Below are 55,756 nucleotides of genomic sequence, written 5' to 3' on the forward strand. Positions count from 1 at the left end.
TCGGAAAAGGCCGGCCAGTCGTGCCGCGCCACCGCCATTCGCGCCAGCCGTGCGACCAGCGGCGCCAGTCCCTGCGCCTCCAGCCGCGCGCCCAGGCGCTCGGAATCCTCGGTGTCGCCGTCCATATGGGCGTCGAGCAGCGCGCGCCGCAATTCGGCGATCTCCCGGTTGGCCAGAGAGAGGCCGGAGAGTTCCTCCGCGCACTGGTCGATCAGCCACGGGTGGTTGATCAGCGCGAACAGCAGCAGCGCCTCGTTGCGCGGCATTTCCGCCGCCGCCCCGCGCACCAGCGCCGAGCGGCGCATGGTCTCGCCTACCCCCGTCCGCCCGGTCAGCGCGCGCGGCGCGCCGGGGCGGCGGCCGCCCTTGCCGGCAAAGCGCCCCTGATAGTCCCCGCCGGCGCGGCGACCACCGTCCGCCTGCACGGATTGCGGCGCGAAGAGCCGGCGGAAGCGGTCCATCAGCTCGGCGCGGTAATGCTTGCGCACCGTCTCGTCGCCGATGACCTTGACGATCTCGCCGATGCGCGCCTCCAGCGCCGCGCGGCGCTCGGGCGTGTCGACGCTCGCGCTCTCCAGCTCGCGCGCCCACAGCACATCCGCCAGCGGCCGGGCCTGCGCAAGAATGGCGTCCACCGCCTCGCGCCCGCCGCCGCGCACCAGGTCGTCCGGGTCCTGCCCCTCGGGCAACATGCCGAAGGAGAGGCTGACCCCGGGCTTGAGATGCGGCAGAGCGAGGTCCATGGCCCGCCAAGCGGCGCGGCGGCCGGCCTTGTCGCCGTCGAACAGCAGCACCGGCTCGGGCGCCATCTTCCACAGCAGCGCCAGTTGATCCTCGGTCAGGGCCGTGCCGAGCGGAGCGACAGCCCCGGCAAAGCCCGCCTCGACCAGGGCGATGACGTCGACATAGCCCTCCGCCGCGATGACCGTCGCGCCATTATGGGCAGCAGTGCGGGCGTTGAAGGCGTTGTAGAGCAGCGAGCCCTTGTGGAAGAGCGGCGTCTCCGGGGAGTTGAGGTATTTCGCCGGCACGTCCTTTTCCAGCGCGCGCCCGCCAAAGGCCACCACCCGCCCGCGCAGATCGGTGATCGGAAAGATCACCCGGTCGCGGAAGCGGTCATAGGGGATGGCGATGTCTTCGGCGGAAATCAGCAGACCGGCCTCGACCATGTCCTCGACCGGCACGCCGCGCGAACCCAGCGCTTCCTTCAGCGCGAATCGCTCGGGCAGCGCATAGCCGAGGCGGAAGCGCCCCTGCACCGAGGGGCCAAGCCCGCGATCGGCGAGATAGCCGCGCCCTTTCGCACCGCTCCGTCCCTGCAGCATGGCCTCGAAATACTGCGCCGCGAGTTCCATCACCTCGTGCAGCGTCTTGCGCCGGCTCTCGCGCTTCTCCTCCTCGCGCGACTGCACCGGCATGGGGACGCCGGCCATGGAGGCGAGCCGCTCCACCGCTTCCGGGAAAGGCAGGCCCTCGACCTCCATCAGGAAGTCGAACTGGTCGCCATGCTTGCCGGAGGAGAAGCAGTGGTAGAAGCCCTTCTGGTCGTTGACATAGAAGGACGGGGTCTTCTCGGGATTGAACGGCGACAGCCCGCGCCATTCGCGCCCCTGCTTCTTCAGCTGCACGCGCTTGCCCACCACCTCCGACACCGGGAGGCGGGTGCGTATCTCGTCGAGGAACGAGGGCGGGTAGCGCATGGGGCAGTGGACTCGAAGGTGGAGGGCCGGTCTCGCATCATAGCAGGGCGGCAGCGTAGCGCGGGCACGCGGGCCACAGATGGCGCCGAAGGGCCGGCAGCTTTCCCCGTTGTCCCCGCTGTCAGCTCACGCCCATATAGGCACGCCACAGCGCCGCCGCGAGGATGCCGAGCGCGATCGCCGGCAGCGCCTTGCGCAGCACGAGCGTGCCGACGATCGCGACAGCGACCGCCAGATACCCTTCCGGCCCGCCGCGTACCGTCGCCGGCACCACCAGCGCCACCAGCACCGAGCCGGCGAGATAGCGCAGGAACGCCTCCACCCGCGCCGACATCGGCACAAAGCCGACGAGGAAGATCCCGCCCGCCCGCGTCGCATAGGTGACGAGGGTCATGGCGAAGACGACCAGCAGGGCGTTGGCGGTGCTCATCTGCGCTTCATCTCGTCGCGAATGAGGCCGGCGACGCCGCCGGCGAGCCCGCCGACCATCACGTGCCAGTTCGGCGGCAGGAACCACACCGCGCCCATCGCCGCCAGCCCGGCCACCAGCCACGGCAGATCATCGATCCGTCCGCGCCGAATCGCCACCAGCGTGGTTGCGAAGAAGGTCACCAGCACGAGGTCGAGCGCGTAGGTCTTCACGTCGTCCAGCGTCAGCCCGCCGGCCACCGCGCCGATCGCCGTGGCCGACACCCAGGTCACCCACATGAGGGCGCCGCCGCCGACGAGATAGCCGAGATCCCGCTCGCCCTTGCGCTCGGCGGCGATCAGCGCCGCCCAGTTGAGATCGCTGAGCAGCGTCATGGCGCCATAGACCTTCCACGCCGGAAGTCCCCGGCACAGCGCCCGCAGCGAGGCGCCGAGCAGGATGTGTCGCGCATTGATGGCGAAGGTCGCCACCAGCAGCGGCAGCCACGGCACGGGGCTCGTCCACAGGTCCAGCACGGCGAACTGCGCGGCACCCGCGAACACCACCATGCTCATCAGTGCCGCGACCCACCCCTCGAGCCCGGCCCCGCGCGCCGCTATGCCGAAGGCGATGCCGAACACGAACACCGGCGGCAGCACGGCAAGAATCGCCCGCGCCCCGCGCCGGCACCCCGCCCAGGTGAGCGTGGCCCGGCGCGGGACGTGTTGGGAATCTGGTGGCATGGCTGGATACGCGGATCAGAAAACCGGGATGTGCGTGCGGCGCCGCCGCTCACGCGGTAAGCAGCGCCTTCACCGTGCCGCTGGCCTTGCCGAAATCCATCACGCCCGTGTGGCGCTCCTTCAGCGCCGCCATGGTGCGGCCCATGTCCTTGAGGCCATGCGCGCCGATATCGGCGATGACAGCGGCGACCGCCGCCTGCGCTTCTGCCTCGGTCATCTGCGTGGGCAGGAAGGACTGGATGACGAGGATTTCCTCGCGCTCCTGCGTGGCCAGCTCGGCGCGGCCGGCCTCCTCATAGACCTTCGCCGATTCCTCGCGCTGCTTGATCATCTTGGCGAGCAGGCCGAGCAGTTCGTCGTCGGAGAGCGGGTCCTTGCCATGGCCGCGCGCCTCGATGTCGCGGTCCTTGATCGCGGCATTGACGAGGCGCAGCGTGCCGAGACGCAGCTTGTCCTGCGCCTTCATGGCCTGTTTCAGCGATTGGTTGATCTCGTCGCGCAACACTTTGATTAAGCCTTCCTGCAATCCGCGAGACGGCGCGCCCGGCCTGTCTGCCGGACCGCACGCCACTCGCGCCAATGGATGTTCGCCCCATGGGATCGCGGCCCATTCCGGCGGTCGCCGCGTCTCGCGCGTGCGCCGCGCCGGGTCTCGGCGCAGCCATCCGCAATTCGTGGGCCAGATACGCAGCGGGAAGGCTGGCATCCGGCGCGGCAACGGACTAATTAGGGCACACGATGACAGGGAACAAGATCAATGAACGGTAGCGCTGAACAGCACACCGGCGATGACGTGTGGGCCGAGCCGCTCGCGACCGCCGTCCTCGTCCTGGCCGATGGCACGGTTCTGGAAGGTTTCGGCCTCGGCGCCACCGGGCAGGCGGTGGGTGAAGTATGCTTCAACACCGCCATGACCGGCTATCAGGAAGTGCTGACCGATCCGTCCTATGCCGGGCAGATCATCACCTTCACCTTCCCCCATATCGGCAATGTCGGCACCAATGAGGAAGACGTCGAGACCATCTCGATGGCCGGCGCCTCCGGCGTGCGCGGCGTCGTGCTGCACTCGGCCATCACCGACCCGTCGAACTACCGCGCCACCCGCCATTTCGACGCGTGGCTGAAGGCGCGCGGCATCATCGCCATCTCCGGCATCGACACCCGCGCCCTCACCGCGCTGATCCGCGACGGCGGCATGCCGAACGCGGTCATCGCCCATGCGGCAAACGGCCAATTCGACCTGCCGGCGCTGAAGGCGGAAGCGGCGCAGTGGCCCGGGCTTGAGGGCATGGACCTCGTGCCGATGGTGACCACCGCCCAGCGCTTTTCCTGGGATGAGACCACCTGGAGCTGGCCGGACGGATTTGGCCGGCAGAACGCCCCCGCCCACCATGTCGTCGCCATCGACTACGGCATCAAGCGCAACATCCTGCGCCTGCTGGCCCGCGCCGGCTGCCAGGTGACGGTGGTGCCCGCCACCACCTCGGCGGAAGAGATCATGGCGCTGCAGCCGGATGGCGTGTTCCTGTCCAACGGCCCGGGCGACCCGGCGGCCACGGGCGAATATGCCGTGCCGGTGATTCGCGAGATCATCGACCGCGGCGTGCCGACCTTCGGCATCTGCCTCGGCCACCAGATGATCGGCCTCGCGGTCGGCGGCCGCACGGTGAAGATGCACCAGGGCCACCATGGCGCCAACCACCCGGTGAAGGACCAGACCACCGGCAAGGTCGAGATCACCTCGATGAATCACGGCTTCGCCGTGGATCGCGACAGCCTGCCGGCCACCGCGCAGGAAACCCATGTCTCGCTGTTCGACGGCTCCAATGCCGGCATCGCGCTGACCGACAGGCCGGTGTTCTCGGTGCAGTATCACCCGGAAGCCAGCCCCGGCCCGCAGGACAGCCATTATCTGTTCGACCGATTCGTCGCGATGATCGCCAGGAACAAGGCGGCCTGATCGCCCGACATCGCCGCCTCGGGGCCTCCCCGGGGCGGTATCGCCGCCGGGTTGATCCGCCCATGGCAGGAACATAAAGTGAACGTCGGAGGATCGCCGACGTGGATGATGCACTCAAGACCAAGCTCGGCATATTGGCCGATGCGGCCAAATACGACGCCTCCTGCGCCTCATCCGGTGCCGGCGGGCGCGCGGCGAAGAAGGACGGCATCGGGTCGACCACCGGAATGGGCATCTGCCATTCCTACACGCCGGACGGGCGCTGCGTGTCGCTGCTGAAAATCCTGCTGACCAATTACTGCCTGTTCGACTGCGCCTATTGCATCAACCGCCGCTCCTCGAACGTGCAGAGGGCGCGCTTCTCGGTGGACGAGGTGGTGGCCATCACCCTCGGCTTCTACAAGCGCAATTACATTGAGGGGCTGTTCCTCTCTTCCGGCATCATCCGCTCGCCCGACTACACGATGGAGCAGATGATGCTGGTGGCCCGGCGGCTGCGGCATGACCATGGCTTCGCCGGCTACATCCACCTCAAGGCCATTCCCGAGGCCAGCCCCTGGCTGGTCGAGCAGGCAGGCCTGTGGGCCGACCGGCTCTCGGTGAATGTCGAGCTCGCCTCCGACATCAGCCTGAAGGAGCTGGCGCCGGAGAAGGACGCGCCGGGCATCAAGGCGACGATGGGCCAGTTGAAGGAGCGCATCACCGAGGCGCGCGAGGAAAAGCGTCGCTTCGCCCCGGCCGGCCAGAGCACGCAGATGATCGTCGGCGCCGACGCCACCACCGACGCGGCGGTGCTGGACGCCAGCGCCACGCTGTATGGCGGCTATGGTCTCAAGCGCGTCTATTATTCCGCCTTCAGCCCGATCCCCGAGGCGAGCCGCATGCTGCCGGTGAAGCCGGCGCCGCTGCGCCGCGAGAACCGGCTCTACCAGGCCGACTGGCTGCTGCGCTTCTACGGCTTCTCGGTCGCGGAGATCGCCGCCGGTGGCGCCGACGGCATGCTCGATCTCGACATCGACCCCAAGCTCGCCTGGGCGCTCAAGCACCGCGAGCGTTTCCCGGTCGACGTGAACATCGCCGACCGCGAGCTTTTGCTGCGGGTGCCGGGCCTCGGCACAAGGGCGGTGGATCGGCTGCTCCGCGCGCGCCGCCAGACCCGGCTGACGCTAGACGACATCGCCCGGCTCAGCACGGGGGTGAAGCGGGCGCGCCCCTTTCTCATCACCGCCGACCATCACCCGCTCAAGCTCACCGACCGTGCCGACCTGCGCGAGCGCCTCGCCCCGCCCGCCCGGCAGCTGGAGCTGTTCGCGTGAGCGCGCCGGTGGCGCCGGCAGCAACCGGCGACATCCGCGCGGTCACTCTGCGCTTCGGCGCCGACCTCGCGGGTTTCCGTGCCGCCGTGCGTGCGCTGGTGGCGGCGCAGGTGCCGCCCGCCGGGGTCGCCTGGGCGATGGCGGCGCCGGGCGGCCGGACATCGGCCGAGACGGAGCGCGCGGACCTGTTCGGCATCCCCGCCGCTGCCGCCGGGACGCCGACGGACGCCCCTGCCCTGTCGCTGCCGCGCGCCGTCGCCGGTCTGGTCGATCTCGTGCTGTGCCATCGCGAGCCCGAGCGTTTCGCGCGGCTTTATACGCTGATCTGGCGGGTGCTGCATGGCGAGCGGCAGCTGGCCGACAACCCGGCCGACCCGCTGGTGCATCGGCTCGGCCTGATGGCGAAGGCAGTGCGACGCGACATCCACAAGATGCACGCCTTCGTGCGCTTCAAGGCGCTGGGCATGGAGAACGGCCGGGAGCGTTTTGTCGCCTGGTTCGAGCCCGACCACTTCATCGTCGAGGCGGTGGCGCCGTTCTTTCGCAAGCGCTTTCCCGCCATGGACTGGGCGATCCTCACCCCGGCCGGCACGGTGGGGTGGAATGGTGAGCACCTCGCCTTCGGCCCGCCGGCGGGCCGTCCCCACCTGCCGGAAGGCGACGGCTTCGAGGAAGGCTGGCTCGCCTATTACGCCAGCGTCTTCAACCCGGCCCGCGCCAACCCGACGATGATGCGCGCGGAGATGCCGAAGAAATACTGGCCGAACCTGCCGGAGGCGCGGTTGATCCCGGGGCTTCTGGAAGGCGCGCCGGCCCGCGTCGCCGACATGATCGCCCGCGAGGCGAGCGCGCCGCGCAAGCGCGATCCCGTCCGCGCGGTGGCGGCGATGGCGCATCAGGCTCCCGCCAGCCTTGCCGAGCTCAACGCGTTGATTTCCGCCACCCCCGCCTTCGTTTCCGGCGGCACCCGCGCCGTGCTGGGAGAAGGCCCGCCGGGTGCCGTCCTCGCTCTGGTGGGCGAGCAGCCGGGCGACCAGGAGGATGTCGAGGGCCGTCCCTTCGTCGGGCCGGCCGGGCAGTTGCTGATGAAGGCGATGGCGGAGGCCGGGCTGGTGCGCGAGGCGACCTATCTCACCAATGCGGTCAAGCATTTCAAGTTCGTGCAGCGCGGCAAGCGCCGGCTGCACCAGAAGCCGACCGGCGGCGAGGTGAAGCATTATCGCTGGTGGCTGGACGCGGAGCTGGATTTCGTGAAGCCCCGGCTCGTCGTCGCGCTCGGCGGCACGGCGGCGCTGGCACTTTCCGGCGAGACGCTGGCGGTAACCCGCGCGCGCGGCCCCCGCCCGCTTGGCGCGCGCGACGGGCTCGTCACCTATCATCCCTCCTATCTGCTGCGCCTTCCCGACGAGACCGCCCGGCGCGAGGCTTATGCCGCCCTGGTGGCGGATCTCACCCTGGCGAAAACGCTGGCCGAGGCCGCGTGACGGCGCGGGGACAGGCCATCACCTGTGGAATGGGGACGCGCTGCGCGTGCCACGCAGAGCTTAACGCCGGCCCTGCCCTTCCCCCGCGACGGAATCTGGTTTAAGGGAAGCCCCCAATTGCGGGGCCTGACCTCGCCCAGAAAGTTCAATCCGGGTCCACCCAAGGACGCGTCGCACAGCGCGTCCTTTTTCGTGCGCCCGGACAAATGCGCGAGCCGCACGGGATCCGATGCCGAAACGCACAGATATTTCCACCATCCTCATCATCGGCGCCGGCCCCATCGTCATCGGGCAGGCCTGCGAGTTCGACTATTCCGGCACCCAGGCGTGCAAGACGCTGAAGGCCGAGGGCTACCGCGTGGTCCTGGTCAACTCCAATCCGGCGACGATCATGACCGACCCGGATCTGGCGGACGCCACCTATATCGAGCCGATCACCTCGGAGATCGTCGCCAAGATCATCGCCAAGGAGCGCCACGCGATCCCCGGCGGCTTCGCGCTTCTGCCCACCATGGGCGGCCAGACGGCCCTCAACTGCGCGCTGTCGCTGCGCAAGATGGGCGTGCTGGACGAGTATGATGTCGAGATGATCGGCGCCACCGCCGAGGCCATCGACAAGGCCGAGGACCGCGAGCTGTTCCGCGACGCGATGACCAAGATCGGCCTCGACACGCCGCGCTCGCGCCAGATCAAGACGCTGCCGCAGGCGCTGGAAGCGCTGGAAGAGATCGGCCTTCCGGTCATCATCCGCCCGTCCTTCACCATGGGCGGGCTCGGCGGCGGAATCGCTTACAACAAGTCGGAATATATCGAGATCATCGAGCGCGGCATCGACGCCTCCCCCACCAATGAAGTGCTGGTGGAAGAGAGCGTGCTGGGCTGGAAGGAGTACGAGATGGAGGTCGTCCGCGACAAGGCGGACAACTGCATCATCGTCTGCTCCATCGAGAACATCGACCCGATGGGCGTCCATACCGGCGATTCCATCACCGTCGCGCCGGCGCTGACGCTGACGGACAAGGAATACCAGATCATGCGCGACGCCTCGCTGGCGGTGCTGCGCGAGATCGGCGTCGAGACCGGCGGCTCCAACGTGCAGTTCGCGATCGACCCGGAAACCGGCCGGATGATCGTCATCGAGATGAATCCGCGCGTCTCGCGCTCCTCGGCGCTGGCCTCCAAGGCGACGGGCTTCCCCATCGCCAAGGTCGCCGCGCGCCTCGCGGTGGGCTACACGCTGGACGAGATCGCCAACGACATCACCGGCGGCGCCACCCCGGCCTCGTTCGAGCCGACCATCGACTATGTCGTCACCAAGATTCCGCGCTTCGCCTTCGAGAAGTTCCCCGGCGCCGAGCCGACCCTGACCACCTCGATGAAGTCGGTCGGCGAGGCGATGGCCATCGGCCGCACCTTCCAGGAATCGCTGCAGAAGGCGCTGCGCTCGCTGGAGACCGGCCTCACCGGCCTCGACGAGATCGAGATCGAGGGTCTGGGCCTCGGCGACGATAAGAACGCCGTGCGCGCGGCGCTGGGCACCCCCACGCCGGACCGCCTCTTGAAGGTGGCGCAGGCCATGCGCCTCGGCCTCGACGACGAGGCCATCCACGCCGGCTGCAAGATCGACCCGTGGTTCCTCGAACAGATCCGCGAGATCGTCGATACCGAAGCCAAGGTGCGTGCGCACGGCCTGCCGAAGACCGCCGGCGCCTTCCGCCGGCTCAAGGCCATGGGCTTCTCGGATTCCCGCCTCGCCGGCCTCGCCCGCCTCGCCGAGGCCGACGTCTCGGCCCGCCGCCGGGCGCTGGACGTGCGCCCGGTCTATAAGCGCATCGACACCTGCGCCGCCGAATTCGCCGCCCCCACGGCGTATATGTACTCGTCCTACGAGATGCCCTTCGCCGGCGTCCCGGCCGACGAATCGCGCCCCACCGACGCGAAGAAGGTGGTCATCCTCGGCGGCGGCCCCAACCGCATCGGCCAGGGTATCGAGTTCGACTATTGCTGCTGCCATGCCGCCTTCGCGCTGAAGGACGTCGGCTACGAGACCATCATGGTCAACTGCAACCCGGAGACGGTGTCGACCGATTACGACACCTCCGACCGGCTGTATTTCGAGCCGCTGACCGCCGAGGACGTGATCGAGGTGCTGGAGCGCGAGCGCTCCAACGGCACGCTGCACGGCGTCATCGTCCAGTTCGGCGGCCAGACCCCGCTGAAGCTGGCCCGCGCGCTTGAAGAGGCGGAGATCCCCATCCTCGGCACCTCGCCGGAGGCCATCGACCTCGCCGAGGACCGCGACCGCTTCAAGACCCTGCTGGACAAGCTGAAGCTGCGCCAGCCGGCCAACGGCATCGCCTATTCGGTGGAGCAGGCCCGGCTGGTCACCGCCGAGCTCGGCTACCCGCTTGTCGTGCGCCCCTCCTATGTGCTGGGCGGGCGGGCGATGCAGATCATCCATGAGGAGAGCCAGCTCGGCGACTACCTGCTGGAAACGCTGCCGGGGCTGGTGCCCAACGACATCAAGACCCGCTATCCCAACGACAAGACCGGCCAGATCAACACGCTGCTGGGCAAGAACCCGCTGCTGTTCGACCGCTATCTCTCGGACGCCATCGAGGTGGATGTCGATTGCCTCGCCGACGGCAAGGACACTTTCATCTGCGGCATCATGGAGCACATCGAGGAAGCCGGCATCCATTCCGGCGATTCGGCCTGCTCCCTGCCGCCCTACTCGCTGTCGCCGGAGATGATCGCCGAACTGGAGGCGCAGACCCGCAAGATGGCGCTGGCGCTCGGCGTCGGCGGCCTGATGAACGTCCAGTACGCCATCAAGGACGGCAAGATCTTCGTGCTGGAGGTCAACCCGCGCGCCTCCCGCACCGTGCCCTTCGTCGCCAAGGTGGTGGGCCAGCCCTTCGCCAAGATCGCCGCCCGCGTCATGGCGGGCGAGGCGCTGGCCTCCTTCAACCTGAAGCCCTTCGCCGGCGACCATGTCGCGGTGAAGGAGGCGGTGTTCCCCTTCGCCCGCTTCCCCGGCGTCGACACGGTGCTTGGCCCGGAAATGCGCTCAACCGGCGAGGTGATGGGGCTCGACAAGTCCTTCGCCGTCGCCTTCGCCAAGAGCCAGCTCGGCGGCGGCACCAAGGTGCCGACCTCGGGCACCGTGTTCATCTCGGTGCGCGATGGCGACAAGGCGCGCATTCTTGACGCGGCGCGGCTTCTTGTCTCGCTCGGCTTCAAGGTGATCGCCACCTCGGGCACCCAGCGCTACCTCGTCGAGAATGGCGTGCCCAGCGCCAAGATAAACAAGGTACTGGAAGGCCGCCCGCACATCGTCGACGCGATCAAGAACGGCGAGGTCCAGCTCGTGTTCAACACCACCGAGGGCGCGCAGGCGCTCGCGGACTCGCGTTCGCTGCGCCGCGCCGCCCTCTTGCATAAAGTGCCGTACTACACCACGCTGTCAGGAGCGATTGCGGCGGCGCGCGGGATCAAGGCCTATATTGGCGGCGATCTGGAAGTGCGCGCCCTGCAGGACTATTTCTAGACCGGCTGAACCCGACCCGCTTTGCGGCGTTGGGTGTCCGGACAACGTCTAAGCCCGCGCGGGCGGTTCGATCGTGCTCATGAGCCCGATTGAGCCGCCCGCGGGGGCTTCGTTTGCTTTTGGGAGGTCGAGAACAGACCAATGGAAAAGATTCCGATGACCGCCGGCGGCCATGCCGCTCTGGAGATCGAACTCAAGCACCGCCAGCAGTCCGAGCGTCCGCGCATCATCGAGGCCATCTCGGAGGCGCGCGCCCATGGCGACCTGTCGGAGAACGCCGAGTATCACGCCGCCAAGGAACAGCAGGCGCTGAACGAGGGCCGCATCGCCGAGCTCGAGGACAAGCTGTCCCGTGCCGAGATCATCGACGTCGCCAAGCTCACCGGCGACACCGTGATGTTCGGCGCGACGGTGAAGCTGATCGACGAGGACACCGAGGAAGAGCGCGTCTGGCAGATTGTCGGCGACATGGAAGCCGACGCCAAGGCGGGACGCATCTCCATCTCCTCGCCCATGGCCCGCGCGCTGATTGGCAAGAAGCTCGGCACGTCGGTGGAAGTGGTGACGCCCAAGGGCGCCCGCTCCTACGAGATCGCCGACGTCCGCTTCGCCTGAACAGCCGGGCACATCCCCAAATGACGGAGAAGGCGGCGATCGAACCGGCACGGCTCGAAGTCGTGGCGCCGAATTTCAAGCGCCGCCTCTCCGGTGTCACCTCCACGCTGGAGCGCGTCCTGCCCTATCAGGCGCGCAGCCTCGGCATCGCCGCCTTCGGGCCGGGGCTGGCGGCCAGCGTGCCGCGCATCGGCGTGGCCGCCCTGCGGCATTTCTGGCGCCGTCCGGCCCGCCGCCCCTTCCGCATCTGGCACGCCCGCCGCAATGTCGAGATGCTGGCCGGCCTCGTGCTGCGCGACGTGCTGCGGATGAAGCTCGCCCTGGTCTTCACCTCGGCCTCGCAGCGCTGGCACAAGCGCTGGAGCCGCTTCCTCATTTCCCGCATGGACGCGGTGATCGCGACCTCGGAGAAGACGGCCGGCTACCTCCAGCGCCCCTCCACCGTCATCCATCACGGCATCGACGTGGACAGCTTTGCCCCCGCGCCCGACAAGCCCGGGGCGCGGCGCGCGGTCGGCACGCCGGGCGATCTCAGGATGATTGGCTGCTTCGGCCGCATCCGCGCCCAGAAGGGCACGGACGTGTTCGTCGACGCGCTGATCCGCGTCCTGCCCGACCATCCCGGCTGGGGCGGCGTGGTGCTGGGCCGGGCCACCGGCGCGCACACCGCCTTCTTCGCCGAGCAGCGCGCCAAGGTGGAGAAGGCCGGGCTGGCGGAGCGCATTCTCTTCCCCGGTGAGGTCGCCACCTCCGACATTGCTCGCTGGTATCGCGCGCTCGACCTCTATGTCGCGCCGCAGCGCTGGGAGGGGTTCGGCGTCACCCCGCTGGAGGCGATGGCCTGCGCCGTGCCGGTGATCGCCACCCGGGTCGGAGCCTTCGACGAACTGGTGGTCGAGGGTCGCACCGGCGCCATTGTCCCGCCCGGCGATGTCGACGCCATGGCAGCAGCCGTGGAGGCGTTTTTGCAGCTTGACGATGCAGCAGCGGCGGCAGTCGCGGCCGCCTCCCGCCGCCACGTCGTCGAGACCCATACGATCGAGGTCGAGGCGCAGCAGATCAACGCCGTTTACGAGACGCTCTGGGCGGCGGTGGGATGACGCCTGCCCTCGTCTCTCGCCGTCATCCCGGTCGGCGGTAGGCCGATCCTGGATCGGCGGAAGATGGCGAGCGATCCCGGCTCTTTGCGTCGCTGCGGGCGGGATGACGGTTTCCGGCCTGCCCCAGCCAGCCCTACGGCGCCTCGAGACCCAGCACCGGGGCGATGATCCGGGCGAGTTTCCCGCGTACATCCAGCGTCGGCGGCTCCAGCTTTATCAATGCGCTGGCGAACTGGTCCGCGCTTACCGTGCCCAGCGGCAGGATGGCGAGGCTCGGGTTCAGGGACGGCGCCGCCCAGCTTTTCGCCGCCCAGGCGGAAATAGCCTCGCTGGCATAGCCGTCATGCACCTTGGCCGAGCGAAGGCCGACGACCGGCCGTTTCGCCGTCAGCCCCTCGACCAGCATGCTCATGGAATCCTCGGTGACGACGACGGCATCCGCCCCGAACAGTGCCCGCACGGAGCCAGGCCCGGCACTGCGGTAGTCGATGAACTCGCCCAGCACGCCCTCGGCGGCCAGTTGCGCGAAACGCGCGCCGACTTCGTCCGGCGTGCGGCGCGAGGTCGTCACCCGCCAGCGCACGCCGTGCTCCAATGCCACCGCGCGGACCAGCGCGATCAGCGCATCCCATTCATTTTGCGGCCATTCCTTGCGATAGGCGGTGCCGCCGACCAGCAGCGCGATCTCCGCCCCGTTCAGGTCTGAAAGCGAGGAAAGGCGTCGCGGGGCGGGGTAATCGGCGGGATCGACGATGGACGGAATCGGCGCCCAGGCCGAGCGCGGATGGCCCGCCGCGCGCGGCGAGGCGACGATCATCAGGCTCACCTCGCGCGTGTCATAGCCGCCAATGCCGCCGGAATAGACAAAGGGCACGCCGCCGAAAGCCCGGCTGATGAGGATGCCGGCCGCGATGGTCGGCCGGCCCGATCCGACGATGACGTCAGGCTTTTCAAGGCCTTGCGCGTCGATGCGATACATGGAGCGCAGCCATTTGCCGGCGTCGCGGCCATAGCGGCGCATCACGATCTTGCGCACGTCGTCATGGGCGAACCAGGTCGGGCGAATGTCGAGCCGCGCCACCTCAGTGGGGGTCAGCCGCCCGATCGCCAGCGCGACGCCCTCGGCCTGGTTGAAATGCCCCGGCTTCTTGTCGCGCAGGACCAGCAGCTTCACCGGCGCGCTCCGAAGAGCTTGCGGTGCGCCGAGCGCGTGAGCTTCTGCGTGCGGTAGATCACCCGCTCGCGCGCCCGCACGGCAAGGCCGGTGAGCCCCCCCACCTCGCCTTCCCAGGTCTTGAAGGCGACGCGGGCGCGGCGGTGGATCGGCATCTGGCGCAGCGCGGGGAAATGCGGCTTCAGCCGCGCCAGCCACCACTGCGCGTCATGCTGCGACACATGGGCGTTGCGCCCGTCCGAGAGCAGCAGCTTGGCCGGGCCGATATCGATGACGAACAGCACATGCTCGGCCGCCGCCGCGATGGAGGCCGCCACCGCGTCGATCTCCTCGTCGGGAATGTGCTCCATCACGTCGACATTCACCGCCAGTTGCACCCGCTTGTTCGGCAGGGTGGCGATCTCGGGAATCGCCGGGTCGTAGCGGTGGATTTCCGGGATGCCGGCCTTGGCGGCGATGAGGTAGGCGAGATTGCTCTGGCCGCAGCCAAAATCGATCAGCGACGCCGGCTTCAGCGCCAGGATGTGCGGCAGCATGTCGGCCAGCGCGTGCCGCGCCGTGGCGCCGTAGCGGTGGCGCGCATGCAGCTTCGCATATTCGTCGACCAGGCTGTGTGCCATCTCTAGGCTCCGAAAACGCGCCGCTTGAGCTTGCCGAAAAACCGCCGCAGCCGGCGCGCGCGCTTCTCCACCTTGCGGCCGAACTTGCTCTTCAGCGGCACGGTGGCGAAGGGGGTGCGGGCGCGATAGGCGAGGAAGAGATCGCGCGCGGGGTGGTTGCAGTCGGTGTAGTTGGGCTTCACCTGGCCGATGAAATGGATGATGCGCGCGCCCTGCCAGATCGCGGGGTCGGCCTTGTACACGCCCTTCTCCAGCCGGTGATGCATGTTCCAGCTCTCGTCGAGCGGCAGCCACGCCCCCCGCAACGCGCCGTTGAGCGCGTCCTGGTCCATCATCGGCAAACTGGGCCGCGAGGCGATGAAGTCGAGCGTGCGCTCGGTCACGCGCTGCGCCCGCCAGGCGTCGAGATCGATCAGCAGCACGCCGCTGTTGAAATAGCGCATCTCGTCCGGCAGGCCGATGTCGCGGTTGCGCGTGATGTGGCGTTGCGGCACGAGCCGGGCGACATCGTCCACCGCGGCCAGGGCGAACCCTTCCATGGGCAGGGTGGCAAGCGGGGCGAGGGAACTGGCCACCAGCGTGTCGCAATCAATGTACAGCAGCCGCCCGGTCGCCTCCGGCAGGCTGAGCGGCATGAGGATGCGGGCATAGGCGGTGCGCGAGAGATGGTTGTTTACCGGTCCCGACGCGAAGTGGCGAACCATGTCGTCGGTGATGTCGACGAAGGCGATGCCGGGCCGGCCGTAGCTGGCGGCCAGAAGCTGCTTGTCGTCCTCCGACACCCGGTCGCAAAACACGCAGACCGACCCGATATCACCCGCCGCCTTGTCGGCCAGCGAGGCCAGCATCACGCCGGTCAACTCGACATAGGCGGTGTCGGTGGCGGTGGCGACGATCACGCCGATTCCCCTTCCATCGGCACCACGGCGTTGTCCTTGGTCTGCTTGAGAGTCAGCGCGGTCTTCACATTGCGCACATTCGGCGCGCCGGTCAGCTCCAGCACGAAATTCTGGAAGGTGCGAAGGTCGGGCGCGACGCAGAGCAGGATGAAATCGGTCTCGCCCGACAGCATCCAGCAGGCGCGCACCAGCGGCCAGCGTTCCACCTGCGCGGCGAAGGCGGAGAGGTCGCCTTCCGCCTGGCTGACGAGATGCACCATGGCGAAGGCCATCAGGTCGAACCCGAGCTTCTTCTCGTCGAGAAGCGCCCGGTAGCCCTTGATGATGCCCTCCTCCTCCAGCGAGCGCACGCGGCGCAGGCAGGGCGGTGCGGAAATTCCGACGCGCTGCGACAGCTCCACATTGGTGATGCGGCCATCGCCCTGAAGCTCGCGCAGGATGTTCCAGTCAATGGCGTCGATGCGGCGAACCAAGGGGGTGTCTCCGTGTCCGGCGGCCGGGAAGCCCGCCTTCGGCCGCGACAATAGTGCGGCAGCCGGCGAGAGCAATTATCTTGCGCGCGGGTCCCGCGCAATCTTCCTTCTGGAAAACTAATGGATAGCAGGCGCCTGCCTTGCGGTTGCCCAGGTCAGCCCCTACATTTTCGCATGGCTGGCGTTGCTGCCCTTGCACGGCGCTCATGGATTCGCCATCCGGCCCGATATACCGATCCGGCGACGTGTCGCCGCAACACAGTGAGCTTCCCATGTCGGCCCCCTCGACCAGCCCGGTCAACCACGTCAAGGTCCTGATCATCGGCTCGGGCCCGGCGGGGTATACGGCCGCCGTCTACGCCGCGCGCGCCATGCTGGAGCCGGTACTGATCCAGGGCATCCAGCCCGGCGGGCAGCTCACCATCACCACCGATGTCGAGAACTATCCCGGCTTCGCCGACCCGATCCAGGGCCCGTGGCTGATGGAGCAGATGCAGGCCCAGGCCGAGAAGATGGGCACCCGCATCGTCAACGATCTGGTGACGACGCTCGACCTGTCGCGCCGGCCGTTCCGCGCCGAGACTGATTCCGGCACGGTGTGGATCGCCGAGACGATCATCCTCGCCACCGGCGCGCAGGCCCGCTGGCTCGATCTCGATTCCGAGCAGGAATATCGCGGCCACGGCGTTTCCGCCTGCGCCACCTGCGACGGCTTCTTCTATCGCGGCAAGGAAGTCATGGTCATCGGCGGCGGCAACACGGCCGTCGAGGAGGCGCTGTTCCTCACCAACTTTGCCTCGAAGGTGACCGTGGTTCACCGCCGCGACAGCTTCCGCGCCGAGAAAATCCTGCAGGAGCGCCTGTTCGCCCACCCCAAGGTCGAGGTGGTGTGGAATGCCGCACTGCATGAGGTGAAGGGCCAGCACGAGCCACCCAAGGTGACCGGCGTGGTGCTGAAGGATGTCGTCACCGGCGCGCTTTCCGAGCGTGCGGCGGATGGCGTGTTCATCGCCATCGGCCACGCCCCGGCGACCGACCTGGTCCAGGGCCAGCTCAAGCTCAAGCCCAGCGGCTATGTGTGGACGGCGCCCCATTCCACCGAGACCTCGGTGGCAGGCGTGTTCGCCGCCGGCGATGTCGCCGACGACATCTTCCGCCAGGCGGTGACGGCCGCCGGCATGGGCTGCATGGCGGCGCTGGAAGTCGAGCGTTTCCTCGCCTCGCGCGAACCTCTCGCCCAAGCCGCCGAATGAACGAGGGCCCCCGCCGGATGGACAACAAGGCCAATCGCGCGCGCGACATGGACTGGGACAAGCTCAAAGTGTTCCACGTCGCCGCGGAGGCCGGTTCCTTCACCCATGCGGGCGAAGCGCTCGGCCTGTCGCAATCGGCGGTCAGCCGGCAGGTGTCGGCGCTGGAGCAGGAGTTGAACATCCCGCTCTTCCACCGCCATGCGCGCGGGCTGATCCTGACCGAGCAGGGCGACCTGCTCTACCGCACCGCCCACGAAGTCTTCATGAAGCTGGAGGCGGCGCGGGCCAAGCTGACGGATTCGCGCGAGAAGCCGAATGGCGAGCTGCGCGTCACCACCACCATGGGGCTCGGCACTCATTGGCTGACGGCGCGGATCGGCGAGTTCCTCGAACTCTATCCCGATATCCGCATCACGCTGATCCTGACCGACGACGAGCTCGACCTTGCCATGCGCGAGGCCGACGTCGCCATCCGCCTGCGCCAGCCGGTGCAGCCGGACCTGATCCAGCGCAAGCTGTTCACCGTGCATTTCCACGCCTTCGCCTCGGCCGAATATCTCAAGCGCAACGGCCATCCGCGCTCGCTGGACGAGCTCGACAAGGACAAGCACCGCATCATCCTGCTCGGCGGGCCGATCCCCTCCTATTTCCAGGGGCTGAACTGGCTGGAGCGGGCGGGGCTGGAAGACGACCAGGAAGGCCGCGTGCCAGCGCTCTCGGTCAACAACGTGCTGGGGCTGAAGCGCGCCGTGGAGCGCGGCGTCGGCATCGGCATCGTGCCGGATTACCTGCTGGAGGATTCCGCCACGCTGGTGCAGCTCTTCCCCGAGCGCACCACGCCGACACTGGAAGCCTATTTCGTCTACCCGCAGGAAATGCGCTCGGTTGCGCGCATCCAGGTGTTCCGCGACTTCCTTGTCGCCAAGGCACAGCGCTGGAGCTTCTGAGGGCCCTCAGCGCCCCGGCAACTGGCTGGTGACTTCCCGGGCGACATAGTCGCCGGCGTGGCGCCAGCCCGCGTCATTGTCGCCACGAAAACTGAGCAGCCGCTCGAACACCAGCTTGCCCGTCGCGGCATCGAGAACGGCCACCCGCAGCGACAGCACCAGCGTGCTCATCTTGTGGACGCTGCCGACCAGCAGGAAGCCGGCGCCGGCCTGCCCGGCCCGCCGCCGCAGCGCTTCCACGCCCTCCGCGTCCAGCCGGCACGCACCCTCGCAGGGCAGGTCGAGGCTTTGGAGCGTTCCCGCGCTGCCGATATCCGCCCGCACGGCTTCGGTCAGCGCCAGCCGCCGCGCCTCATGCGCGGCGCGCTGGTCCTGCGGCTCGCCGGACGAATCGGTGAAGCCGATATCGGCGACGGCCACCATGTGCGGGGGCGCAGCGCGGGCCTCCCCGGGCGGCAGGGCGACGAACACAGACAGCAGCACGGCAGCGAGCGGGGCAGCACGGCCGAAGGCAGGCATGGCGATCCTCCACGGCATGACCGCTCATCCGGCGGCCTTCACGCTGGATTACACGCAGATCCGCCATTTGTGGCAAGTCCGGCGATCCCACGCGCGCCGGCCGACGCTCAATTCGCGGGCAGTGGAAGGCGGGCTTATACCGCAATGCAATAACGCATGCCTGCCATGCAGGCATAATTTATTGCAGAGTGCCCGGTCTTTGACCATATGTGAGGAAGACACCGAGACGTTCGCGTTTCGGCTGTTCCCCTCTGGAAGGTTCGCTGCTTCGGCAGCGAAAACTTGAGCCGGGCCCTTTTGGTGCCCGGCTTTTTTCTTGTCGCCGCCGCGTCGCGATGACAGCAAAAACGGCCGGGGCCCGCCGGCACCGACCGTTGCCTCTCATCCCGGTGGGCGCGGCATTCACATGAACAGCTTTTCGCCGCTCAGGCCCTTGTAGAGGCCGGCGACCTGCTCGCCATAGCCGTTATAGAGCAGCGTCGGCCGCCGCTCGCCGGTGCCGATGTCGCGCTCGGTGGCCTGGCTCCAGCGGGCATGCGGCACCTCCGGGTTCACATTGGCCCAGAAGCCGTATTCGCGCCCCTGCACCTGCTCCCACAGCCCCACCGGCCGGTCTGCGACAAAGGAAATGCGCACGATCGACTTCACCGACTTGAAGCCGTATTTCCACGGCACGGCGAGCCGCAGCGGCGCGCCGAACTGGTTGGGCGCCGGCTTGCCGTAGACGCCGGTGACGAGGAAGGCGAGGTCGTTGTTCGCCTCGGCCATGGTGAGGCTGTCGAAATACGGCCAGGGATAGATGAACCGCCGCTGGCCCAGCGCCACCTCCGGGTTCATGAAGGTCTCGAAGCGCACATATTTGGCGCCCGACAGCGGCTTGGCGTAGGCGACGAGGTCCTTTACCGCGAAGCCGGTCCACGGCACGGTCATCGACCACGCCTCGACGCAGCGGTGGCGGTAGATGCGTTCCTCCAGCGACATGGCGCGGATGAGATCGTCGATGCCGACCTCGCGCGGCTGCTCGACCAGCCCGTCGATCTTCACCGTCCACGGCCGGCGCGGCATGCGGGCGGCCACGTCGGCGATCTGGTAGGCCGAGCGCTCGGAGCCGAACTCGTAGAAATTATTGTAGTTGCCGGAAACATCCTCCGGGGTGATCGGCCGGTCGCCGGCGGTGAAGGCCGCATTCTTCTTCGCCGGGTAGAGGTCGCGCGTCGGATCATTGGCCGGGTCGCCCACCGCCGGCGCCGCATCGGCGAAGGGGGCGAGCGCAGCAGACAGGCCGGCGACGCCCAGCAGGCCCACACCCGCGCCAAGCAGGTGGCGGCGGGACAGATAGGTCGCTTCGGGCGTGACCGCGCTCTCCGGCAGTTTCCAGGACCGGTGACGGCGTATCGGCATGGCGGGCTCCTCTTGGATTGTAAGGAGAGTACGCTCGAACCTGCCGGTTTATTTCAGGCGACGTTTCAACTTCTCGTGCAAATCAGCAAAAAGCCCGGCGGGGGTGCCGCCGGGCTTCTGGAACGTTGAAACGCTGGGCGGCGCCACCGGCACCGCCGCGTTTACCTCACTTGGAAACGAGGCGCAGGTCGCCGACGCCGAGCGCGACGTTGACGCCCGTCTGGCCTTCGACGCTGACCGGCTGCAGGGCGATGGTCTTGTTGGAGCCGCCGACCAGCACATTGCCGGCCACGCCGACGCCGAGCGCCACGCTGCCGGACACGCCGACATAGGTGCCGTCGAGATCGGTCGAGCGCACGCCGCGCGAGGGCGCAAGCACGGTCCACAGCAGGATGTTGCGGCCGGTCACGCCAAGGTCGAGGCCCCAGCGGCGGATCGAGCCCTCATAGGCGAACTTCTTGCCGCGCGCGGTGGTGAAGGTGCAATCGAGCGTGCGCTTGGAGCCGATGATGAAGCTCACCGACTTGGAGCCCGCGCAGGCGAGCGAGCCGACCTCGACGCGCTTGCCCTGGGCAGAGGCCGGCGCGGCGGCAAGTGTGGCGGCGCCAGCAACGAGCGCGGCGCCGAGCAGCCCACGCGACAGAACGGAACGGAACATTCAAATCTCCTGAAGATGACGCGCGACCGGCTCTCGGGAACCGGCGCCCCCGCCCTATGGCGCTCGCCGGCCGGGGCGCGCCGCCCGGCCGGTCAATACTCTTCTACCTCAGCGGAGCGAACCGCAGAAGCGCTGGATTCGCAGGCACGCCTCTTCCAGATCCTTGGTGGAGGTGGCGTAGGAAATGCGGAAGGCCGGGCCCAGGCCGAAGGCCGAGCCATGCACCACCGCCACGCCCTCGGCCTCCAGCAGTTCGGAGGCGAAGGCTTCGTCATTGTCGATGACCTTGCCCGCCGGCGTCTTTTTGCCGATGAGCCCGGCGCAGGACGGGTAGACGTAGAACGCGCCTTCCGGCTTCGGGCAGGTGAGGCCGGAGGCCTGGTTCAGCATCGACACGACGAGGTCGCGGCGTTCCTTGAACACCTTGTTGTTGGCGGCGATGAAGTCCTGCGGCCCGTTCAGCGCCTCGACCGCTGCCCACTGGGCGATCGAGTTGGGGTTCGAGGTCGACTGCGACTGCAGCGTGCCGATCGCCTTGATGAGCGGCTCCGGGCCGGCGGCGTAGCCGATGCGCCAGCCGGTCATGCAATAGGCCTTGGAGACGCCGTTCATGGTCAGGGTGCGGTCATAGAGCGCCGGCTCCACCTGCGCCGGGGTGACGAACTCGAAGTCGTCATAGACGAGGTGCTCATACATGTCGTCGGTGAGCACCCACACATGCGGATGCTTCACCAGCACGTCGGTGAGCGCCTTCATCTCGGTGCGGGAATAGGCCGAGCCGGTCGGGTTGGACGGCGAGTTGAAGATCAGCCACTTGGTCTTCGGAGTGATCGCCGCCTCGAGCATTTCGGGCTTCAGCTTGAAATTGTCCTCGAGCCGGGTCTCCACCGGCACCGGGGTGCCGCCGCAGAACTGCACGATGTCGGGATAGCTGACCCAGTACGGCGCCGGGATGATCACCTCGTCGCCGGCATCGAGCGTCGCCACCAGCGCGTTGAACAGCACCTGCTTGCCGCCGGTGCCGACGGTGATCTGGCTCGGCTTGTAGTCGAGGCCGTTCTCGCGCTTGAACTTGGCGACGATGGCCGCCTTCAGCTCGGGAATGCCGTCCACGGCGGTATAGCGGGTCTGGCCATCGCGGATCGCCTTGATGGCGGCTTCCTTGATGTTGTCCGGCGTCTCGAAATCCGGCTCGCCGGCCGCGAGCGCGATCACGTCACGCCCGGCCGCTTTCAGCTCCCGCGCCTTGTTGGAAATGGCGATGGTCTGGGAGGGATTGATGCGCTTCAGGGCGGCGGATATCAGGCTCATGGCCGGTCTCCCTTGAGGTGTTTTGCGCGCGACAACTAGTCGAGCCCTTGCGCCCCGGCAAGCGATTCCCTACCTGCGGGCGGCACCGATACTGCGTTTTCCTGACGCGGTGGCGTTCATGTCCGTTCTGCCGGAGTTTTCTGCATGCTCAAGATTTACGCCATGCAGAGCTCGGGCAACTCGTACAAGGTGCGCATGGCTCTCGCCCGCCTCGCCCTGCCCTTCGAACTCGTGGATGTCGACCTGCTGCGCGGGGAGAACCGCACGCCCGATTTCCTGATGAAGAACCCGGAAGGCCGGGTGCCGCTGCTGGAACTCCCCGGCGGGCGCTATCTCCCCGAATCCAACGCCATCCTGTTCTTCCTCGCCGACGGCACGCCGCTGCTGCCGAATGATCCGCTGGGGCGGGCGGAGACGCTGCGCTGGATGTTCTTCGAGCAGCACAGCGTCGATTCCTCCATCGGCGCAGCGCGGTTCTGGCTCAAGCTGGTGCGCGGCGGGCGCGATCTGCGCACCCACGACATCGACCGCTGGATGGAGGAAGGCTATGCCGCGCTCGGCGTGATGGAACGCCATCTCGCGCGCCGCCCCTTCTTCATCGATGGCACCCTGACCGTGGCCGACATCGCCCTCTACGCGCACATTCATCTCGCGCATGAGGGCGACTTCGATCTCGGCGGTTTTCCCGCCGTGCGCGGCTGGCTGGAGCGGGTGGCGGCGCAGCCCGCGCATGTAAGTTTGGACTGGCGGCCGGAGCAGGCCGCGCAACAGGTTAACATAGCTTAACCTCCTGCCGCGAAATGGCCCCGAAATGGCACCGGCTTGCGCAAAGTGGCGTCCCCGCAGAGCCGCCTTCCCCCCTCACCTTACCGTCACCCAAGGGGCACCAACCCGGACGGATCGAAGGGGTTTCGCCATGCCAGACCAGACCATGCCGAACCAGACGCCCGTTGCCACCACGCCGCGCGCCGGCGAGGCTGTGGCTACCCGCCATACGGCCGGCCGGCGGCTGCGCCGCGCCGCGATGGAAGCCGGCGTCGTGCTGTCGCTGACCTGCGCCATCGTCGCGGTGCTGTGCATGTTCGGCCTTCAGCGCGCCTCCGCGTTTGAACTCGTGCACGGCACCGCCTCGGATGGCCGCCTCGCGGTGGGCGCGGCGCTGCTGGCGGGCTTTGTCGGCCTGTGCGGCCTCACCACCTTCATGCTGCGCAGCACGCTGCAGACCGCCGCTGACTGGCAGGGCACCGGCCGCCGCGAAGGTTGAGGCTTGCCGGGCGACGCGCCGCCCCTTCCCTCACGGCAGCGTGCGCGTGGGGACGGTTGGCGCGACCCGGTGGGTGCTCTAACCATACGGTTCGCAATCGAACCCGGAGCCCCGCCTTGAGCCTGCTGACCCGCGCGCCGACCCTTACCGCGCTCTCCCGCAGGACCGGACGCCCGGGCCGCCTGTTCCTCCTCGCGGCACTGCTTCTCTGCGGCGCGCCGGCCGGCGCGCAGGAGCCGGTGACGACCCCCTCCTCCATCGGCCCCCTCAGTGTCGAGACCGTCGCCGGCGGGCTGCGCAGCCCGTGGGGCCTCACTTTCCTGCCCGATGGCCGGATGCTGGTGACCGAGCGCCCCGGCCAGTTGCGGATCGTCAGCATGAGCGGCACCGTCTCCGCCCCGGTGGCGGGCGTGCCGCCGGTCTTCGCGCGTGGACAGGGCGGCCTGCTCGACGTGGCGCTGGCGCCGGATTTCGACAGCAGCCGGTTGGTCTATCTCGCCTATGCCGAGCCGCGCGAAGGCGCGTCCGGCACCTCTGTCGCACGCGGCCGCCTCGTCGAGCAGGACGGCAGTGCCCGGCTCGACGACGTGCAGGTGATCTTCCGCCAGTCGCCGGCGACGGGCGGCAGCAACCATTATGGCTCCCGCCTCGTCTTCGCCCGCGACGGCACGCTCTTCGTCACGCTGGGCGACCGCTATTCGCTGCGCGACCAGGCGCAGAACCTCGGCAACCATATCGGCAAGGTGGTTCACATCGCGGCGGACGGCGCGGTGCCGGGCGACAACCCGTTTCGCGAACGCAACGGCGCCCGGCCGGAGATCTGGAGCTATGGCCACCGCAATGTGCAGGGCGCCGCGCTCGACCCCGCCACCGGGCACCTGTGGACCATCGAGCACGGTGCGCGCGGCGGCGACGAGTTGAACCGTCCCGAGGCCGGCAAGAATTATGGCTGGCCGGTCATCTCCTATGGCCGAGACTATTCCGGCGCCGCCCTTGGCGAGGGCACGGAAAAGGCCGGCATGGAGCAGCCGGTCAAGTACTGGGACCCGTCCTTCGCCCCCTCGGGCCTCGCTTTCTACACCGGCACGCTGATGCCGCAGTGGAAGGGCGACCTGTTCACCGGCGGCCTCGCCGGCACGCGTCTGGTGCGGCTGCGGCTCGACGGCGTGCGCGATCAGGTCGCCGAGGAGGAAGTCCTGCTCGCCGACCTCAATGCGCGCATCCGCGACGTGCGTCAGGGACCGGACGGCGCGCTGTGGCTGCTCACCGACGACCCTTCCAATGGCCGCCTGCTGCGCGTCGCGCCGGCTGATTGAAGGTCATGACCACTTCTGGAAGATGAAGAACGCGCCCAGGGCGATGAAGGCGAAGCCGATCAGGTGGTTCCAGTGGAACGGCTCCTTCAGCCACAGCACCGAGAAGCCGGCGAACACCACGAGGGTGATGACCTCCTGCATGGTCTTCAGCTCGACCGTCGAATAGACCTCGGAGCCGTAGCGGTTGGCCGGCACGGCGAGGCAGTACTCGAAGAAGGCGATGCCCCAGCTCACCAGAATGGCGATCATGAGCGGGGTCGATTTGTGCTTGAGATGCCCGTACCAGGCGAATGTCATGAAGATGTTGGAGGCGACGAGGAGGATAATCGGCGTCACTGCCGGGGGGATGAAGCCGAACATGCGCGGTTCCCTCGATGGGGTTCGAGAAGACCCTCCCCGGCTCAGCCGTAGCGCAGCTTGAGCGACACGATGCCGACGAGCAGGACGAGGGTCACGGCGTTGGCCATGATGACCGGAATCGAGCCGATCAACACGCCGTACACTAGCCATAGCGCCACTCCCGCCGCGAACGCCAGATAGGCGAAGAGCGACAGGTCGCGCGTCTCGCGCGTGCGCAGGATCTTCAGCGCCTGCGGCAGCCAGCACAGCGTCGTCAGCAGGGCCGCGACGCCGCCGATGAGTTCGGTGGAAAGTGAGGTGCCGACCATGAAATCCGCCTCGCCCGGCCCGGGGCCGACATCAGGCGTCGGCGTTCCCATGCCGCCCGATTCCTGTCAATCCGCATCCGCCGGGCGGGGGGCGTCACAGCTCGGCCCAGAGGCGCAGCAGGTTGTGATAGACATTGGCCAGCGACAGCACCGACGGGTCGTCGTCCGGCAGCCTTGCCCGGGTGCCCATGATGGCCCGGTCGAGGTCGTAGAGCATGGTGCGGCGCTCCTGGTCCTTGATCATCGATTGCGACCAGAAGAACGAGCCCCAGCGGCTGCCGCGAGTGATCTCGTTGACGCTGTGCAGGCTGGAGGCGGGGTAGACCACCGCATGGCCGGCCGGCAGCTTCACCTCATGCGCGCCATAGGTGTCCTCGATGACGAGTTCGCCGCCGTCATATTCCTCCGGCTCGGTCAGGAAGATGGTGGTCGACACATCCGCCCGCATCCGCATGCCGGTGCCGGGAATGGCGCGGATCGAGCCATCGACATGGGCGCCGAACTTCATGCCGACATCGTAGCGGTTGAACATCGGCGGCAGCACCCGCAGCGGCATCACCGCCGAATTGAAGATCGGGTTGCGCCCCAGCGCCCGCAGCACGATGTCGCCGAGCTCGGACGCCTCCTTCGACTCCACCGGAATCTGCAGGTTGAGCTTGCTCATCGCCGCCTGCGCGCCGGCGGTGACGCGTCCGTCGACCCAGGGCGAGGATTCCAGCACGCGCCGGCAATGGGCCACTTCATCCGGGGTGAGGATGTCGGGGATCTGGATCAGCATCGGTCGGTCCGTTCAACGAAAAGAGGGGGAAAGCCGGAAACCGGCCTTCCCCCGAGATGCGACGGTCAGGTCGTAGACGCGGCGATCAGAAGGTCGCCCCGACAGTCAGCGTGAAGGTGCGGCCCGAGGACGGCACCGCGCGATTGCCCCAGCCGGCCGAGTAGTTCAGCTCGTCGGTGAGGTTGTAGGCGTTCAGCGCGACGCGGTAATTGGCGTATTCATAAGAGACCAGCGCATCCAGCGAGAAAGTCTCGGGGATGATCGCGGTGTTGGCGCTGTTGGTGAAATACTCGCTGGCATAGGTCACGCCGGCGCCGACGAGCAGCTTGCCGGGGATCTGCAGCACGCCCTTGGTCAGCTCGTAGGTGGTCCACAGGGTGAAGTTGTTTTCCGAGACGAAGGGCACCGCGTTGCCGATATAGTCGTCGGTGGTCGAGGTCATGATCTCGCTGTCGTAATAGGCGTAACCCGCCTGGATCACCCAGGCCGCGGTGATGTTGCCGGTCACGCCGAGTTCGACGCCCTGCACCCGCTGGTTTTCGCCGGTCTCCACCGTGTCGAAGGTGAAGGGATCGACATAGAAGGCATTGCTCTTGTCGACCCGGAACAGCGAGCCGGTGAAGCCGAGCCGCCCGTCCGGCGTCGAGATCTTGAAGCCGATCTCGTAGGTCTCGTTCTCTTCCGGCTCGAGATTGTTCTGCGTCGGGTTGACGACGGTGATGTCGTTGGTCGGGAACATGCCCTGCGGCGAGTAGGAGCGCGCCCAGGAGGCATAGTAGGTCTGGTTGGAGGTCGGCTCCCAGATGATGCTCGCCTTCGGGCTGGAGAACTGGGTGGTGCTGTCGGCATTCACCCATTTGCCGTCGCTGTCTTTGCAGGTCGTGCTTGTGCCGTTGGGATCGACACACCAGACGCTGTAATCGGCCGAATAACTGTCATAGCGGATGCCGCCGAGCACCGAGAGCTGATCGGTCAGCCAGATACGGTCGCTCACGAAGGCGCCGAAATCGGTCGCGCTGGACTTGCGGGTGCCGTTATTGCCCAGCGGGTTGGGGTAGAGATAGTAGTCCGTCGTGTTGGCGTAGATCGGGTTCCAGATCGTCGACGTGCCCTTCGAGCCCTGCACCGAAATCAGCGTGCGCTCGTCGTCGACCGTGTAGATGTCGAGGCCGGCCACCACTTCATGGCGCAGGAAGCCGGTGTCGAACTTGGCGATGGCGGTGGTGACGTTCTGGCCGGACCAGCTGGTCTGGTCGAAGCCCGGATTGCCGCCGCCGAACGCGATCGCCGGGTCGTTGCCGGCGAAGAACTGCCCGGTGCAGGTGGCTTCATACTGCGTCGGCGTCGGGTTGGGCACGTTGTTCGGGGCGTTGGCGCAGCCGGCGACGCTGGTCGAGAAGTTGCGCGTGTAATAGCCGATGCGCGAGTCGTTGGTGATGGTCAGCCAGTCGTTCACCTCGCGCTTGAGGTTGGCGGTGAACATGTTGGCTTCGGTGTCGTCGTGGTCGGTCACCTTGCCGTAGAAGGTGGAGCGCGGCACCCCGTATTCGGTCACCGGCTTGCCGAGCGAGCCGAAGCGCACGGCGTCGCCGAAGCGCGGCGTCACGATCGGCACGCCGTAATCGGGGGTGCGCGAACCGTTCTGGTAGAGATAGTTCAGGTGCAGGGTCTGGTCGGTGCCGAGGCCGAAGCCGAGGTCGGCCATGAAGCCGTAGCGGTTCGATTCGACGTGGTCGCGGTCCGCAACCTCTTGCTCGTTGACCATGCCGACCACGCGGAAGGCGGTCGTCTCGTCGAGCTGCTTGTTGATGTCGAACACGCCGCGATAGAGCGGCCCGGTGCCGAACTGGCCCTCGAAATCATATTTGTCGCCGATATGGGCCTGCTTCAGCGTCGAGTTGATCACGCCGCCCGTGGTGCCGGCGCCGAAGCTCTCCGACGACGGGCCCTTCAACACTTCCACGCTCTCATAGGCGAAGCTGTCGCGCACATAGACGCCGAAATCGCGCAGGCCGTTGATGTAGACGTCGCCCTTGGACTGGAAGCCACGGATGCGGAACTGGTCACCGTTCATGCCGCCGCCGCCCTCGCCGATACCGACGGTGACGCCCGGCACGTTGCGCAGCGCCTGTTCCAGCGTGGTGACGCCCTGCTGCTGCATGGTCTGCTGGTTGATGACCTGCACCGTCTGCGGCATGTCCTGAATGCGGCCCGGCAGACGCGAGATGCCGGTCGTGTCCTCCAGCGTGTTATCCGGCGAACCCTCGCTCTCGACCGTCACCGTCGGCAGCTCTTCTTCAGCGGCCGGTGCCGCCTGCTGCGCATGGGCCGCGAACAGCGGCAGCGCCGACATCGTGACGGCAAGACCCGCCGTCAGTGCGGTATTATGTGAGGTGTCGCGAAGCGTTCTCAAGGTCTTCATCGGATACCAGCCCTTAATGTTTCGTAATTTTGCTCATATCTACGAATCTAAACCGCTTCAAACGTTATGTTTTTTATGTGTTCCAACATAGACAGCGTAGATTGTTTCAAAACTGCAGTTTTGAATTAGTTTAATCTGAATCAGCGCGACCAATGTTTGCGCGCATGGCCTTCTAGATTATGTAGACCAAGGACATTGCGCGGACGGCCGAGAGGCAGAGGGCGGTCCAAACAGGCGACAAGCGGCGGAATCGGGATGCGCGACGGCTGGATTTCGTTCACAGAGCTGACACAAATCGGCCCCGAACTGTTGCACGCACGCATCAGTAAGAATCCGCAGGCGGCGGCACGCTGGGTGGAAGCGGCGGCGCTGAACGGCATCGTCAGCGCCCAGATCGCCTGGGGCCAGATGCTGGTCGACGGGCACGGCGTGGCACGCGACCCGGAAGCCGGACGGCGCTGGTTCGATGTCGCGGCCGCCGCCGGCAGCGCCGAAGGGCGGAACATGGTGGGGCGCGCCTTTGAGCTCGGCTGGGGCGTTGCCGCCGATCCCGCCCGCGCGGCAGGCCATTACCGGCAGGCCGCCGAGGCCGGGCATGGCTGGGGCCAGTTCAACCTCGCCACCCTGCTGCTGGAGGGGCGCGGCGTGCCGCTCTCCCGCACCGAGGCGCTGCACTGGTATGTGCGCGCGGCACGGCGCGGCGGGGGCGAGGCGGCGGCGAAGTCCGCCACCATGGTCGGGCGCTATCTCGAACATGGCTGGGACCGCCCGTCCCGCCCGGCGGCAGCGGCGCGCTGGTATCTCCGGGGCGCCGAGGGCGGCGACTATCGCGGCCAGTTCGACCTCGCGCGGCTGCTGCTGGAGCGCACCGGCCGGCTCGACCTCGCCGCCCCATGGTTTACCCGCGCGGTCGAGGCGGGCGTACCGGCCTTCTGCCGCCATGTCGGCATGGCGTTGCGCGGTTCGCCAGAGCCGACCCTGCGCCAGATCGCCCTGCGGGCCCTGGAACGCGCCGCCGAGAGCGGCGAGCCGGAAGATCTGCGGGCCTATGGCGGCGCCCTGGCCGAGGGGCTCGGCGCCATCCCCGACGCCGCAGCGGCGGCACAATTCTTCCGGCGTGCCCGCGAAGCGGAAAACGAGGCCCGCCGGCTTGCCGCAAAGGGCGCCTCTGCGGTTGCGGCGAGCAGCAGCCCTGCCTCCCGAAAACGCCCGACGGCGCTGCTTCGAGCGGCGCGGCACGCCCTGACGGCAGCGCATCGCGCCCGTCGTTCGATCACAAATCGGTGATCGCTGCGCCCTACGTCTCTACCATACAACCTCTGGGAGCAATTCATTACCTGCCACCCCTGCAAAACGAGTATTATTTATAAATTCGACGCTCTACCGCGCGTTGCGCATGAAACCATGGGGCAGGTCGCTGCTTGTTTTGTTGGGCGCCGGGCAAAACGCCACGACGCCACTGTTGAAACAGGGAGCGTTGCTATGTGGCATTTCGAGAAAAGCGGAAGACATCTTGCCATGGCCAGCACAGGCGTGCTGGCAGTTGCACTCGCCTTGGCCCCGGCCCTGGCGGAAGCCAAGAGCAAGGGTGGATTGGGCGGCGGTCTGGGCGGCGTCGGCCGCGCCGCGGGTGGTGCCGTTTCCGGCGCCTCGCGGGCGGCAGGCGGCGCGGTGTCCGGCGCTAGCCGGGCGGCGGGCGGTGCCCTTTCCGGCGCTGGCCGTTCGCTGGGCGGCGCAGCCTCGGGCATCGGCAGCGCCGCCGGCGGTGCGGTCTCCGGTGTCGGTGGTGCGGTCGGCGGCGCGGTGTCGGGCGTTGGCAGCGGCGTCGGCAATGCCGTCTCGGGCGTGAGCAGCGGTGTCTCCGGCATCGGAAGCCAGGCTGCGGGAACCCCGAACGGCGCCGGCCCCACCTCCGCCAACTCTGCCCGGTCCCCTCTCTCGGCCCGGCTGCTCGCGTTGCGGATCGAACTGCTCAAGCGCGGCCAGCGTCCTGCCGCTTTCAGCCGCAACAACAGCGGCAATATTGCCGACGTCAGCGTCGGCGCCCTCGGCCGGCGCGGCGTCAATGCCGATGTGGCCGTGGGAACCTCGCGCGCCCGTCCGGTTGCCGCTGACGCCCGGGTGAGCGCCTTCGGCCAGCGCGGCCTCGTCAATCGCACCAGTGCCACCATCGGTGGCCGGCAGGTGGCGGATGTCGACAGCCGGACCACGCTGGGCGGGCCGCGCGGCGTGCGCGCCAATGCCAGCGTCGATGTCGGCGGCCCGAGCACCGCCGCCGTGGGTATCGGCATCGGTATCGGTGGTGGCGTGCGTGGTCCTGGTGGCCCGGGCGGGCCTGGCGGTCCTGGTGGCCCCGGCGGGCCTGGCGGTCCCGGCGGTCCCGGCGGCCCGGGCACCCCTGGGGGCCCCTCGGCCGGCAACCCCGGCACGGCGCCGGGCGCGGGCACCCGGAACTCCGATATGGCGGCCAAGAAGCTGCGCTGCACCGGCGTGCTCTCCGAGCCCCGCGCCTATGATTCAGGCATCGTCGCCCTCTGCCGCGACCTTGTCGGCGGCTAACGCCCGAATCTGACAGGCAAGCCTTACATCTGGCCGTCCCGGAACGTTCCGGGGCGGCCTTCTCTTGCGTCGCCGGCCGTGCGGCCCGTCCCCGCGCCGAGCACCGCTTCAGGCGCCGGCTGCATCACCCTGTGCAAGAAGTCGGTTCCGTTGAGGAACGTCTTCGCAACGCCGCGATTGCAGGGGAGTATCGCTGGTTCCCCGAATCCGGACATCCCATGGCCCATCTCCTCGTCCTTCTGAACGCCAATGCCGGCACGGTGCTCGACCGCGACGCCGAGGAGGTCCGCCGTCTGGTGGCCGACGGGCTGGATGGCGACGGGCGCACCGTCGACGTCCAGCTCCTGCGCGGCAAGGAACTCGTGCGCGCCATCAAGGCGTCCGGCACCGGCGCGCATGAAACGGTGATCGTCGGCGGCGGCGACGGCAGCGTGAGCCTCGCGGTGCAGAGTCTGGAGGGCTCGGACAAGACCCTCGGCATCCTGCCGCTCGGCACGCTCAATTTGCTGGCCACCGATATCGGCATGCCGCGCGACCTCGACGCCGCCATCCGTGCCCTGCGGGAGGCGACGGTGGCCGAAATCGACCTCGCCACGCTGAACGGACGGCGCTTCCACACGATTTCCGGCATGGGCTTCTTCAGCCAGATGGCCCGTGCCCGCGAAACCGCCCGCCGCTGGAAGCTCTGGCGCTTTCTCGCCGTGGCGATCGCCGCCATTTTCGCGGTGCGCCGCAGCGGACGCTTCGACCTTGAGGTCACCGTCGACGGCACGCCTCACCGCTTCCAGGCCTTTGCTGCGCTGCTGTCGGTCAACCGCTTCACCGGGCCGGGTTGGCGCCGCGCCCGGCTCGACGAAGGGGTGCTCGAACTCAATGTCGCGGAAGATCGCGGCGGCCTTGCTCTGCTCAAGGCCGGTGCGGACATGGTGGCCGACACGTGGCGCGACAATCCCGGCATCATCAGCCTCACCGGCCGCGAAATCGTGCTCGCCCGCCCCGCCCGCGCCCGCAGCTGGGTGTCCACGGATGGCGAGCTCGGCCGCGAAGACATGCCGCTCACCTACAAGATCGTGCCGCGCGCCCTCAAGCTGCTGATCCCGCCCGCCGCCGACGGCGCCGCCAAGACGGCCGGAACCGTGCAGGCCCCGGCCGCAACAGGTGAGCTTCAGAGCGGCTCGATCTCGTAGACCACGGTGACCCCGGCGCGGACCTGCGTCTCGCCGGCTTCCACCGGAACCGAGTCCATCTTCTGCGCGCGGGCCGCCATCATCATGCGCGGCATGGGCTGCACGCCGCCCTCGCCGGCGATGGAGATGACCCGCACCAGCCGCACGCCGGCCGCCTCGGCGATGATGCCGGCCTGGTGGCGGGCGTCCTTCACCGCCTCGGCGCGCGCCATGTCCTCCAGCTTGCCGGGCTCGGCGATGTCGAAGGCGATGCCGTCGATCTGGTTGGCGCCATTGGTGACAAGCTGGTCGAGCAAGTCGCCGAGCTTGCCGAGATCGCGCAGCCTCACGGTGACGGCATTGTTCACCTGATAGCCGGCAATGCGCAGGGCATCGCCCTCCTTCTTCTGCGGGGTGTATTGCGGCTGCACCGAGAAGCCGGAGGTGGAGATGTCGCGCGGCTCCACGCCTGCGGTCTTGATCGCCGCGATCATCGCCGCCACGGCGGTGGAATTGGCGTCGAGCGCTTCGCGCGCTGTCTTGCCCTCGCTCACCACGCCGGTGGTGAGGGTCGCCATATCAGGCACCGCGCTGGCCTTGCCCTCGCCCGACACGGAGAGCGTCGCCCGGCGGGGGGTGTTGGCGATGTCCTGGGCGGCGAGCGGCGACAGGCTGGCGAGCAGCGCGACGGCGCCGAAGGTAGCTGCACGCAGGGTGGCGCGGGTGAGCTTCATGTCTTTCACTTCCTTGAACGTGCCGGCGCGTCTGAGAACCTGCCGGAATGACGGTGCGGCACGCCAGAGCACTGCGGGAAGGCGGCGGGATTGCGGCGGCCCCGGCACGCGCCCGCGCTTCTCCGCCGTTACCGCCGCTTCTACCCGACGGATTCAACACCAGCGTGGACGGCGCCCTCGGCACGGTTGGCGCGGGCGCGGGCCTTTGCTAGTTTCCCTCGCCCACCGCCGCTCCGGCGCGCCGTCGGACGGGCCTGTAGCTCAATGGTTAGAGCCGACCGCTCATAACGGTCTGGTTGCAGGTTCGAGTCCTGCCGGGCCCACCAACTCCTACAAACGCCATCGCGCACTTCCAGTGCCTTATAGTGTCCGCCTGTGGCGAACGGCACGGCGCCGGACGCAGAACGGCCCCGTCCTCCTGCGAGGAAGCGGGGCCGCCAGCGTGTGTCAGGTGGAGATCAGTCGGCAAGATCAGTCGTCGAACTTGCCTTCATATTTGAACTCGGGCATGCCCTTCAGCTGGTCGCGGGTAAGGGTCGTGCCGCCCTTCCATTCATTGGCGGCGTTGTCGAACGTCACCTTGATCGCGCTCGGCGGCACGACGACGTAACGGCTGCCGACGCCGAGGAAGCCGCCGACCGACAGGACCAGACCCTTCACCTGCATCCCGCTGTCGAGCACGAGATCCTCGATCTCGCCCACATCCTCATTGGCGGCGTTGTCGATGTCGAGGCCGACGAGGTTGGAGGCCAGCGCGTCCGACTTGGCCACGGCGACGTTGGCCGTCTCGGTGATGGCGGACTGCGCCCAGACGGGGGCCGCAAACAGGATGGTCGCGGCGACGAGCGCAAGGCAGGTGGTACGCATAGGTAATTTCCTCCGGTGCCATGAATGGCGTGCCGGGACAACGCCGTGATGGCGTGCTCGTTCCGGCCACGGAGCCCTGCCGGCCCCGCCCCTCCCCACATCCCGACGATGTGAAGGGCGTTATACCCGCCTAAATCAAGGCGCTGGGCTACGCCGACACAATCTGGACCGGTTCCAGGGAACACATCCCGGCGGGAGGGATTTCCCCTTCGACCCCCGCGGCGGCGCCCGGCCTCGCGGGAAGGATAGGCGTTCTCCCGCCGTCGAAAATCGGATGTGACATGCAACGAACTCCCGAAGCCGGATTGTCCCGGCGCGACCTGCTCACCGCCGGCGCGGTCACGGTTGCCGCCGGCGCGACCGCCCGGTCGGCGCATGCCGAAAGCCCCTCGGAGCCGGTACGCGCGGCCGACCTCCTCACAGCGGAGCCCAGCCATATGAAGGTCCATTTCACCGTAAACGGGACCGCTCGGGAGCTTGAGCTCGACACCCGCACAACCCTGCTCGACGCGCTGCGCGAACATCTCCACCTCACCGGCACCAAGAAGGGCTGCGATCACGGCCAGTGCGGCGCCTGCACGGTGATGGTGGATGGCGTGCGCATCAACTCCTGCCTCACCCTCGCGGTGATGCACGAGGGCCACGCCGTCACCACCATCGAGGGCCTCGGCACGCCCGACAACATGCACCCGATGCAGGCTGCCTTCGTTCGGCATGACGGCTACCAGTGCGGCTATTGCACGCCGGGGCAGATATGCTCCTCGGTGGCGGTGCTGGACGAGATCAAGGCCGGCATTCCCAGCCATGTCACGGCCGATCTCACTGCCGCGCCCACGCTCTCCGTGGAGGAACTGCGCGAGCGCATGAGCGGCAATATCTGCCGCTGCGGCGCCTATTCCAACATCGTCGAAGCGATCACCGATGTCGCCGGGAGCCCCGCATGAAGCCCTTCACCTATGAGCGCGCCGCAACCCCGGCGGAGGCCGCCGCTGCGGCCGCCCGTGGCACCGGCACTAGGTTCATTGCCGGCGGCACCAATCTGCTGGACCTGATGAAGCTGCAGATCGAGACGCCCACCCACCTCATCGATGTCAACGGCCTGGCGCTCGACACCATCGAGCCGACTGAAGAGGGCGGGCTGCGCATCGGGGCGCTGGTCAGCAACACCGATCTCGCCACTGACGCCAGGGTGCGCCGCGACTACGGCCTACTTGCCCGTGCGCTGCTCGCGGGGGCTTCGGGCCAGTTGCGCAACAAGGCGACCACGGCGGGCAACCTGCTCCAGCGCACGCGCTGCCCCTATTTCTACGACACCAACCAGCCCTGCAATAAGCGCCATCCCGGCAGCGGCTGCGCGGCCATTGGCGGGGTGACCCGCCAGCTCGGCATCGTCGGCACCAGCGAGGCCTGCATCGCCACCCATCCCAGCGACATGGCGGTTGCCCTGCGCGCGCTGGATGCGACGGTCGAGACCGTGCGGGCCGACGGCGCCGCCCGTGCCATCCCGATGGCCGATTTCCACCGTCTGCCCGGCGACACACCCCATATCGAGACGGCTCTGGAGCCGGGCGAACTGATCACCGCCGTGGTGCTGCCGAAGCCGCTCGGCGGGCGGCACGTGTACCGCAAGGTGCGTGATCGCGCCTCCTATGCCTTCGCGCTGATCTCGGTCGGCGCAGTCATCCAGCCGGACGGCACCGGGCGCGTCGCGCTTGGCGGCGTCGCGCACAAGCCGTGGCGGGTGGAAGAGGCCGAGACGGCCATGCCGCGCGGCGGCCGTGCCGTCACCGAGCGCCTGCTCGCCGGCGCCCGCCCGACGCGGGAAAATGCGTTCAAGATCACGCTGGTCGAGCGCACGCTCGACGCGGTTCTCGCTGAGGCAAGGGGCTGACCCATGAAGTTCGACACCCCCGCCACCACCAATCCCATCGATCAGCTGAAGGTCGTCGGCCAGCCGCTCGACCGCATCGACGGCCCGCGCAAGACCACGGGCACCGCGCCCTATGCCTATGAGCGGCACGACATCGTCGCCGATCCCGCCTATGGCCATGTGGTCGGCGCTTCCATTGCAAAAGGGCGGATCACCGGCATGGACCTGTCGGCGGCCGAGCGCGCGCCGGGCGTCATCGCCATCGTCACCGCCGAAAGCGCGGGAAAGCTGGAGAAGGGCAATTTCAACACCGCGCACCTGCTGGGCGGACCTGTTATCGAACATTATCATCAGGCCGTGGCGCTCGTCGTGGCCGAGAGCTTCGAGCAGGCCCGCGCGGCGGCGCATCTGGTGCGGATCGACTACGCCACGGAGACCGGCAGCTTCGACCTTCACGCGGCGAAGGGGGCGGCCACCGCGCCCGAGCCGAACGACCTGACGGGGCCCATCGACACCCATGTCGGCGACTTCCCCCGCGCTTTCGCCGCCGCGCCGGTGACGCTGGATGCGACCTACTCCACGCCCGATCATTCGCATGCGATGATGGAGCCGCACGCGACGCTCGCCCGCTGGGAAGGCGACCAGCTGACGGTGTGGACGTCGAACCAGATGATCGCCTGGGCGCAGGCGGATCTCGCCAAGACACTGGGCATCGGCAAGGACAAGGTCCGCGTGGTCTCGCCCTTCATCGGCGGTGGCTTCGGCGGCAAGCTGTTCCTGCGGTCAGATGTGGTGCTTGCCGCGCTCGGTGCGCGGGCGGCCAAGCGCCCGGTGAAGGTGGCGCTGCAGCGTCCGCTCATCGCCAACAACACCACCCACCGCCCCGCCACCCTGCAGCGCATCCGCATCGGCGCCGAGCGGGACGGCACCATCACCGCCATCGGCCATGAAAGCTGGTCCGGCGATCTGGAAGGCGGCGGGCTGGAGACGGCGGTCGGCCAGACCCGCCTGCTCTATGCCGGTGCCAACCGCATGACGGCGATGCGTCTCGCGGTGCTGGATTTGCCCGAAGGCAACGCCATGCGCGCGCCGGGCGAGGCACCGGGCATGATGGCGCTGGAAATCGCCATGGACGAGATGGCGGAAAAGCTCGACATGGACCCGATCGAGTTCCGCGTCCGCAACGACACGAATGTCGACCCGGAGCATCCCGAGCGCCCCTACTCCGCCCGCTCGCTGGCCGAGTGCATGCGCCTCGGCGCCGAGCGTTTCGGCTGGAGCGCCCGCCACGCCCGGCCGGCCCAGCGCCGCGAGGGGCAATGGCTCATCGGCATGGGCATGGCGGCGGCCTTCCGCAACAATCTGCTGATGAAGTCCGGCGCGCGGGTGCGTCTCGATTCCGCCGGGCGCCTCCGTGTCGAAACCGACATGACCGACATCGGCACCGGCAGCTACACCATCATCGCGCAGACGGCGGCGGAGATGATGGGCCTGCCGATCGAGAGCATCGACGTGCGGCTGGGCGATTCCGATTATCCGGTCTCCGCCGGTTCCGGCGGGCAGTTCGGCGCCAACAATGCCACCGCCGGCGTCTATGCCGCCTGCGTCAAGCTGCGCGAGGAAGTCGCCCGCCGCCTTGGTTTCAATTCGCAGGAGGCCGAATTCATCGATGGGCAGGTGCGGGCGGGCAACCGCGCGGTGCCGCTCGGCGAGGCGGCGGCGGCCGGCGACATCACCGCCGAGGATGCCATCGAATATGGCAATCTCGATGAAACCTACCAGCAGTCGACCTTCGGCGCCCATTTCGTGGAAGCCGCAGTCGACACGGCGACGGGCGAGATCCGCCTGCGCCGCATGCTTGCCGTCTGCGCGGCGGGCCGCATCCTCAACCCGAAATCGGCGCGCAGCCAGGTTATCGGCGCCATGACCATGGGCGCCGGCGCAGCGCTGATGGAGGAACTGGCGGTCGACACGCGGCGCGGTTTCTTCGTCAATCACGACCTCGCCGGCTATGAGGTGCCGGTGCATGCCGACATCCCGCACCAGGACGTGATCTTCCTGGACGAGACCGATCCGGTTTCCTCGCCGATGAAGGCGAAGGGCGTGGGCGAACTCGGCATATGCGGCGTCGGCGCAGCGGTGGCGAACGCGGTCTACAATGCCACCGGCGTGCGGGTGCGTGATTACCCGGTCACGCTCGACAAGCATCTCGACCGACTGCCGGACGTGGCCTGATAAGATCCGATGGGGGCCGTGCGCGGCCCCCTTCATCCTTGCCGGGCGCCCGCCCGCGCACTACCGGAACGACGAGACGAAGCCATGATGCGCTCTTTGCCCTTCGCGCTGCTTTTGCTGGCGCTGCCGCTTTCCGGTGCGGCGCAGGCGCGGCCGGATTCGCTCGCAATGAGCTGCGCCTCGGCACAAGCCCTCGTTCGGCAACAGGGCGCCGTGGTCATCGGCACGGGGCCGAACCTCTATGACCGCTTCGTCACCGATGCCGGCTACTGCCAGTCGCAGCGTTCCAAACCGGCCTGGATCCCGACGCGCGACGAGGCCCAGTGCCTGGTCGGCCAGCTCTGCCGCGAGCGACGGTTCCGCTATCGCTGAGCGGCGAGGCCGATCCTTCGACGCTAAACGGTTGCGCGATACGCAGGCGGGGGGCATAAGCGCGGCGAAGAGTTTGGAGGAATTCCATGCCCGCCTATCGTTCCCGCACCACCACTCATGGGCGCAACATGGCCGGCGCGCGCGGCCTCTGGCGCGCCACCGGCATGAAGGACGGCGATTTCGGCAAGCCGATCATCGCCGTGGTCAACTCCTTCACCCAGTTCGTGCCCGGCCATGTACACCTGAAGGATCTCGGCCAGCTCGTGGCGCGGGAGATCGAGGCGGCGGGCGGCGTCGCCAAGGAATTCAACACCATCGCGGTCGATGACGGCATCGCCATGGGCCATGACGGCATGCTCTATTCGCTGCCCTCGCGCGAACTGATCGCCGACAGCGTGGAGTACATGGTCAACGCGCACTGCGCCGACGCCATGGTCTGCATCTCCAATTGCGACAAGATCACCCCCGGCATGCTGATGGCGTCGCTGCGCCTCAACATCCCGACCGTGTTCGTCTCCGGCGGCCCGATGGAAGCCGGCAAGGTGGTGTTGAACGGCAAGACCAAGGCGCTCGACCTCGTCGACGCCATGGTTGCCGCCGCCGACGACCGCATCTCCGAAGAAGACGTTGCCGTCATCGAGCGCTCGGCCTGCCCCACCTGCGGCTCGTGCTCGGGCATGTTCACCGCCAATTCGATGAACTGCCTCACCGAGGCGCTGGGCCTCGCTCTGCCGGGCAACGGCACCACGCTCGCCACCCATTCCGACCGCAAGCGTCTCTTCGTCGAGGCCGGCCACACCATCGTCGATCTCGCCCGCCGCTATTACGAGCAGGACGATGCCAGCATCCTGCCGCGTTCGGTGGCGAGCTTCGCCGCTTTCGAGAACGCCATGACGCTGGACATCGCCATGGGCGGCTCCACCAACACCGTGCTGCATCTGCTCGCCGCCGCGCATGAAGGCGAAGTGCCGTTCACCATGGCCGACATCGACCGGCTCTCGCGCCGCGTGCCGGTGCTGTGCAAGGTGGCGCCGGCCGTGGCGGATGTGCATGTCGAGGACGTGCACCATGCCGGCGGCATCATGGGCATCCTTGGCGAGCTCGACCGCGCCGGCCTGCTCGACACATCCGTCGGCTCCATCCACGCCACCTCGCTCGGCGCGGCGCTGGAGCACTGGGACGTCAAGCGCAACGGCAGCGAGGCGGTGCACGAATTCTTCCGCTCCGCCCCCGGCGGCGTGCCGACGCAGACCGCGTTCAGCCAGTCCGCCCGCTATGACGACGTCGATCTCGACCGCGAAAAGGGCGTCATCCGCAATGTCGAGCACGCCTTCTCAAGGGATGGTGGCCTCGCGGTGCTGTATGGCAACCTCGCCGAGGATGGCTGCATCGTGAAGACCGCCGGCGTCGACGAGAGCATCCTGAAGTTCACCGGCACCGCCCGCGTGTTCGAGAGCCAGGACGACGCCGTCTCCGGCATTCTCGGCAACCGGGTGAAGCCCGGCCAGATCGTCCTCATCCGCTATGAGGGGCCGCGCGGCGGGCCGGGCATGCAGGAAATGCTCTACCCGACCAGCTATCTGAAGTCGAAGGGCCTCGGCAAGGAATGCGCGCTCATCACCGATGGCCGCTTCTCCGGCGGCTCCTCGGGCCTGTCCATTGGCCATGTCTCGCCGGAAGCGGCCGAGGGCGGCACGATCGGGCTGGTGCGCGAGGGCGACACGATCGAGATCGACATCCCCAACCGCCGCATCCATCTCGCGGTGGACGATGCCGAGCTCGCCGCACGCCGCGAGGAGCAGCAGGCCAAGGGCTGGGTTCCCGCCGAGCCGCGCAAGCGCAACGTCACCACCGCGCTCAAGGCCTATGCCGCGCTCGCCACCAGCGCCGCCAAGGGCGCCGTCCGGCAGATTCCCTGAGCGGCCATTGACACGACACCCGGCACCGGCCGGCAAGATGACAGGAAAGGCGGGGCCGCAGGCTCCGCCTTTTTCGCTTCCCTCACCCTGAAGACCACCCTGGAGGCCCCCATGGCCGACGAAGACGATGCCTATGTCTATGACGACGCCACCGGCGAATGGCGCCCGGCCTCCGAGATGAAGGCGGCGGCGGCCGCCCGGCCGGACGTGCGCGACGCCTCCGGCACCGTTCTCGCCGACGGCGATTCCGTGGTCCTCATCAAGGACCTCAAGGTGAAGGGCGCCGGCCAGACGCTGAAGCAGGGCACGGTCATCAAGACCATACGCCTCACCGACAACCCGGAAGAGATCGACTGCCGCTTCGAGGCGATCAAGGGCCTCGTGCTGCGCACCGAGTTCGTGCGCAAGCGCGGTTGAGCGCCGGCCGATGGCGAGGCCGGGCGCGCGGGGTATAGCGGGCGCGGGGCGTGGCAGGGTGTGCGGTTGCATGGTAGGGTCCGCCCGTCCCGTTCCGGACGCTCCCTCCGCAGGTTGACCCCATGAAAAAACTTGCCTTCGCCCTCGCCTTCCCCGTCCTGACCGGCTTGCCGCTCGCCGCCATGGCTGACAAGATCGACCTGTCGACCACCACCTGCGCGCAGTTCCTCGAGAGCGACAAGACCGAGATCATGCTGACGCTCGCCTGGCTCGACGCCTATTACAAGGATGTCGACGCCCCGCCGGTGATCGACACCGACAAGTTCGTCGAGAACGCGGGCAAGCTCGGCGAATATTGCGCCGCCAATCCCACGATCGGCCTCATCACCGCGACCGACGAGCTGTTCGGCGAGTAAAGCCCCGCCCCCGCGCCGATCACGCATGCGCGAGGACACGCGCCCGCGCCCCGCCTGATCGGTGCCGCCGCCGGTGTAAAATGGTAAAATGAAGCTATTTCGCCGAAAATGACTACGATAATGCTTCCTGACGGTAGTAAATTACTCGGAAATTCAGCACGACACGCAGCGGAACTCTAAGTGATCGCGAGGATTATCCTCGCATCACAGGAGGAGATCCAATGCTTAACGCCAAGACGACTTCCGCCGCCATTCTCGCCGCCATGCTCGCCCTCAGCGGCCCCGCTCTCGCCCAGACCGGCCCCGGTTCGGGCGGCTCTTCGCCGGGCGCCGGCGCCACCGATTCCGGCAGCGCCGGCGGCAGCAGCGGCATCGGCAGCAATTCCGGCGGCACCGACACCCGCGCGGCTCCGGCCGGCGAGATGAACCCGGCTGCCGGCAACGGCATGGGCGCCCCCGAGGGTCGCAACACCACTACCGGCACCGGCATCACCGGCACCTCTCCCGATCAGCCGGCCAATGCCGACCGTCCGGGCGACACCAAGTCGGACCGGGACTGCACGAGCCAGCAGACCCCCTGCTGATCGCGCCACCTTAATACCGTCGCTTCAACGGAAAGCCGCCCTTCCCCGGGGGCGGTCTTTTCGTGTCCGGCCCGCGGTTGCGAACAAAACGCGAAACGTGCTCTCTGGTTGGGTGTTCCGCCCGCCAGAGATTCGTCAGCCGATGCAGCCCGCCGCCTATCTCGACACGCTGAACCCGCAGCAGCGGCGAGCGGTCGAGCACGGGATTTCAGGCGCCGGCGACGTCATTGGCGGGCCGCTTCTGGTCATTGCCGGCGCCGGCTCGGGCAAGACCGACACGCTGGCCCACCGCGTCGCCCATCTCATCGTCAACCGTGCCGATCCACGCCGCATCCTGCTGCTCACCTTTTCGCGCCGTGCGGCGGCGGAAATGGCGCGGCGGGTGGAACGCATCGCCGCGCGGGTGCTGGGTGCCGATGCGCGCGCCCTCACCGAGGGCCTCACCTGGGCCGGCACCTTCCACGGAGTAGGCGCGAGGATATTGCGCGACCACGCGCCGGAGATCGGTCTCGACCCGAACTTCACCATTCACGACCGCGAGGACAGCGCCGACCTCATCAACCTCGTCCGCCATGAGCTGGGCTTCTCCAAGACCGAGAAGCGCTTCCCCACCAAGGGCACGCTGATGGCCATCTATTCCCGGGCGGTGAACGCGCAGCAGCCGCTGGAAGAGGTCATCGGCCGCGCCTTCCCCTGGTGTGCCGGGTGGAATGCCGAGCTGAAGGCGATCTTCTCCGCCTATGTCGAAGCCAAGCAGCGCCAGAGCGTGCTCGATTACGACGACCTGCTGCTCTACTGGGCGCAGATGATGGGCGAGCCGGCGCTGGCCGTCGAGGTGTCCGGCCGCTTCGACCATGTGCTGGTCGACGAATATCAGGACACCAACAGGCTGCAGTCCTCGATCCTCCTCGGCCTCAAGCCGGACGGGCGCGGGCTCACCGTGGTCGGCGACGACGCGCAGTCGATCTATTCCTTCCGCGCCGCCACGGTGCGCAACATCCTCGATTTCCCCGGACATTTCACGCCCCGCGCCGACACGGTGATGCTGGAGCAGAACTACCGCTCCACCCAGCCCATCCTCGCCGCCGCCAATGCAGTGATCGATTTCGCCAGCGAGCGCTACGCCAAGAACCTTTGGTCCGAACGCGCCGGCGCCGAGCGGCCGGTGCTGGTCAGCGTGCGCGACGAGATCGAGCAGGCCAACTTCATCGCCACCCGCGTGCTGGAAAATCGCGAGGACGGCATCGCGCTGAAGGCACAGGCGGTGCTGTTCCGCGCCGCCCATCACAGCGGGCCGCTGGAGGTGGAACTCACCCGCCGCAACATTCCCTTCGTGAAGTTCGGCGGGCTGAAATTCCTCGATTCCGCCCATGTGAAGGATGTGCTCGGCGTCCTGCGCTTCGTCGAGAACCCGCGCGACCGCGTCGCCGGCTTCCGCGTGCTGCGCCTCCTCTCGGGTCTCGGCCCGGCCACCGCCGGCCGCATTCTCGATGCGGTCGACGCCGCCGGCGCGCTGCTGCCGGCATTGGAAGCCGTCACGGCCCCGCCCCGCGCGGAAAAGGAGTGGCCCGCCTTCCTCGGCATGGCGCGCGCGCTGAAGGCGAACGACGCCGGCTGGCCCGGCGAACTCGACCTCGTGAGAGCCTGGTACGAGCCGCTGCTGGAACGCCTGCACGAGGATGCCGGCAGCCGGCAGGCCGATCTCGTGCAACTCGCGCAGATCGCGGCGAGCTATCCCTCGCGCGCGCGCTTTCTCACCGAGCTGACGCTCGACCCGCCGGACGCCACCAGCGCCGAGGCCGGCCCGCCGCACCTCGACGAGGATTATCTCATCCTCTCCACCATCCACTCCGCCAAGGGGCAGGAATGGAAATCGGTGTTCGTGCTCAACGCGGTGGATGGCTGCATTCCCATCGATCTCGGCACCGGCACGCGCGAGGAGATCGAGGAGGAGCGGCGCCTGCTCTATGTCGCCATGACGCGGGCGAAGGACACGCTGCACCTGATGCTGCCGCAGCGCTTCTTCACCCATGGGCAGGCGGCGCGCGGCGATCGCCACGTCTATGCCGCCCGCACCCGCTTCATCCCGCCCACCATCCTCGGCCGCTTCGCGATGGCGAGCTGGCCACCCGCGCAGGCCGACGCCGGCGGCCGGACCGGCGAACCGCGCCCGGCTGTCGATATCGGCGCGCGGATGCGGGCGATGTGGAAATGATCCGTGCCGCCTCGCGGTGGGCGCGAGGCGCGGATGGTGTCACGAGGGACAATGAGCGCCCGGGTCCTGCCCCACGCCGGAACGTATCCGCACGCCGGGCCCGAATTCGCCGGGCGGCAGCAGCATGATGCCGGCTTCCTGCAGCGTGTTGATCAGCAGGGTTTCCGTGCCGCGATGCAGGACATGGCGGTGCCGCTCGAAATCGCGCACGGTGCTGCGGGAAACGCCGGCACGCTCGGCCAGATGCTCCTGCGTCCAGTCGAGAAGCCCGCGTGCCGCGCGGCATTGTTCGGGCGCCAGTTCCATCGTTTCTGCCTTGCGTAAGGACCACCAAATCAACCATAATGGGCGACATCGCGCAAGCCGCTAAGGAATCCGCCCCGCAGAAAGGCCCCCGCTACCTATGTCGAATGGCACGCTCCTCCTCGCCACCTTGGCCCTGCCTTTCCTGGGCAGCGTCGCTGCGGGGTTTCTGCCGACCCACGCGCGCAACGCCGCGGCGGTTCTGGCGGGGGGCATCGCCGTAGCGGCCGGGGCCATCACCATCTGGCTCTACGCGTCGGTGGCGGACGGTGCGCCGGTGCAGTTCTGGCTGTCCTGGCTGCCGATGCTGGGGCTCGACTTCACCCTGCGGCTCGACGGCCTCGCCTGGCTGTTCGCCATGATGATCTTCGGCATCGGGGCGCTGGTCGTGCTCTATGCCCGCTACTACATGTCGCCGGAAGACCCGGTGCCGCGCTTCTTCTCGTTCCTGCTCGCCTTCATGGGCTCGATGATCGGCATCGTGCTGTCGGGCAACCTCATCCAGCTGGTCTTCTTCTGGGAGATGACCAGCCTGTTCTCCTTCCTGCTCATCGGCTACTGGCACCACAGCGCGAATGCCCGCGACGGCGCGCGCATGGCGCTCACCGTCACTGGCGCGGGCGGGCTGTGCCTGCTGGTCGGGGTGCTGCTGGTCGGCCGCATCGTTGGCAGCTACGACATCGACCAGGTGCTGGAATCGCGCGACCTGATCGTGGCGAGCGACCTGTACGTTCCGGCGCTGGTGCTGATTCTGCTCGGCGCCTTCACCAAGAGCGCACAGTTCCCGTTCCATTTCTGGCTGCCGCACGCCATGTCGGCGCCCACGCCGGTGTCGGCCTATCTGCACTCGGCCACCATGGTGAAGGCCGGCATCTTCCTGCTCATGCGGCTGTGGCCGGTGATGTCGGGCACCGATGCCTGGTTCTACATGGTGGTGCCGGCCGGGCTGGTGACGCTGCTGCTCGGCGCCTTCATCGCCATCTTCCAGCAGGATCTGAAGGGGCTGCTGGCCTATTCGACCATCAGCCATCTCGGCCTGATCACCCTGCTGCTCGGCCTCGGCAGCCCGCTGGCGGCGGTGGCGGCGATCTTCCACACGCTGAACCACGCCATCTTCAAGGCCTCGCTGTTCATGGCGGCGGGCATCATCGACCACGAGACCGGCACGCGCGACCTGCGCAAGCTCAGCGGCCTCTACCGTTACATGCCCTTCACCGCGACGCTCGCCATGGTGGCCGCCGCCGCCATGGCCGGCGTGCCGCTGCTCAACGGCTTCATCTCCAAGGAGATGTTCTTCGCCGAGGCGGTGGCCGACCATACCGGCTCGCTGCTCGACGACAGCCTGCCCTATTGGGCGACGCTCGCCGGCGTGTTCAGCGTCACCTATTCGCTGCGCTTCATCCTCGGCGTGTTCTTCGGCCCGCCGCCGGTGAACCTGCCGCACCGGCCGCACGAGCCAGCGCACTGGATGCGCTTTCCCATCGAGCTGCTGGTGCTGATCTGCCTGGTCATCGGCATCGTGCCGGGGCTCACCATCGCCCCGGTGCTGGCCACCGCCGTCAACGGGCTGCTCGACACCACCCCGCCCTATTACAGCCTGGCGCTCTGGCACGGCTTCACCCTGCCGCTGATGATGAGCCTCATCGCCCTCGCCGGCGGCGTGGTGCTCTATTTCAGCCTGCGCCGCTACCTTGAAAGCGGCATCGAAGGCCCGCCGATCCTGCGCGACTTCAAGGGTCAGCGCATCTTCGAGAAGGTGCTCGCCACCCTTTCCTGGCAATGGGCGCGGGCCGCCGAAGCCACGCTGGGCACCCGGCACCTGCAGCCGCAGATGCGCCTGGTCATTGCCATCGCGGTAGCGGCAGCGGTGGCGCCCTTCCTCGCCAATGGCGCGGTCGGCACCGGCAGCCTGCCGGGAACGCCGCTGCCGCCCGCCTTCGCCCTGCTCTGGTTCGTCGGCGGAATCTGCGCCCTCTCCGCCGCCTATCAGGCCAAATATCACCGCTTCGCCGCCCTCGTCCTGGTGGGCGGTGCCGGCCTCGTCACCTGCATCACCTTCGTCTGGCTGTCGGCACCCGATCTTGCCGTGACCCAACTGCTGGTGGAGATCGTGACCACGGTGCTGCTGCTGCTCGGCCTGCGCTGGCTGCCCAAGCGGATCGAGGAAGTCTATCCCTCGCGCCCGCCGCTGAAGGTGCTGGCACGCCGCTATGTCGACCTCGCCATCGCCTGCTCGTTCGGCGGGCTCATGGCGTTCCTGGCCTATTGCCTGATGACACGCCCGCTCAGCGGCAGCGTGTCCCGCTTCTTCGTCGAGCGCGCCTATACCGAGGGCGGCGGCACCAACATCGTCAACGTCATCCTGGTCGATTTCCGTGGCTTCGACACGATGGGCGAAATCGTCGTGCTGTGCCTCGCCGGCCTCACCGTCTTCGCCCTGCTGCGCCGGTTCCGCCCGGCGCCGGAGAGCATCGGGCAGCCCGAGCAGCAGCGCATCCAGCACGCCTTCGACGAGGCCGCCCCGGACCGTTCGCCCGGCGATACCGCCGCCGACTACATGCTCATTCCGCGCCTGATCATGCACTGGCTGTTCCCGGTCATCGCGGTGATGGCGGTGTATCTGTTCATGCGCGGGCATGACCTGCCCGGCGGGGGCTTTGCCGCCGGCATCACCCTCTCCATCGCCTTCGTGGTGCAGTACATGGCAAGCGGCACGCGCTGGGTGGAGGATCACCTGCGCGTCCTGCCGCTGCGCTGGATGGGCATCGGCCTGCTCACCTCCTGCGCCACCGGCGTCGGCTCGTGGTGGTTCGGCTATCCCTTCCTGACCTCGCATTTCCAGTATGTGGACGTGCCACTGATCGGCAAGGTGCCGGCGGCAACGGCGCTGCTGTTCGATCTGGGCGTGTTCGCGCTGGTGGTCGGCGCCACGGTGCTGATCCTCATCGCCCTCGCCCACCAGTCGCTGCGCAGCGCGCGCGCGTCGCAGGCTGCCGAGGGGGGCGACTGATGGAAATCGTGCTCGCCATCGGCATCGGCATCTTCACCGCCTCGGGCGTGTGGCTGATCCTGCGCCCGCGCACCTATCAGGTGATCATCGGCCTCTCGCTGATCTCCTATGCGGTGAACCTGTTCATCTTCGCCATGGCCGGCGGCGGGCTGCGCGTCGATGCGCCGCCCATCCTCACCGGCGGCGGCGTCGGCAATCCCGCGGCGATCGCCGATCCGATCCCGCAGGCGCTCGTACTCACCGCCATCGTCATCGGCTTCGCCATGACGGCGCTGTTCCTCGTGGTGCTTCTCGCCGCACGCGGGCGCACCGGCACCGACCATGTCGACGGGCGGGAGCCGGAGCGATGACCCCCGTCCTCGATCACCTCGCCATCCTGCCGGTCATCCTGCCGCTGGCCGTCGGCGCGCTGATGCTGCTGTTCGACGAGCGGCGGCGGGTGCTGAAGATGTCGCTCAGCCTCGCCACGGTGTTCGCGCTGCTAGTGATCGCGGTGACGCTGGTGGTGCTGGTGGGCATGCCGACGGGTGACCGCTGGTCGACCATGATCGTCTACCCGCTCGGCAACTGGCCGCCGCCCTTCGGCATCGTGCTGGTGGTGGACCGTCTGGCCGCGCTCATGCTGCTGCTCACCTCGGTGCTGGGCTGCACGACGCTGCTCTTCGCCATGGCGCGCTGGCACAAGGCGGGGCCGCGCTTCTACACGCTGTTCCTGCTGCTGCTGATGGGGCTGAACGGCGCCTTCCTCACCGGCGATTTGTTCAACCTGTTCGTCTTCTTCGAGATCCTGCTCGCCGCCTCCTACGGGCTGGTGCTGCACGGCTCGGGCACGGCGCGGGTGCGGGCCGGGCTGCACTACATCCCGATCAATCTCGTCGCCTCCTCGCTCTTCCTCGTCGGCGTCGCGGTGATCTACGGCGTCACCGGCACGCTCAACATGGCCGATCTCAGCCGCATCGTCCCCACGCTGGGGCCGGAGGAGCGCATCTTGATGGAGGCGGGCGCGGCCGTGCTCGGCATCGCCTTCCTGGTGAAGGCGGGCATGTGGCCGCTCAGCTTCTGGCTGCCGACCACCTATGCCGCCGCCTGCGCCCCCGTCGCGGCCATGTTCGCCATCATGACCAAGGTCGGCGTCTATGTGATCCTGCGCCTGTTCCTGCTGTGCTTCGGCGACGAGGCGGGCGCCTCGGAGGAGTTCGGCGCGCTCTGGCTGTATTATGGCGGCATGGCCACCATCCTGTTCGGCGGCATCGGCGTGCTGGCCTCGCAGTCGATGCAGCGGCTCGGCGGCTATTCCGTGCTCATCTCGTCGGGCACGCTGCTCGCCGCCATCGGCACCGGCAACAGCGCGGTGATCTCGGGAGCGCTCTATTACCTCGTCACCTCGACCTTTGCGATCAGCGCCTATTTCCTGCTGGTCGAGCTGATCGAGCGGGGACAGGCCGCCGGCGCCGACGTGCTGGCGGTGACGCTGGAAATATTCGGCGATCCGGAAGAGGACATCGAGGACGAGGACGAGGAGGTCGGCGTCGCCATTCCTGCCACCATCGCCGTCCTCGGCGGCGGTTTCGTCGCCTGCACGGCGCTGCTTGCCGGCATGCCGCCGCTGTCCGGTTTCATCGCCAAATTCGCCATGCTCTCGGCGCTTCTCAACGAGGCCGGCGAGATTCCCGCCGCCCATTGGGCCTTCGTTGCGCTGCTGATCCTGACGGGCCTCGCCACCCTCATCGCCATGACCCGCAACGGTATCCGCACGCTGTGGGTGCCGGCCGAGAACGAAATCCCGCGCGTGCGCGCCATCGAGGCGGTGCCTGTGGGGGCGCTGCTGTTCCTCTGCGCGGCGATGACCTTCGCCGGCGGGCCCACCATGCGCTACATGGAGGCCACCGCGCAGATCCTCTATTGGCCGAGCGAATATGCCCGCGACGTGCTCGGCAGCCAGCCGGCCGACCACACGACGAGCGATCCCCGCGCCAGTGGCCATGGCCCTGCCGGAGGCGGCACGGCCCCGGCTGGTGACGTGCCCCCGGGAGCCACGCCATGAACCTCGTCCGGCGCGTATTGCCCTACCCGCTGCTGTTCCTGGCGCTGCTGGGAATGTGGCTTCTCATAACGCAGAGCCTCTCGGCCGGCCAGCTGCTGCTGGGTGCGGTGGTGGCGTTCGGCGGCTGCTGGGTGATGGTGGCGCTGGCACCGCCGCACACGCGGCCGCACCGTCCGCTGGCGGTGGCACGCCTAGCGGGACGCGTCTTTGTCGACGTGTTCCGCTCGAACCTCGCCGTCGGCAGCATCATCCTCGGCAACGAAGACCGCCGCACCCATGCCGGCTTCATGAGCATGCGGCTGGAACTCACCGATCCCTACGGCCTGGCCATTCTCGCCATCATCCTCACCTGCACGCCGGGCACGCAATGGGTCCGCTTCGACCCCGCGCAGGGCATATTGATGCTGCATGTGCTGGATCTGGTGGACGACAAGGAGTGGGTGCGCACCATCAAGGGGCGCTATGAGAGCCTGCTGATGGAGATTTTCGAATGAGCGTCGCCATCCTCGGCTGGTCGATCACCTTCGCGCAGGTCCTGCTGACCCTTGCCATGGGCTGCGCGGCGCTGCGCTTCATCCGCGGCCCCCGCGCCCAGGACCGCATCATCGGCCTCGACACCTTCTATGTGAATGCCATGCTGCTGCTGGTCACGCTTGGCATTCGCAGCGGCGCCACGCTGTATTTCGAGGCGGCGCTGGTCATCGGCCTGCTCGGCTTCGTAGGCACCGTGGCACTCGCCAAATTCCTCATGCGCGGCGAGGTGATCGAATGACCGCCGCCCCCGACCTGCCGCTCTGGGCGGCGCTCCTCGTCTCGTTTTTCCTCATCTTCGGCGCGCTGGTCACGCTCATCGGCTCCATCGGCCTGTGGCGGCTGCCGGATTTCTACGCCCGCCTGCACGCCCCTTCGCTTGGTGCGACGCTCGGCACCGGCTCGATGCTCATCGGCTCTATGATCTGCTTTTCCGTCCTGCAGGGCCGGCCGCTTGTGCACGAAGTGCTGATCGGCCTCTTCGTCACCATCACCACGCCGGTCACGCTGATGCTGCTTGCCAGCGCATCGATCTACCGCGACCGGGTGGAGGGCAACAAGGCGGCGCCCGTGGAGGACCCCGCGCCGACGGAGCTGTAAGCGCGGGTTCCGTTCGCCTCAGCGGCGCGGGTCGTCGGATTTCTTCGGCGTGCCGTCGAGCGAACCGTCGACCGTCTTGAGCGTATCCGGCGCGAAACGCGCGCCATCGCGCTCGGCCGGCTCGCCATCCACCGGGTGATTGTCATTGTCGACCTCGCCGAGCGGCGGCTTCAACGGGTCCGACACCGCCGTCGTCCGGTCTTCGAGCACCGCGTCGATATTGGCGGGATCGACGACCACGGTATTCTGGTCGAGCTTGCGGGGATCAAGGACCATCGGAAAGCCTCCATGTCTGTGTCAGGAGGTAACGGACCGGACTGCCGCGAGTTCCCTGCGCGATACCCCGCTGCGGCTCAGGCGTGGAACAGCCGGCGATAGAGCGTCGAGCGGTTGACGCCGAGCTGGCGGGCGGCCTGGGAGACATTGCCGCCGCAGGCCTCCAGCGTCCGGCGCATCGCCTCCGTCGTCAGCGCATCGAGCGTGTCCGCCGCCGGAGCCGGCGGCGCCGCCAGAATGTCGGGCGGCAGCATGTCCTCGCCCACCGGCCGAAACGGCTCCGCCAGCGCCGCGAGCACCCGCAGCGTGCCGGCGAGCTGGCGGAAATTGCCCGGCCATTCATAGGCGGCCAGCCGCGCCTCGCAGCCTTCCGAGAGCGTCAGCCGCTCATCCTCAACCAGCCGGCCCCACAGCGCGCGCACGATCTCCGCCCGGTCTCCCAGCTGGCGCAGCGGCGGCAATTCGACGGTGTAATGGGCGATGCGGAAATACAGGTCCTGCCGAAAGCTCCCGGTCTCCACCAGCAGCCGCAAATCGCGATGGGTGGCGCAGAGCAGCGCGAAGTCCACCTTCACCGGCCGCCCGCCGCCGAGCGGGGCGACCTCGCGCTCCTGCAGCACGCGCAGCAGCCGCGATTGCAGCGCCAGCGGCATGTCGCCGATCTCGTCGAGAAACAGCACCCCGCCATCGGCCTCGCGCAGCAGGCCGCGCCGCCCCTGCCGGCGCGCGCCGGTGAAGGCGCCGTCTTCATAGCCGAACAGCTCGGATTCGATCAGCGTCTCCGGGATGGCGGCGCAGTTCACCGCGACGAACGGCCCGCCGCCGCGCGCGCTGGCCCGGTGGATCTCGCGCGCCGCCAGTTCCTTGCCGGTGCCGGTCTCGCCACGGATCAGCACCGGCACGTCGGCGGCGACCATGCGCACCGCCCGCGCCAGCGCCAGCTTCTCGGCGGCGCCGAGCAGAGGCCCTTCCTCGCGCCGCGCCGGGCGCGGCCTGGGCAGGCTGTGGGGCCGCGCGCCCACCCCCTCGAAGCGTCCATACAACGCCCCGCCGCCCTGACCGCGCAGCGCATGGGTCTCGCCATCCGCGCCCGGCAGCCGCTCAAGAAGCTCGCCGGCCCGCTTTTCGCCCAGCGCCGACCAGTCGGCACCGACAAGGCCGAGCCCGGCCCGGTTCGCCGCCACCAGCCGGTCATCCTCGAACACCAGCACGCCCTCGCGCGAGGTGCCGAGCAGCGCCCTGTCGGCCTGCAGGCGCAGGATGCGTCGGCCGGAAAAGCCTTCGTCGAAGAAGCGGTGCTCGATCTGCTCCACCGCCAGCCGCACCAGCCCGAGCGCGTGGCGATGGTCCACCGCCGCCGGGCCCGACAGGTCGAGCGCGCCCACGGTGTGGCCATAGGGATCGAGGATCGGCGCCGCCGAGCAGCTCAGTATGGCGTGCGGGTCGTAATAATGCTCGCCGCCATGCACGGCGATCGGCCGGCCCTCGACCAGCGCCGTGCCCACGGCATTGGTGCCGGTGGTGCTTTCGCCCCACAGCACGCCGGGGCGCAGCGCCACCTGTGCCGCCCGCGCGGCGAAATCGGCATTGCCGAGCGCGTCGAGGATCATGCCCTCGGAATCGGTGAGGATGACGACGCAGCCCGTCTGCATGGCATCGGCATAAAGGCTCTCCACCTCCGGGCGGCAGAGCCGCCGCAGGCGCTCGTGCCGCTCGGTGATGGCGCTGAGCTCATGGGCGGTCAGCGGTTCGAGGCGCGGCAGCGCGGCACTGTCGAGCCCGCGCTCGGCGCAGCGCTTCCACGAGCGCAGGATCGGCTCGGACACCAGCGCCGCCAGCGGGCGGTCGCCCAGACCCTGCTGGAAGAACTGCTTGCGCGCGGCCAGAACGGCGCGCGGCGAGACCTCTTGGCGCATGCGATCCTCCCGGAGTGTTGCAAAATCCCACACATGTCGCAGGTCTTGTTGTTCTTTCCGACAGTTTCTAGCAAGTTTTCAGCGGGCGTCCATGGGTAACATCTTCACGCCGGCGCGAGTACAGCACCAATCCAAGCGATTCCAATATTTTGCCGTGGCGCAACGACGATTTTGTGCGATGCGGCATGACGCTGGCACGGCGGGTGCAATCTTGAGTGTCCCAGTCTGGGAGGATCCAATGAACAAGCCAGAACTCGCCATCACCAAGCAGTCCCCGTTCAAGGCCCGCTACGGCAATTTCATCGGCGGCCAGTTCGTCGAGCCGGTTGCCGGCCGTTATTTCGACAACACCTCGCCCGTCACCGGCGGCAAGATCTGCGAGATCGCCCGCTCCGACAAGGACGACATCGAGAAGGCGCTCGACGCCGCCCATGCCGCCAAGGACGCCTGGGGCAAGACCTCGGCCGCCGAGCGGGGGCTGATCCTCAACCGGATCGCCGACCGCATGGAGGAAAATCTCGACCTCCTCGCCCTCGCCGAGACGTGGGACAATGGCAAGCCGATCCGCGAGACCACTGCGGCCGACATGCCCCTCGCCATCGACCATTTCCGCTATTTCGCCGGCGCCGTGCGCGCCCAGGAAGGCGGCATCAGCGAGATCGACCACGACACCATCGCCTATCACTTCCACGAGCCGCTCGGCGTCGTCGGGCAGATCATCCCGTGGAACTTCCCCATCCTGATGGCGGTGTGGAAGCTCGCCCCGGCGCTGGCCGCCGGCAATTGCGTGGTGCTGAAGCCGGCGGAGCAGACCCCGGCCTCCATCCTCGTGCTGGCCGAACTGATTGCCGACCTGCTGCCGCCTGGCGTGCTGAACATCGTCAACGGCTATGGCCTCGAAGCGGGCAAGCCGCTCGCCTCCTCGCCGCGCATCGCTAAGATCGCCTTCACCGGCGAGACGACGACCGGCCGGCTGATCATGCAGTATGCCAGCCAGAACCTCATCCCCGTGACGCTGGAGCTGGGCGGCAAGTCGCCGAACATCTTCTTCAGCGACGTGGTGGCGCAGGATGACGACTTCTTCGACAAGGCGGTCGAGGGCTTCGTCATGTTCGCGCTCAACCAGGGCGAGGTCTGCACCTGCCCCAGCCGCGCGCTGATCCAGGAAGACATCTATGACCGCTTCATGGAGAAGGCGCTGAAGCGGGTGGAAGCCATCGTACAGGGCTCGCCGCTCGACCCGGCAACCATGATCGGCGCGCAGGCTTCCTCCGAGCAGCTCGAGAAGATCCTGTCCTATATCGACATCGGCAAGCAGGAAGGCGCCGAGGTTCTCATCGGCGGCGAGCGCAACGATCTCGGCGGCGATCTTTCCGGCGGCTACTACGTCAAGCCGACCGTGTTCAAGGGCCACAACAAGATGCGGATCTTCCAGGAGGAGATCTTCGGCCCGGTCGTTTCGGTCACCACCTTCAAGGACGACGCGGAAGCGCTCTCCATCGCCAACGACACGCTGTACGGCCTCGGCGCCGGCGTGTGGACCCGCGACGGCAACCGCGCCTACCGCTTCGGCCGCGCCATCCAGGCCGGCCGGGTGTGGACCAATTGCTACCACGCCTATCCCGCCCACGCGGCCTTCGGCGGCTACAAGCAGTCCGGCATCGGTCGCGAGAACCACAAGATGATGCTCGACCACTACCAGCAGACCAAGAACATGCTGGTCAGCTACAGCCCGAAGAAGCTCGGGTTCTTCTGAGCACCACGCCTGAGCTTCCCTCTCCCCATTGGGGAGAGGTGGCCCACGAAGCGGGTCGGTGAGGGGCAGCGCGAACACCCCTCACCCCAGCCCTCTCCCCGTCGGGAGAGGGAGCTTTCACGGGAGTTCTCATGGACACGCAGACAGCCACCCTGGCCGAACCGGCAGCCGCCGCCATCCCCCGCGTCCTCGCCACCGACGCAGCGCTGGCACTCATCGCCACGCTCGAGGCCGAGCACGGGGCGCTGCTGTTCCACCAGTCCGGCGGCTGCTGCGACGGCTCCTCCCCCATGTGCTACGCGGTCGGCGACTACATCGTGGGTGACCGCGACGTGCGGATGGGCGAGATCGGCGGCGCGCCCTTCTTTATGAGCCCCTCGCAGTTCGAGTACTGGCAGCACACCCAGCTCATCATCGACGTGGTGCCCGGCCGGGGCGGCATGTTCAGCCTGGAAAACGGGCGCGACCAGCGCTTCCTCACCCGCTCGCGGCTGTTTGCCGACGACGAATTGGACCGCCTCGCCCCGCTCGCTTACGGCGTGGCCGACTGAGCCGCGCACGAACCCGCGCCTGGAGCATTTTCGAGCGAAGTGGGTTCCGGTTCGCGTGAAGAAAATGCGTAAAAACAGAAACCTGGATCACATCCGGTGAACCGACTTTCACCGGATGTGCTCTAGGTCACAGACCCATAAACGGGATTCCCTTTTGGGTCGGAGGCTGATTCATTTCTCCTGATGGAGGATGAGATGGCCCGCTTTGATCTAACGGATTTCGAGTGGTCGGTGATCCAGCCGCTTTTGCCGAACAAGCCGAGGGGCGTGCCTCGGGTGGACGACCGGCGCGTGCTGAACGGGATTTTCTGGCGACTTCGGACCGGGGCGCCGTGGGCCGACATTCCCGAGCGCTACGGCCCGCACACGACCTGCGTGAACCGCTTCAACCGCTGGCGCAAGGCGGGGGTCTGGGATCGGCTTCTGGAAGCGGTGTCAAAGGCTTACGATGGCGACATCCAGATGATCGATTCCTCCAGCATCCGCGTGCACCAGCACGCCGCCAACGCCCAAAAAAAGACGACCGATCCGGTTGCATGGGTCGCTCGCGGGGCGGCCTGACAACGAAGATCCATGCTCTGGTGGATGCCGAAGGCCTGCCGATCGCCCTGAAATTGACCGAGGGCCAGGCTCATGACGGACGCAGCGCCCGCGACATGCTCGGCGCGCTTGTCGATGGCCAGACCCTCCTGGCCGACCGCGCCTATGACAGCGACGAACTCCGGCAAAGCCTGCGCGAGCGAGGCGCATGGGCCAACATCAAGCCCATGCCGAACCGCAAGAACGTGCCAGCCTTCAGCCCCTTCTTGTATCGCTATCGCAACCTCGTCGAGCG

Annotated in this window: 52 protein-coding genes, 1 tRNA gene and 1 pseudogene (2 of these 54 only partly in view); 33 read left to right on the forward strand and 21 right to left on the reverse strand. The window is 67.9% G+C overall.

Annotated features, from left to right (window positions below; genetic code table 11):
• The 4 genes from dnaG to ACQY76_RS21140 form a co-directional block, all read right to left on the reverse strand.
• Window positions 1–1,700, reverse strand: partial view of a DNA primase gene (gene dnaG / locus ACQY76_RS21125; RefSeq protein ID WP_428030643.1) — the 5' portion only. The gene continues 235 nt to the left of window position 1, outside the view; only the first 1,700 of its 1,935 coding nucleotides appear in the window; it begins with the start codon at window positions 1,698–1,700; its stop codon lies beyond the left edge, outside the window.
• Window positions 1,701–1,821: 121 nt separating this feature from the next.
• Window positions 1,822–2,130: an AzlD family protein gene (locus ACQY76_RS21130; protein WP_428030644.1), complete on the reverse strand. Its 309-nt coding sequence runs from the start codon at window positions 2,128–2,130 to the stop codon at window positions 1,822–1,824.
• Window positions 2,127–2,852, reverse strand: coding sequence for an AzlC family ABC transporter permease (locus ACQY76_RS21135; RefSeq protein ID WP_428030645.1), 726 nt, complete (start codon window positions 2,850–2,852; stop codon window positions 2,127–2,129). Before ACQY76_RS21135 ends, ACQY76_RS21130 begins: the two co-directional genes overlap by 4 nt.
• Window positions 2,853–2,901: 49 nt before the next feature.
• Entirely contained in the window at window positions 2,902–3,357 is a 456-nt protein-coding gene (locus tag ACQY76_RS21140) for a GatB/YqeY domain-containing protein (RefSeq protein WP_428030646.1), read from the reverse strand.
• A gap of 252 nt (window positions 3,358–3,609) precedes the next feature.
• On the opposite strand from ACQY76_RS21140, the gene carA reads away from it, so the two are divergent.
• From carA to ACQY76_RS21170, 6 genes are all read left to right on the forward strand, one after another.
• Complete coding sequence (gene carA / locus ACQY76_RS21145) at window positions 3,610–4,812, forward strand: glutamine-hydrolyzing carbamoyl-phosphate synthase small subunit (protein WP_428030647.1); 1,203 nt, start codon at window positions 3,610–3,612, stop codon at window positions 4,810–4,812.
• A 101-nt stretch (window positions 4,813–4,913) separates the two neighbouring features.
• On the forward strand, window positions 4,914–6,128 hold the full coding sequence (locus tag ACQY76_RS21150) for a putative DNA modification/repair radical SAM protein (RefSeq protein WP_428030648.1): 1,215 nt from the start codon (window positions 4,914–4,916) through the stop codon (window positions 6,126–6,128).
• Window positions 6,125–7,612 carry a UdgX family uracil-DNA binding protein gene (locus tag ACQY76_RS21155; protein WP_428030649.1) on the forward strand — a complete coding sequence of 496 codons (1,488 nt, stop codon included), beginning with the start codon at window positions 6,125–6,127 and terminating at the stop codon, window positions 7,610–7,612. The genes ACQY76_RS21150 and ACQY76_RS21155 overlap by 4 nt, the downstream gene beginning before the upstream one ends.
• Before the next feature lie 229 nt (window positions 7,613–7,841).
• Window positions 7,842–11,162: a carbamoyl-phosphate synthase large subunit gene (gene carB / locus ACQY76_RS21160; protein ID WP_428030650.1), complete on the forward strand. Its 3,321-nt coding sequence runs from the start codon at window positions 7,842–7,844 to the stop codon at window positions 11,160–11,162.
• Window positions 11,163–11,303: 141 nt separating this feature from the next.
• On the forward strand, window positions 11,304–11,777 hold the full coding sequence (greA, locus tag ACQY76_RS21165) for a transcription elongation factor GreA (protein ID WP_428030651.1): 474 nt from the start codon (window positions 11,304–11,306) through the stop codon (window positions 11,775–11,777).
• A 20-nt stretch (window positions 11,778–11,797) separates the two neighbouring features.
• Window positions 11,798–12,877 carry a glycosyltransferase family 4 protein gene (locus tag ACQY76_RS21170; RefSeq protein ID WP_428030652.1) on the forward strand — a complete coding sequence of 360 codons (1,080 nt, stop codon included), beginning with the start codon at window positions 11,798–11,800 and terminating at the stop codon, window positions 12,875–12,877.
• 133 nt (window positions 12,878–13,010) lie between these two features.
• On the opposite strand, the gene ACQY76_RS21175 is transcribed toward ACQY76_RS21170, so the two are convergent.
• Genes ACQY76_RS21175 through ACQY76_RS21190 form a run of 4 tightly spaced genes read right to left on the reverse strand, consistent with a single transcriptional unit; the run spans window position 13,011 to window position 16,043 of the window.
• Window positions 13,011–14,051, reverse strand: coding sequence for an ELM1/GtrOC1 family putative glycosyltransferase (locus ACQY76_RS21175; protein ID WP_428030653.1), 1,041 nt, complete (start codon window positions 14,049–14,051; stop codon window positions 13,011–13,013).
• Complete coding sequence (locus ACQY76_RS21180; RefSeq protein ID WP_428030654.1) at window positions 14,048–14,671, reverse strand: methyltransferase domain-containing protein; 624 nt, start codon at window positions 14,669–14,671, stop codon at window positions 14,048–14,050. Before ACQY76_RS21180 ends, ACQY76_RS21175 begins: the two co-directional genes overlap by 4 nt.
• A 2-nt stretch (window positions 14,672–14,673) precedes the next feature.
• Complete coding sequence (locus ACQY76_RS21185; protein ID WP_428030655.1) at window positions 14,674–15,570, reverse strand: glycosyltransferase family 8 protein; 897 nt, start codon at window positions 15,568–15,570, stop codon at window positions 14,674–14,676.
• The gene (locus ACQY76_RS21190) at window positions 15,567–16,043 is read right to left on the reverse strand and encodes an Lrp/AsnC family transcriptional regulator (protein WP_428030656.1); all 477 of its coding nucleotides are present in this window, start codon (window positions 16,041–16,043) and stop codon (window positions 15,567–15,569) included. The genes ACQY76_RS21185 and ACQY76_RS21190 overlap by 4 nt, the downstream gene beginning before the upstream one ends.
• Before the next feature lie 272 nt (window positions 16,044–16,315).
• Here ACQY76_RS21190 and trxB point away from each other — a divergent pair, with 272 nt between their 5' ends.
• Window positions 16,316–17,296: a thioredoxin-disulfide reductase gene (gene trxB / locus ACQY76_RS21195; protein WP_428030657.1), complete on the forward strand. Its 981-nt coding sequence runs from the start codon at window positions 16,316–16,318 to the stop codon at window positions 17,294–17,296.
• Between the two features lie 47 nt (window positions 17,297–17,343).
• Window positions 17,344–18,243, forward strand: a complete 900-nt coding sequence (locus tag ACQY76_RS21200) for a LysR family transcriptional regulator (RefSeq protein ID WP_428033078.1) — start codon at window positions 17,344–17,346, stop codon at window positions 18,241–18,243.
• Window positions 18,244–18,249: 6 nt separating this feature from the next.
• On the opposite strand, the gene ACQY76_RS21205 is transcribed toward ACQY76_RS21200, so the two are convergent.
• From ACQY76_RS21205 to ACQY76_RS21220, 4 genes are all read right to left on the reverse strand, one after another.
• Window positions 18,250–18,762 carry a DUF2380 domain-containing protein gene (locus tag ACQY76_RS21205; RefSeq protein WP_428030658.1) on the reverse strand — a complete coding sequence of 171 codons (513 nt, stop codon included), beginning with the start codon at window positions 18,760–18,762 and terminating at the stop codon, window positions 18,250–18,252.
• Between the two features lie 402 nt (window positions 18,763–19,164).
• On the reverse strand, window positions 19,165–20,163 hold the full coding sequence (msrP, locus tag ACQY76_RS21210; protein WP_428030659.1) for a protein-methionine-sulfoxide reductase catalytic subunit MsrP: 999 nt from the start codon (window positions 20,161–20,163) through the stop codon (window positions 19,165–19,167).
• A gap of 166 nt (window positions 20,164–20,329) precedes the next feature.
• Window positions 20,330–20,821 (reverse strand): DUF992 domain-containing protein, encoded by a 492-nt coding sequence (locus ACQY76_RS21215; protein WP_428030660.1) that lies wholly within the window; start codon window positions 20,819–20,821, stop codon window positions 20,330–20,332.
• Between the two features lie 108 nt (window positions 20,822–20,929).
• Entirely contained in the window at window positions 20,930–22,132 is a 1,203-nt protein-coding gene (locus ACQY76_RS21220; protein ID WP_428030661.1) for a pyridoxal phosphate-dependent aminotransferase, read from the reverse strand.
• Between the two features lie 144 nt (window positions 22,133–22,276).
• Between ACQY76_RS21220 and ACQY76_RS21225 the strand changes: the two genes are divergently transcribed.
• The 3 genes from ACQY76_RS21225 to ACQY76_RS21235 all read left to right on the forward strand — a co-directional run bounded on the left by ACQY76_RS21225 (window position 22,277) and on the right by ACQY76_RS21235 (window position 24,712).
• Window positions 22,277–22,918, forward strand: a complete 642-nt coding sequence (locus ACQY76_RS21225; RefSeq protein WP_428030662.1) for a glutathione S-transferase family protein — start codon at window positions 22,277–22,279, stop codon at window positions 22,916–22,918.
• A gap of 130 nt (window positions 22,919–23,048) precedes the next feature.
• On the forward strand, window positions 23,049–23,396 hold the full coding sequence (locus tag ACQY76_RS21230) for a hypothetical protein (protein WP_428030663.1): 348 nt from the start codon (window positions 23,049–23,051) through the stop codon (window positions 23,394–23,396).
• 182 nt (window positions 23,397–23,578) lie between these two features.
• Window positions 23,579–24,712: a PQQ-dependent sugar dehydrogenase gene (locus ACQY76_RS21235; protein WP_428033079.1), complete on the forward strand. Its 1,134-nt coding sequence runs from the start codon at window positions 23,579–23,581 to the stop codon at window positions 24,710–24,712.
• 3 nt (window positions 24,713–24,715) lie between these two features.
• On the opposite strand, the gene ACQY76_RS21240 is transcribed toward ACQY76_RS21235, so the two are convergent.
• From ACQY76_RS21240 to ACQY76_RS21255, 4 genes are all read right to left on the reverse strand, one after another.
• Entirely contained in the window at window positions 24,716–25,072 is a 357-nt protein-coding gene (locus ACQY76_RS21240; protein WP_428030664.1) for a DMT family protein, read from the reverse strand.
• 41 nt (window positions 25,073–25,113) lie between these two features.
• On the reverse strand, window positions 25,114–25,431 hold the full coding sequence (locus ACQY76_RS21245; RefSeq protein ID WP_428030665.1) for a SemiSWEET family sugar transporter: 318 nt from the start codon (window positions 25,429–25,431) through the stop codon (window positions 25,114–25,116).
• 43 nt (window positions 25,432–25,474) lie between these two features.
• Window positions 25,475–26,158, reverse strand: coding sequence for a Fe2+-dependent dioxygenase (locus ACQY76_RS21250; RefSeq protein WP_428030666.1), 684 nt, complete (start codon window positions 26,156–26,158; stop codon window positions 25,475–25,477).
• An 85-nt stretch (window positions 26,159–26,243) separates the two neighbouring features.
• Entirely contained in the window at window positions 26,244–28,580 is a 2,337-nt protein-coding gene (locus ACQY76_RS21255) for a TonB-dependent receptor (protein WP_428030667.1), read from the reverse strand.
• A gap of 309 nt (window positions 28,581–28,889) precedes the next feature.
• Between ACQY76_RS21255 and ACQY76_RS21260 the strand changes: the two genes are divergently transcribed.
• The 3 genes from ACQY76_RS21260 (at window position 28,890) to ACQY76_RS21270 (ending at window position 32,326) form a co-directional block, all read left to right on the forward strand.
• Window positions 28,890–29,867 carry a tetratricopeptide repeat protein gene (locus ACQY76_RS21260; protein WP_428030668.1) on the forward strand — a complete coding sequence of 326 codons (978 nt, stop codon included), beginning with the start codon at window positions 28,890–28,892 and terminating at the stop codon, window positions 29,865–29,867.
• 231 nt (window positions 29,868–30,098) lie between these two features.
• Window positions 30,099–31,139, forward strand: a complete 1,041-nt coding sequence (locus tag ACQY76_RS21265; RefSeq protein ID WP_428030669.1) for a hypothetical protein — start codon at window positions 30,099–30,101, stop codon at window positions 31,137–31,139.
• A gap of 218 nt (window positions 31,140–31,357) precedes the next feature.
• Window positions 31,358–32,326, forward strand: coding sequence for a diacylglycerol/lipid kinase family protein (locus tag ACQY76_RS21270; protein ID WP_428030670.1), 969 nt, complete (start codon window positions 31,358–31,360; stop codon window positions 32,324–32,326).
• Here the strand turns inward: ACQY76_RS21270 and ACQY76_RS21275 are convergent.
• Window positions 32,305–33,039, reverse strand: a complete 735-nt coding sequence (locus ACQY76_RS21275) for an SIMPL domain-containing protein (RefSeq protein WP_428030671.1) — start codon at window positions 33,037–33,039, stop codon at window positions 32,305–32,307. The two genes, ACQY76_RS21270 and ACQY76_RS21275, sit on opposite strands and share 22 nt — an antisense overlap.
• 250 nt (window positions 33,040–33,289) lie before the next feature.
• On the opposite strand from ACQY76_RS21275, the gene ACQY76_RS21280 reads away from it, so the two are divergent.
• Window positions 33,290–33,365: transfer RNA gene (locus ACQY76_RS21280), tRNA-Ile, on the forward strand.
• A 145-nt stretch (window positions 33,366–33,510) separates the two neighbouring features.
• Here ACQY76_RS21280 and ACQY76_RS21285 read toward each other — a convergent pair.
• The gene (locus ACQY76_RS21285) at window positions 33,511–33,906 is read right to left on the reverse strand and encodes a PRC-barrel domain-containing protein (protein WP_428030672.1); all 396 of its coding nucleotides are present in this window, start codon (window positions 33,904–33,906) and stop codon (window positions 33,511–33,513) included.
• A 281-nt stretch (window positions 33,907–34,187) separates the two neighbouring features.
• Between ACQY76_RS21285 and paoA the strand changes: the two genes are divergently transcribed.
• From paoA to ACQY76_RS21330, 9 genes are all read left to right on the forward strand, one after another.
• Window positions 34,188–34,850 (forward strand): aldehyde dehydrogenase iron-sulfur subunit PaoA, encoded by a 663-nt coding sequence (paoA, locus tag ACQY76_RS21290; protein WP_428030673.1) that lies wholly within the window; start codon window positions 34,188–34,190, stop codon window positions 34,848–34,850.
• Entirely contained in the window at window positions 34,847–35,797 is a 951-nt protein-coding gene (locus ACQY76_RS21295) for an FAD binding domain-containing protein (protein ID WP_428030674.1), read from the forward strand. The genes paoA and ACQY76_RS21295 overlap by 4 nt, the downstream gene beginning before the upstream one ends.
• A gap of 3 nt (window positions 35,798–35,800) precedes the next feature.
• Complete coding sequence (gene paoC / locus ACQY76_RS21300) at window positions 35,801–38,011, forward strand: aldehyde oxidoreductase molybdenum-binding subunit PaoC (RefSeq protein ID WP_428030675.1); 2,211 nt, start codon at window positions 35,801–35,803, stop codon at window positions 38,009–38,011.
• Window positions 38,012–38,095: 84 nt separating this feature from the next.
• On the forward strand, window positions 38,096–38,383 hold the full coding sequence (locus ACQY76_RS21305; RefSeq protein WP_428030676.1) for a hypothetical protein: 288 nt from the start codon (window positions 38,096–38,098) through the stop codon (window positions 38,381–38,383).
• Between the two features lie 86 nt (window positions 38,384–38,469).
• On the forward strand, window positions 38,470–40,302 hold the full coding sequence (gene ilvD / locus ACQY76_RS21310) for a dihydroxy-acid dehydratase (protein WP_428030677.1): 1,833 nt from the start codon (window positions 38,470–38,472) through the stop codon (window positions 40,300–40,302).
• A gap of 111 nt (window positions 40,303–40,413) precedes the next feature.
• Window positions 40,414–40,719, forward strand: coding sequence for an alkylphosphonate utilization protein (locus tag ACQY76_RS21315; RefSeq protein WP_428030678.1), 306 nt, complete (start codon window positions 40,414–40,416; stop codon window positions 40,717–40,719).
• Window positions 40,720–40,841: 122 nt separating this feature from the next.
• Entirely contained in the window at window positions 40,842–41,135 is a 294-nt protein-coding gene (locus tag ACQY76_RS21320) for an HdeA/HdeB family chaperone (protein WP_428030679.1), read from the forward strand.
• A gap of 221 nt (window positions 41,136–41,356) precedes the next feature.
• Window positions 41,357–41,719 (forward strand): hypothetical protein, encoded by a 363-nt coding sequence (locus tag ACQY76_RS21325; protein WP_428030680.1) that lies wholly within the window; start codon window positions 41,357–41,359, stop codon window positions 41,717–41,719.
• 142 nt (window positions 41,720–41,861) lie between these two features.
• Window positions 41,862–43,934, forward strand: a complete 2,073-nt coding sequence (locus ACQY76_RS21330) for an ATP-dependent helicase (protein ID WP_428030681.1) — start codon at window positions 41,862–41,864, stop codon at window positions 43,932–43,934.
• Between the two features lie 39 nt (window positions 43,935–43,973).
• Here ACQY76_RS21330 and ACQY76_RS21335 read toward each other — a convergent pair whose 3' ends face one another.
• Window positions 43,974–44,240 carry a helix-turn-helix domain-containing protein gene (locus ACQY76_RS21335; protein WP_428030682.1) on the reverse strand — a complete coding sequence of 89 codons (267 nt, stop codon included), beginning with the start codon at window positions 44,238–44,240 and terminating at the stop codon, window positions 43,974–43,976.
• A 97-nt stretch (window positions 44,241–44,337) separates the two neighbouring features.
• On the opposite strand from ACQY76_RS21335, the gene ACQY76_RS21340 reads away from it, so the two are divergent.
• The 6 genes from ACQY76_RS21340 to mnhG are packed head-to-tail and all read left to right on the forward strand — an operon-like array spanning window position 44,338 to window position 50,422.
• Entirely contained in the window at window positions 44,338–47,247 is a 2,910-nt protein-coding gene (locus tag ACQY76_RS21340) for a monovalent cation/H+ antiporter subunit A (protein ID WP_428030683.1), read from the forward strand.
• Entirely contained in the window at window positions 47,247–47,597 is a 351-nt protein-coding gene (locus ACQY76_RS21345; protein ID WP_428030684.1) for a Na+/H+ antiporter subunit C, read from the forward strand. Before ACQY76_RS21340 ends, ACQY76_RS21345 begins: the two co-directional genes overlap by 1 nt.
• On the forward strand, window positions 47,594–49,291 hold the full coding sequence (locus tag ACQY76_RS21350; RefSeq protein WP_428030685.1) for a monovalent cation/H+ antiporter subunit D: 1,698 nt from the start codon (window positions 47,594–47,596) through the stop codon (window positions 49,289–49,291). Before ACQY76_RS21345 ends, ACQY76_RS21350 begins: the two co-directional genes overlap by 4 nt.
• The gene (locus ACQY76_RS21355; protein ID WP_428030686.1) at window positions 49,288–49,785 is read left to right on the forward strand and encodes a Na+/H+ antiporter subunit E; all 498 of its coding nucleotides are present in this window, start codon (window positions 49,288–49,290) and stop codon (window positions 49,783–49,785) included. The genes ACQY76_RS21350 and ACQY76_RS21355 overlap by 4 nt, the downstream gene beginning before the upstream one ends.
• Window positions 49,782–50,063 (forward strand): K+/H+ antiporter subunit F, encoded by a 282-nt coding sequence (locus ACQY76_RS21360; protein WP_428030687.1) that lies wholly within the window; start codon window positions 49,782–49,784, stop codon window positions 50,061–50,063. Before ACQY76_RS21355 ends, ACQY76_RS21360 begins: the two co-directional genes overlap by 4 nt.
• Window positions 50,060–50,422: a monovalent cation/H(+) antiporter subunit G gene (gene mnhG, locus ACQY76_RS21365; protein ID WP_428030688.1), complete on the forward strand. Its 363-nt coding sequence runs from the start codon at window positions 50,060–50,062 to the stop codon at window positions 50,420–50,422. The genes ACQY76_RS21360 and mnhG overlap by 4 nt, the downstream gene beginning before the upstream one ends.
• 18 nt (window positions 50,423–50,440) lie before the next feature.
• On the opposite strand, the gene ACQY76_RS21370 is transcribed toward mnhG, so the two are convergent.
• Both ACQY76_RS21370 and ACQY76_RS21375 read right to left on the reverse strand, forming a co-directional pair.
• Window positions 50,441–50,698, reverse strand: coding sequence for a hypothetical protein (locus tag ACQY76_RS21370; protein WP_428030689.1), 258 nt, complete (start codon window positions 50,696–50,698; stop codon window positions 50,441–50,443).
• A 77-nt stretch (window positions 50,699–50,775) separates the two neighbouring features.
• Window positions 50,776–52,614 (reverse strand): sigma-54-dependent Fis family transcriptional regulator, encoded by a 1,839-nt coding sequence (locus tag ACQY76_RS21375; RefSeq protein ID WP_428030690.1) that lies wholly within the window; start codon window positions 52,612–52,614, stop codon window positions 50,776–50,778.
• A 238-nt stretch (window positions 52,615–52,852) separates the two neighbouring features.
• Here ACQY76_RS21375 and adh point away from each other — a divergent pair, with 238 nt between their 5' ends.
• The 3 genes and pseudogenes from adh to ACQY76_RS21390 form a co-directional block, all read left to right on the forward strand.
• Window positions 52,853–54,370 (forward strand): aldehyde dehydrogenase, encoded by a 1,518-nt coding sequence (adh, locus tag ACQY76_RS21380; RefSeq protein ID WP_428030691.1) that lies wholly within the window; start codon window positions 52,853–52,855, stop codon window positions 54,368–54,370.
• Window positions 54,371–54,501: 131 nt separating this feature from the next.
• Window positions 54,502–54,921 carry a DUF779 domain-containing protein gene (locus ACQY76_RS21385; RefSeq protein WP_428030692.1) on the forward strand — a complete coding sequence of 140 codons (420 nt, stop codon included), beginning with the start codon at window positions 54,502–54,504 and terminating at the stop codon, window positions 54,919–54,921.
• Between the two features lie 195 nt (window positions 54,922–55,116).
• Window positions 55,117–55,756: pseudogene (locus tag ACQY76_RS21390) on the forward strand (IS5 family transposase); it runs 130 nt beyond the window's last position.

Source organism: Ancylobacter sp. (assembly GCF_965279025.1).
Lineage (GTDB): Bacteria > Pseudomonadota > Alphaproteobacteria > Rhizobiales > Xanthobacteraceae > Ancylobacter.

Coding starts and splice junctions, on each gene's coding strand:
- ACQY76_RS21320 (WP_428030679.1), top strand. CDS start 40,842: ATGAAAAAACTTGCCTTCGCCCTCGCCTTCCCCGTCCTGACCGGCTTG.
- ACQY76_RS21275 (WP_428030671.1), bottom strand. CDS start 33,039: ATGAAGCTCACCCGCGCCACCCTGCGTGCAGCTACCTTCGGCGCCGTC.
- mnhG (WP_428030688.1), top strand. CDS start 50,060: ATGACCGCCGCCCCCGACCTGCCGCTCTGGGCGGCGCTCCTCGTCTCG.
- ACQY76_RS21335 (WP_428030682.1), bottom strand. CDS start 44,240: ATGGAACTGGCGCCCGAACAATGCCGCGCGGCACGCGGGCTTCTCGAC.
- ACQY76_RS21245 (WP_428030665.1), bottom strand. CDS start 25,431: ATGGGAACGCCGACGCCTGATGTCGGCCCCGGGCCGGGCGAGGCGGAT.
- paoA (WP_428030673.1), top strand. CDS start 34,188: ATGCAACGAACTCCCGAAGCCGGATTGTCCCGGCGCGACCTGCTCACC.
- ACQY76_RS21205 (WP_428030658.1), bottom strand. CDS start 18,762: ATGCCTGCCTTCGGCCGTGCTGCCCCGCTCGCTGCCGTGCTGCTGTCT.
- greA (WP_428030651.1), top strand. CDS start 11,304: ATGGAAAAGATTCCGATGACCGCCGGCGGCCATGCCGCTCTGGAGATC.
- paoC (WP_428030675.1), top strand. CDS start 35,801: ATGAAGTTCGACACCCCCGCCACCACCAATCCCATCGATCAGCTGAAG.
- carA (WP_428030647.1), top strand. CDS start 3,610: ATGAACGGTAGCGCTGAACAGCACACCGGCGATGACGTGTGGGCCGAG.
- ilvD (WP_428030677.1), top strand. CDS start 38,470: ATGCCCGCCTATCGTTCCCGCACCACCACTCATGGGCGCAACATGGCC.
- ACQY76_RS21375 (WP_428030690.1), bottom strand. CDS start 52,614: ATGCGCCAAGAGGTCTCGCCGCGCGCCGTTCTGGCCGCGCGCAAGCAG.
- ACQY76_RS21220 (WP_428030661.1), bottom strand. CDS start 22,132: ATGAGCCTGATATCCGCCGCCCTGAAGCGCATCAATCCCTCCCAGACC.
- ACQY76_RS21360 (WP_428030687.1), top strand. CDS start 49,782: ATGAGCGTCGCCATCCTCGGCTGGTCGATCACCTTCGCGCAGGTCCTG.
- ACQY76_RS21180 (WP_428030654.1), bottom strand. CDS start 14,671: ATGGCACACAGCCTGGTCGACGAATATGCGAAGCTGCATGCGCGCCAC.
- ACQY76_RS21240 (WP_428030664.1), bottom strand. CDS start 25,072: ATGTTCGGCTTCATCCCCCCGGCAGTGACGCCGATTATCCTCCTCGTC.
- ACQY76_RS21230 (WP_428030663.1), top strand. CDS start 23,049: ATGCCAGACCAGACCATGCCGAACCAGACGCCCGTTGCCACCACGCCG.
- ACQY76_RS21170 (WP_428030652.1), top strand. CDS start 11,798: ATGACGGAGAAGGCGGCGATCGAACCGGCACGGCTCGAAGTCGTGGCG.
- adh (WP_428030691.1), top strand. CDS start 52,853: ATGAACAAGCCAGAACTCGCCATCACCAAGCAGTCCCCGTTCAAGGCC.
- ACQY76_RS21255 (WP_428030667.1), bottom strand. CDS start 28,580: ATGAAGACCTTGAGAACGCTTCGCGACACCTCACATAATACCGCACTG.
- ACQY76_RS21370 (WP_428030689.1), bottom strand. CDS start 50,698: ATGGTCCTTGATCCCCGCAAGCTCGACCAGAATACCGTGGTCGTCGAT.
- ACQY76_RS21265 (WP_428030669.1), top strand. CDS start 30,099: ATGGCCAGCACAGGCGTGCTGGCAGTTGCACTCGCCTTGGCCCCGGCC.
- ACQY76_RS21270 (WP_428030670.1), top strand. CDS start 31,358: ATGGCCCATCTCCTCGTCCTTCTGAACGCCAATGCCGGCACGGTGCTC.
- ACQY76_RS21295 (WP_428030674.1), top strand. CDS start 34,847: ATGAAGCCCTTCACCTATGAGCGCGCCGCAACCCCGGCGGAGGCCGCC.
- ACQY76_RS21325 (WP_428030680.1), top strand. CDS start 41,357: ATGCTTAACGCCAAGACGACTTCCGCCGCCATTCTCGCCGCCATGCTC.
- ACQY76_RS21315 (WP_428030678.1), top strand. CDS start 40,414: ATGGCCGACGAAGACGATGCCTATGTCTATGACGACGCCACCGGCGAA.
- ACQY76_RS21330 (WP_428030681.1), top strand. CDS start 41,862: ATGCAGCCCGCCGCCTATCTCGACACGCTGAACCCGCAGCAGCGGCGA.
- ACQY76_RS21130 (WP_428030644.1), bottom strand. CDS start 2,130: ATGAGCACCGCCAACGCCCTGCTGGTCGTCTTCGCCATGACCCTCGTC.
- ACQY76_RS21225 (WP_428030662.1), top strand. CDS start 22,277: ATGCTCAAGATTTACGCCATGCAGAGCTCGGGCAACTCGTACAAGGTG.
- ACQY76_RS21200 (WP_428033078.1), top strand. CDS start 17,344: ATGGACTGGGACAAGCTCAAAGTGTTCCACGTCGCCGCGGAGGCCGGT.
- ACQY76_RS21305 (WP_428030676.1), top strand. CDS start 38,096: ATGATGCGCTCTTTGCCCTTCGCGCTGCTTTTGCTGGCGCTGCCGCTT.
- ACQY76_RS21345 (WP_428030684.1), top strand. CDS start 47,247: ATGGAAATCGTGCTCGCCATCGGCATCGGCATCTTCACCGCCTCGGGC.
- msrP (WP_428030659.1), bottom strand. CDS start 20,163: ATGCCGATACGCCGTCACCGGTCCTGGAAACTGCCGGAGAGCGCGGTC.
- ACQY76_RS21355 (WP_428030686.1), top strand. CDS start 49,288: ATGAACCTCGTCCGGCGCGTATTGCCCTACCCGCTGCTGTTCCTGGCG.
- carB (WP_428030650.1), top strand. CDS start 7,842: ATGCCGAAACGCACAGATATTTCCACCATCCTCATCATCGGCGCCGGC.
- ACQY76_RS21285 (WP_428030672.1), bottom strand. CDS start 33,906: ATGCGTACCACCTGCCTTGCGCTCGTCGCCGCGACCATCCTGTTTGCG.
- ACQY76_RS21135 (WP_428030645.1), bottom strand. CDS start 2,852: ATGCCACCAGATTCCCAACACGTCCCGCGCCGGGCCACGCTCACCTGG.
- ACQY76_RS21385 (WP_428030692.1), top strand. CDS start 54,502: ATGGACACGCAGACAGCCACCCTGGCCGAACCGGCAGCCGCCGCCATC.
- ACQY76_RS21250 (WP_428030666.1), bottom strand. CDS start 26,158: ATGCTGATCCAGATCCCCGACATCCTCACCCCGGATGAAGTGGCCCAT.
- ACQY76_RS21215 (WP_428030660.1), bottom strand. CDS start 20,821: ATGTTCCGTTCCGTTCTGTCGCGTGGGCTGCTCGGCGCCGCGCTCGTT.
- trxB (WP_428030657.1), top strand. CDS start 16,316: ATGTCGGCCCCCTCGACCAGCCCGGTCAACCACGTCAAGGTCCTGATC.
- ACQY76_RS21340 (WP_428030683.1), top strand. CDS start 44,338: ATGTCGAATGGCACGCTCCTCCTCGCCACCTTGGCCCTGCCTTTCCTG.
- ACQY76_RS21350 (WP_428030685.1), top strand. CDS start 47,594: ATGACCCCCGTCCTCGATCACCTCGCCATCCTGCCGGTCATCCTGCCG.